We start from the raw sequence: 57671 nt of genomic DNA on the forward strand, positions 1-57671 counted from the left end.
GGTCGCCTCGTGCGACCCCGACGGGATCCTCGCCACGCCGGTGGAGACGGTGCCGGGGCGTGATGTCCCGGCGGCCCAGCGCCGTCTGAAGCAGCTCGTCGACGAGTACGAGCCGATCGAGATCGTCGTCGGCCTCCCTCGCTCCCTCAATGGGCGCGAGGGCCCGGCGGCCGCGAAGATCCGCGTGTTCACGCAGCAGCTCGCCCGCATGGTCGCCCCCATCCCGGTGAGGCTCGTGGACGAGAGGATGACCACAGTGACGGCCAGTCAGGGCCTGCGCGCCTCGGGCGTGAAGTCCAAAAAGGGCCGGTCCGTCATCGATCAGGCAGCGGCCGTGATCATCCTTCAGCAGGCACTGGAGTCCGAACGGGCGTCAGGGAAGGCACCCGGCGAGGGCGTCGAAGTGGTCATCTGATCGCGATACGGTAACGTTCCGCGCGATGCGGCGGCGTTCGAACAGCTGCCGCACAGCATCAAGAGGCGGAACGGTTGCCCGGCCATCCCAACGGCGGCCCCGCCTCGCGGCATGTAGGGGATCGATGACTGAGTATGGCCGGGGCCCAGGCTCCGAACCGTGGCATCCGGAGGACCCGTTGTACGGGGACAGCGGATGGGGAGGACAGCAGCCCGCGGGCGGCCAGTCCCCCTACGGCGGCCAGGGGCAGTACCACCAGCCGCACCAGCATCAGCAGCCGCATCAGTCCCAGTCGCAGTACGGCGGTGACTGGAGCACCGGGCAGCAGCAGGCCGCGCACGACCAGTCGGGGTACGGCGGACAGCAGCAGTACGAGGGCGGCCCCGCTCAGGCCTACAACGGCTCCGACCAGGGCTACAACGGTGGCTCCGACCATCACGGCTACAACGGCGGGCCCGGCCAGGGGCACAACGGCGGGTCGGATCAGTACAACGGCGGGTCGGACCAGTACAACGGCGGCGGATCCGACCAGGGCCAGGGTCACCAGGGTTATGACGGTGGCTACGGCGGGGGAGCGGACCCGCATCACAACGGCGGGCAGGACGCGCCCAACGGCGGCTGGGACACCGGGCAGCAGGGCCAGGCCCCCTACACCGATCCGATGGACCCCTACGCCGGCCAGCAGGCCGGTTACGGCCAAGAGGGCCCCGACTACTACGCAACGCCCGACGCCTACGCGCCGCCGGAGCCGCCCACCCGCCGCCGGCCCGACCCGGAGCCCGAGGCGGCGCCCGACGCCGAGACGGACTGGGACCCGGGGCCGGACCGAGGCGAGCACGCCTTCTTCGCGGGCGGCGACGAGGACGACGACGATGAGCCCGGCCGCCGAGGTGGCCGGGGGGACCGGCGCGGGGGCCGGGGCGGCAAGAAATCGCAGAAGCGGCGCAGCGGCTGTGCCTGCCTGGTCGTGACGCTCGTCTTCGCGGGCGGCCTCGGCGGGGTCGGCTACTTCGGCTACCAGTTCTACCAGGACCGTTTCGGCACGGCGCCGGACTACGCGGGCGAGGGCTCGGGCACGGTCACCGTCGACGTCCCCAAGCACTCCCTCGGTTACGCCATCGGTCAGAAACTGAAGGACGCCGGTGTCGTGAAGAGCGTCGACGCCTTCGTCTCCGCCCAGGGCAAGCATCCGCAGGGCCAGTCCATTCAGGCGGGCGTCTATGTCCTCAAGAAGCACATGTCGGCGGCGAGCGCCGTCGAATTGATGCTGGACCCCAAGAGCCGCGCCAACCTCATCATTCCCGAGGGCAAGCGGAACGCATGGGTCTACAAAATGATCGACGCCCGTCTCAAAGTGTCCGCTGGTACGACGGAAAAGGTCGCCAAGAAGGAATGGAAGACCCTCGGTCTTCCGAAGTGGGCCAATACCAACGAGGACATCAAGGACCCGCTGGAAGGATTCCTCTTCCCCGCCAGCTATCCGGTCGCCCCGGGGCAGAAGCCCGAGGACGTCCTGCGCAAGATGGTCGCCCAGGCCAATGAGAAGTACGAGGAACTCGGCCTCGCGTCGAAGGCCGCCGAGCTGGATCTGAAGAACCCGCTGGAAGTCCTCACGGTGGCGAGCCTCGTCCAGGCGGAGGGCAAGCACAAGCACGACTTCGACAAGGTCGCGACGGTCGTCTACAACCGCCTGAAGCCCGACAACACCGAGACGTACGGCCTGTTGGACTTCGACTCCACGGTGAACTACCTCAGGGGCGAGTCCAAGCTCGCCATCGGTTCGGTCGACGAGCTGCGCAAGATCAAGGACCCGTACAACACCTACAAGGTCAAGGGCCTGCCGCCCGGGCCGATCAGCAACCCCGGCGAGGTCGCGCTGAATTCGGCGCTGCACCCGGCCGAGGGGAACTGGTACTACTTCGTCTCGATCAGCGAGGACAAGACCCTCTTCGCCGAGACCAACGAAGAGCAGAACCGCAACCGCGAGAAATACCTGAAGGGGCAATGAGCGCGCCACAGCGTCGAGCCGCCGTCCTCGGCTCCCCGATCGCCCACTCCCTCTCTCCGGTGCTGCACCGCGCCGCTTATGAGGAACTCGGGCTGACCGACTGGACGTATGACCGTTTCGAGATCGACGAGGCGGCGCTGCCCGGATTCATCGGGGAACTCGGCCCGGAATGGGCGGGGCTTTCCCTGACGATGCCGTTGAAGCGGGCGATCATTCCGTTGCTCGACGAGGTCAGCGGGACCGCCGCCTCCGTGGAGGCCGTGAACACCGTCGTGTTCGGCGAGGACGGCCGGAAGGTCGGTGACAACACCGATATCCCCGGCATGGTCGCCGCGCTGCGCGAACGCGGCATCGAGCAGGTCGACTCCGCCGCGATCCTCGGTGCCGGCGCCACCGCGTCCTCCGCGCTCGCCGCCCTCGCGCGGATCTGCACCGGCGAGGTCGTCGCGTACGTACGCAGCGACGCCCGCGCGGCCGAGATGCGGCAGTGGGGCGAGCGACTCGACGTGGAGGTCAGGACCGAGGACTGGGAGGACGCCCGCGAGGCGCTGAGCGCGCCGCTGGTGATCGCCACGACCCCGGCGGGCGCCACGGACGCGCTGTCCGGCCTGGTGCCCGAGCGTCCGGCGACCCTCTTCGACGTGCTGTACGACCCGTGGCCCACCGAGCTGGCGGCCCGCTGGTCGGCGTACGGCGGGGCGGTCGTCAGCGGACTCGACCTGCTCGTGCACCAGGCGGTGCTCCAGGTCGAGCAGATGACCGGCCGTGGCCCCGCGCCGCTGGACGCGATGCGCAAGGCGGGGGAGCACGCGCTCGCCGAGCGATAGCCCCGGGACCCCCCCGGGACGCGTTCGACGCCGTGTCCGGAGGATGGGCGCGGCGTCCGCCTGGTGGACCGGAGGCCGGGGACGCCCCGGGGACGTGGGAGGATCGGGGGCGGCGGGCCAGGGCCGCGCACCCGGCCGCGCCGTCGAAGACCGCAGTTCCAGGCGCGAGCATGAGGAGCACCGTTGAGCAGGTTGCGCTGGCTGACCGCTGGGGAGTCCCACGGACCCGCACTTGTCGCCACGCTGGAGGGACTTCCCGCCGGCGTGCCGATCACCACGGAGATGGTGGCGGACCACCTGGCCCGGCGGCGGCTCGGCTATGGACGCGGCGCGCGCATGAAGTTCGAGCGCGACGAGGTCACCTTCCTCGGTGGCGTACGGCACGGCCTGACCATGGGCTCGCCGGTGGCGATCATGGTGGGCAACACCGAGTGGCCCAAGTGGGAGCAGGTCATGTCGGCCGACCCGGTCGACCCCGCCGAACTCGCCGAGCTGGCCCGCAACGCCCCGCTGACCCGCCCCCGCCCCGGCCACGCCGACCTCGCGGGCATGCAGAAGTACGGCTTCGACGAGGCCCGGCCGATCCTGGAGCGCGCCTCCGCCCGCGAGACCGCGGCCCGCGTCGCGCTCGGCGCGGTCGCCCGCTCGTACCTCAAGGAGACGGCCGGGATCGAGATCGTCAGCCATGTGACGGAGCTGGCGGCCGCCAAGGCCCCCTACGGCGTCTACCCGACCCCCGCCGACGTCGAGAAGCTCGACGCCGACCCCGTGCGCTGCCTGGACGCCGACGCGTCGAAGGCGATGGTCGCCGAGATCGACCAGGCCCACAAGGACGGCGACACACTGGGCGGCGTGGTCGAGGTCCTCGCCTACGGGGTGCCCGTCGGGCTCGGCTCGCACGTGCACTGGGACCGGCGGCTCGACGCCCGCCTCGCCGCCGCGCTCATGGGCATCCAGGCCATCAAGGGCGTCGAGGTCGGCGACGGCTTCGACCTCGCGCGCGTGCCGGGCTCCAAGGCGCACGACGAGATCGTCACCACCGAGGAGGGCATCAAGCGCACCTCCGGCCGCTCCGGCGGCACCGAGGGCGGCCTGACCACCGGTGAACTGCTGCGTGTACGCGCCGCGATGAAGCCCATCGCGACCGTGCCGCGCGCGCTCGCCACCATCGACGTGGCCACCGGTGAGGCCGCCAAGGCGCACCACCAGCGCTCCGACGTGTGCGCCGTCCCGGCCGCCGGTATCGTCGCCGAGGCCATGGTCGCGCTCGTCCTCGCCGACGCCGTCGCCGAGAAGTTCGGCGGCGACAGCGTGCCCGAGACGCGGCGCAACGTCCGCTCCTACCTCGACAACCTCCAGATCCGGTGAGCGGCCCGCAGATCGTTCTCGTCGGCCCCATGGGCGTGGGCAAGACGACGGTCGGCGAGCTGCTCGCCGACCGGCTCGGCACCGCCTTCCGGGACACCGACGCCGACATCGTCGCCGCCCAGGGCCGCGAGATCTCGGACATCTTCGTCGACGAGGGCGAACCGTACTTCCGCGAGCTGGAGCGGGAGGCGGTACGCGCCGCCGTCCAGGAGCACACCGGGGTCCTCGCGCTCGGCGGGGGCGCGATCCTCGACGAGTCGACGCGCGCGCTGCTCGGCGCGCACCCGGTCGTCTACCTCTCGATGGACGTCGAGGAGGCCGTCAAGCGCACCGGCCTCAACCAGGCGCGCCCGCTGCTCGCCGTCAACCCGCGCAAGCAGTGGCGCGAGCTGATGGACGCCCGCCGCCATCTGTACGCCGAAGTCGCCCGCGCGGTCGTCGCCACCGACGACCGCACCCCCGAAGAGGTCGCCCAAGCGGTCCTCGACGCCTTGGAGTTGAAGGAAGCATGACGACGGAGCAGAGCCCCACCCGTATCCACGTCGGCGGCACCGCCGGTACGGATCCGTACGAGGTCCTGGTCGGTCGGCAGCTCCTCGGCGAGCTGCCCGGCCTCATCGGCGACCAGGTCAAGCGCGTCGCGATCATCCACCCCGAGGCGCTCGCCGAGACCGGTGACGCCCTCCGCGAGGACCTCGCGGGCCAGGGGTACGAGGTCGTCGCCATCCAGGTGCCGAACGCCGAGGAGGCCAAGACGGCGGAGGTCGCCGCGTACTGCTGGAAGGCGCTCGGCCAGTCCGGCTTCACGCGCAGCGACATCATCGTCGGCGTCGGCGGCGGGGCCACCACCGACCTCGCCGGGTTCGTCGCCGCGACCTGGCTGCGCGGCGTGCGCTGGATCGCCGTCCCGACCACGGTGCTCGGCATGGTGGACGCGGCGGTCGGCGGCAAGACCGGCATCAACACCGCCGAGGGCAAGAACCTCGTGGGCTCCTTCCACCCGCCGGCCGGGGTCCTGTGCGACCTCGCGGCGCTCGACTCGCTGCCGGTGAACGACTACGTCTCCGGGCTCGCGGAGATCATCAAAGCCGGGTTCATCGCCGACCCGGTCATCCTGGAGCTCATCGAGGCGGACCCGCAGGCCGCCCGCACGCCCGCGGGGCCGCACACCGCCGAGCTGATCGAACGCTCCATCAAGGTCAAGGCCGAGGTCGTCTCCGGCGACCTCAAGGAGTCGGGCCTGCGCGAGATCCTCAACTACGGGCACACCCTCGCGCACGCCATCGAGAAGAACGAGCGCTACAAGTGGCGGCACGGCGCCGCCGTCTCCGTCGGCATGCTCTTCGCCGCCGAACTCGGCCGTCTGGCCGGGCGCCTGGACGACGCGACGGCCGACCGGCACCGCACGGTCCTCGAGTCCGTCGGGTTGCCGCTGACCTACCGCTACGACCAGTGGCCCAAGCTCCTGGAGACCATGAAGGTCGACAAGAAGTCCCGCGGTGACCTGCTGCGCTTCATCGTCCTGGACGGCCTAGGCAAGCCGACCGTCCTGGAGGGCCCCGACCCGGCGGTGCTGCTCGCCGCGTACGGCGAAGTGGGTCAGTAACTCCCCTCGCGAGGCCGGTGTTCCGGCCACGGGCACTTCAGTGCCTCCCCGGCCGTTCACACAACGGCGGCCGGGGACGGTACCGTTCGGTAACGGGCGGCCCGGCCGCCGCCCGACCAGCGTCAGTCGCACGAGACGGAGTGGCACCGGATGCAGCACGCAGTGGGGTCTCCGCTGCCGCCGCCCCATCAGCCGGGGCACGGACCGGCCACCGGCTGGTCCCCGGCCGCACATCACCCGCCCGGGGCCCCGCAGCCCCCCGCGCCGGGCTTCGCGGGCACTCCCGCCGCCCCGCACACCCAGGGACAGGCCCCGCACGCCCCGGGCCACGTTCCCCCCGCCCCGGCGCCGCCGCCCCGCCCGCAGGGCCAGGCGCCCGCCACCCTTCAGCTGGGGCCGGGACCCGTGCCGCCGACCCCGGACACCACGGGGCACATCCAGCTGCCGCCCGGCGGCCCCGTCGCGATGCCGAGTCCCCCGCAGGGCACGGCGCAGGCCGACTCCGGCGCCACGACGCTCGCCGTGCTGCTCATCGGCCCCGCGGGCGCGGGCAAGACGAGCGTGGCCAAGTTCTGGGCCGAGCACCGGCGCGTGCCGACGGCCCACATCAGCCTCGACGACGTACGCGAATGGGTCCGCTCCGGTTTCGCCGACCCCCAGTCGGGCTGGAACGACCACTCGGAGGCGCAGTACCGCCTGGCCCGCCGCACCTGCGGCTTCGCCGCGCGGAACTTTCTGGCGAACGGCATATCGTGCATCCTCGACGACGCCGTCTTCCCCGACCGCCCGGTCGTGGGCCTCGGCGGCTGGAAGCGCCACGTGGGGCCGGGGCTGCTGCCCGTCGTGCTCCTGCCGGGCCTGGAAGTAGTCCTGGAGCGCAACGCCGAGCGCAGCGGCAACCGCCGCCTCACCGACGAGGAAGTGGCCCGCATCCACGGCCGCATGGCCGGCTGGTACGGCTCGGGCCTGCCCATCATCGACAACTCCCAGATGGACGTCCCCGCCACGGCCCGCGTTCTGGACGACGTCCTGGCCCGCGCCATCGCGAGCCCGCCGCAGTGGTAGCGCAGGGCCCACCACAGTCGTAGGGAAGGGCCCACCGCCCGGTCGGACGCGCTGACCGGGCCGGGTCGCCGTGGCGCTCATAGGCTCGCCCCATGTCAGAGGTGTACGCGGTCCGCAGGGAGCGGGTGAGGGAGCGGTGTGCCGCGGGTGGTGGTGCGGCGGCGCTGATCTCCCGGCCCGCCAACGTCCGCTATCTCGCCGGAGCGGCGCCCCGCGGCGCCGTGCTCCTGGTCGGCACGGACGAGGACGTCCTGTTGTGCGGGCGCCCACCCGGTGATCTGCCGGGCGAGGGGCGGCCCGACGAAGCGCTGCGGACGCGGCTGCTGCCCGCGCCGGGCGCCGACCCGGCCGTCGCCGGGGCCGGGCTCGCCGCCGCACAGGGAGTCGAGTCGCTGGCCGTCGAGGAGCACCACCTGACGGTGGCCCGGCACCGGGCGCTCGGCTCGGTCGCGCCGGGCTTGCGGCTCGTCGACCTCGACGGGGCGGTGGAGCAGCTGCGGTTCGTCAAGGACGAGGAGGAGATCTCCTGCCTGCGGATCGCCGCGGAGATCGCCGATCAGGCGCTGGGGGAGCTGCTCGAGTCCATCCTCGTCGGGCGCACGGAGCGGCACCTGGCGCTGGAGCTGGAGCGGCGCCTGGTGGACCACGGCGCGGACGGGCCCGCCTTCCCGACCTCCGTCGGCACCGGGCCGAATTCCGGCAAGGGCGGCCACCGGCCGTCCGACCGCCGGGTGGAGGAGGGCGACTTCCTCTCCGTCTGCCTGGGGGCGAGCTACCGCGGATACTGCTGCGAGATCGGGCGTACGTTCGTCATCGGGACGTCTCCCGCGGACTGGCAGATCGAGCTGTACGACCTCGTCTTCGCCGCTCAGCGGGCGGGCAGGGAGGCCCTCGTACCCGGTGCGGCCTGCCGTGACGTGGACCGGGCGGCACGTCATCCACTGGACTCCGCGGGCTATGCGGACGGGCTTGCTCCGCTGACTGGACACGGTGTGGGGCTCGAAATCGACGAGGACCCGCAGCTGGCGCCCTCGGCCATGGGTAAACTGGACGCTTGCGTGCCGGTCACCGTCGAACCGGGGGTTCACCTCCCGGGCCGGGGTGGTGTCCGGATCGATGACACGCTCGTCGTGCGCCCCGAGGCGGACGGCGGACCCGAGCTACTCACCATCACGACCAAGGAACTGCTCGCGCTGTGACGCGCGTGCGCCCCCGGGGTCGTCCACCAGTCAGTCAGTGCAGGAGATTCCGCAACCGTGGCTTCCACGAACGACCTCAAGAACGGCCTGGTGCTCAAGCTCGAAGGCGGCCAGCTCTGGTCCGTCGTCGAGTTCCAGCACGTCAAGCCCGGCAAGGGCCCGGCCTTCGTGCGCACCAAGCTCAAGAACGTGCTCTCCGGCAAGGTCGTCGACAAGACGTTCAACGCCGGCGTCAAGGTCGAAACGGCCACGATCGACAAGCGCGACATGCAGTTCTCCTACATGGACGGCGACTACTTCGTCTTCATGGACATGGAGACGTACGACCAGCTGCACGTCGACCGCAAGGCCGTCGGCGACGCCGCCAACTTCCTGATCGAGGGCTTCACCGCCTCCGTCGCGCAGCACGAGGGCGAGGTGCTCTACGTCGAGCTGCCCGCCGCCGTCGAGCTCGTCATCCAGGAGACCGAGCCGGGCGTCCAGGGCGACCGCTCCACCGGTGGCACCAAGCCCGCCACCCTGGAGACCGGCCACCAGATCCAGGTGCCGCTCTTCATCACCACCGGTGAGAAGATCAAGGTCGACACCCGCACCAGCGACTACCTCGGCCGGGTGAACAGCTAACCGTGGCTGCTCGTAACACGGCCCGCAAGCGCGCCTTCCAGATCCTCTTCGAGGCGGACCAGCGCGGAACGGACGTCCTGACGGTCCTCGCCGACTGGGTGCGCCACTCGCGGTCCGACACCCGGCAGCCGCCGGTGAGCGAGTACACGATGGAACTCGTCGAGGGGTACGCGCAGCATGAGCGCCGCATCGACGAGCTCATCTCGCAGTACGCCGTCGGATGGACTTTGGACCGCATGCCGGTCGTCGACCGGAACATCATCCGGCTCGGCGCCTACGAACTGGTCTGGGTCGACGGCACTCCCGACGCGGTGGTCCTCGACGAGGCGGTCCAGCTCGCCAAGGAGTTCTCCACGGACGAGTCGCCGTCCTTCGTCAACGGCCTGCTCGGACGCTTCAAGGACCTGAAGCCGTCCCTGCGCCGGGACGAGGCGTAAAGCCTCTTCCGTACCTCACCGCCGGGGCCCGCAGCGGATTGCTGCGGGCCCCGGCGGTTTTCTCGTGCCTGGTTTTCATCGGGGCGGCCCGGGGAATTGCTCCGGAATAGCGAAAACCGCCGGGGTGGCCGCGGCCTTTCGGCTGCGGCCACCCCGGCGGCACGTTTCTGCTGAAGTGTCGGGGCGGGGGTCAGACCTCTTCGTGGGCCACCGCGCGACGCGCGTCCGCGTCCAGCACACCCCAGCTGATGAGCTGCTCGGTCAGGACCGAGGGGGACTGGTCGTAGATGACGGCGAGGGTGCGCAGGTCGTCCTGGCGGATCGAGAGCACCTTGCCGTTGTAGTCACCGCGCTGCGACTGGATCGTGGCGGCATATCGCTGGAGCGGGCCCGCCTTCTCCGCCGGCACGTGGGCCAGGCGCTCCAGGTCGAGGACGAGCTTCGGCGGCGGCTCGGCGGCGCCACCGGGAGCCGTGCCGGGCAGGAGCTCCTGCACGGGGACGCCGTAGAAGTCCGCCAGCTCGGCGAGGCGCTGCACGGTCACGGCACGGTCGCCGCGCTCGTACGACCCCACGACGACCGCTTTCCAGCGTCCCTGGGACTTCTCCTCGACGCCGTGGAGGGAAAGGCCCTGCTGGGTACGGATCGCGCGGAGCTTGGCCCCGAGCTGCTTGGCGTATTCGCTGGACATATAGCTCCCCGGACGCTGCGACAATCATGCGGCTCCGCCGCGTGGCTGGTAACTCACTGTGAGGTTACGCAGCGTTACTTGCCTGCGTCAAGCCGAATGGTCCGTACCGCCCCTTCGGTGGAGGCCGATGACGTGTTCGGTCATCAGTACTGGTAGTGTGACTGGCGCAATTTCGACGTCCTTTAATGTCCGTCCCGTGAGGCGGAGAAGGAGGTCCGTTTCATATGGACACGCAGGACCCCAAAGACCCCGCTGTCGCGCGCCCCGTACTCGAAGGCCCGGACATCGCACGGGTGTTGACCCGCATCGCCCACGAGATCGTCGAGCGCGCCAAGGGCGCCGACGACGTGGTGCTCCTCGGCATTCCCACCCGCGGCGTCTTCCTCGCCCGCCGGCTCGCCACGAAGCTCGAAGAGATCACCGGCGGCAAGGTCCCGGTCGGCTCCCTCGACATCACCATGTACCGCGACGACCTGCGCATGCACCCGCCGCGTGCGCTGGCCCGCACCGAGATCCCCGGTGACGGCATCGACGGCCGCCTGGTCGTCCTCGTCGACGACGTGCTCTTCTCCGGCCGCACCATCCGGGCCGCCCTCGACGCGCTGAACGACATCGGGCGTCCGCGCGCGGTGCAGCTCGCCGTGCTCGTCGACCGGGGCCACCGCGAACTGCCCATCCGCGCCGACTACGTCGGCAAGAACCTCCCCACGTCGCTGCGGGAGACGGTCAAGGTGCAGCTCACCGAGGAGGACGGCCGCGACGCCGTGCTGCTCGGCGCCAAGCCCGCTTCCGCTTAAGGCCGGCTTCCCACCGCACGGGCCCAGGGCACGACCCTGCGCGCCCGCGTGCCCGCAGACCTCCACACACCGGAGTACCCCCCGATGATGCGACACCTCATCTCGGCCGCCGACCTCTCCCGCGACGACGCCGTCCTGATCCTCGACACGGCCGAGGAGATGGCGCGGGTGGCCGACCGGCCGATCAAGAAACTGCCCGCCCTGCGTGGCCGCACCGTGGTCAACCTCTTCTTCGAGGACTCGACCCGGACCCGGATCTCCTTCGAGGCCGCCGAGAAGCGCCTCTCCGCCGACGTCATCAACTTCGCCGCCAAGGGGTCGTCCGTCTCCAAGGGCGAATCCCTCAAGGACACCGCGCAGACCCTGGAGGCGATGGGCGTCGACGCCGTCGTCATCCGGCACGGCGCCTCCGGCGCGCCCTACCGCCTGGCCACCTCCGGGTGGATCGACGCCGTCGTCATCAACGCCGGCGACGGCACCCACCAGCACCCCACCCAGGCCCTGCTCGACGCCTTCACCATGCGGCGCCGCCTCGTCGGGCCCGACGAGGGCCTCGGCCAGGACCTCGCGGGCAAGCACATCACCCTCGTCGGCGACGTCCTGCACAGCCGCGTCGCCCGCTCCAACGTCGACCTGCTGCACACCCTCGGCGCCGAGGTCACCCTGGTCGCCCCGCCCACCCTGGTGCCGGTCGGCGTCGAGCAGTGGCCCTGCGAGGTCTCGTACGACCTGGACCGCGTCCTCGCGAAGTCCGACGCAGTGATGATGCTGCGGGTGCAGCGCGAGCGCATGAACGCCGCGTTCTTCCCCACCGAGCGCGAGTACTCGCGGCGCTACGGCCTGGACGGCGAGCGCATGGCGAAGATGCCCGAGCACGCCATCGTGATGCACCCCGGCCCGATGGTCCGCGGCATGGAGATCACCGCCGAGGTCGCCGACTCCGACCGCTGCACGGTGGTCGAACAGGTCGCCAACGGCGTCTCCATCCGCATGGCCGTCCTCTACCTGCTTCTCGGCGGCAACGAGCCTGCCGTCACCCACACCCGGTCCAATGATTCGGAGACCAAGTAAGCATGAGCAAGATCCTGATCCGTGGTGCGAAGGTGCTGGGCGGCGAGGCGCAGGACGTCCTCATCGACGGGGAGACCATCGCCGACGTCGGCACCGGGCTCGCCGCCGAGGGCGCGACCGTCGTCGAGGCCGAGGGCAAGATCCTCCTGCCGGGCCTCGTCGACCTCCACACCCACCTGCGCGAGCCGGGCCGCGAGGACTCCGAGACCGTCCTGACCGGTACGCGCGCCGCCGCCTCCGGTGGCTACACCGCCGTCTTCGCCATGGCCAACACCTTCCCCGTCGCCGACACCGCCGGCGTCGTCGAGCAGGTCTACCGGCTCGGCAAGGAGTCCGGCTACTGCGACGTGCAGCCCATCGGCGCCGTCACCGTCGGCCTCGAGGGCAAGAAGCTCGCCGAGCTGGGCGCCATGCACGAGTCCGCCGCCGGGGTGACCGTCTTCTCCGACGACGGCAAGTGCGTCGACGACGCCGTGATCATGCGGCGCGCCCTGGAGTACGTGAAGGCCTTCGGCGGAGTCGTCGCCCAGCACGCCCAGGAGCCCCGCCTCACCGAGGGCGCCCAGATGAACGAGGGCGTCGTCTCCGCCGAGCTGGGCCTCGGCGGCTGGCCCGCGGTGGCCGAGGAGTCGATCATCGCTCGGGACGTCCTGCTCGCCGAGCACGTCGGATCCCGCGTCCACATCTGCCACCTCTCGACCGCCGGTTCCGTGGAGATCGTGCGCTGGGCCAAGTCCCGCGGCATCGACGTGACGGCCGAGGTCACCCCGCACCACCTGCTGCTGACCGACGAGCTGGTCCGCTCGTACAACCCGGTCTACAAGGTCAACCCGCCGCTGCGCACCAAGCGCGACGTCATGGCGCTGCGCGAGGCCCTCGCCGACGGCACCATCGACATCGTCGCCACCGACCACGCCCCGCACCCGCACGAGGACAAGGACTGCGAGTGGGCCGCGGCCGCCATGGGCATGGTGGGCCTTGAGACCGCCCTCTCCGTCGTCCAGCAGACGATGGTCGAGACCGGCCTGCTGACCTGGGAGGCGGTCGCCGACCGCATGTCCTTCAAGCCGGCGAGGATCGGCCGAGCCACCGGCCACGGCCGCCCCGTCTCGGCAGGTGAGCCCGCGAACCTCGTCCTGGTCGACGCCGATTACCGTGGGGAAGTGGACCCCGCGGGCTTCGCCTCGCGCAGCCGCAACACTCCCTATGAGGGCCGTGAGCTGCCGGGCCGCGTCACGCACACCTGGCTCCGGGGCCGGGCCACGCTCGTCGACGGGAATCTCGCGTGACAACTCTTGTGGAACTGGCCGCCGAGAAGGAATCGGCGGACGTGACCGACTGGGCCGCGCGGCTCGGCTGGGTCGTCGGACTGCTGCTCTTCATCGCGCTCGTCTACTGGCTGATGCGCGAGGGCTGGAAGTGGCGCGGCACCCTCCAGAGCGATCTGCCGGAACTCCCCAGCGCGCCGAGCGACCCGGGTCCGGCCAGACTTGAGCTGAGCGGCCGCTACCACGGCTCCACCACGGCGGGGCAGTGGCTCGACCGCATCGTGGCGCACGGCCTGGGCACCCGCAGCCGCGTCGAGCTGACGCTCACCGACGCGGGACTCGACGTCGTACGCCCCGGAGCGGCCGATTTCTTCATCCCTGCCGACCGGCTGCGCGAAGCCCGTCTGGACAAGGGCATCGCCGGGAAGGTTCTCGCGGAGGGCGGTCTGCTGATCGTCACGTGGGAGCACGGCGAGAAGCTCATCGACTCCGGCTTCCGCTCGGACCACGCGGCCGAACAGGCCGAGTGGGTCGAGACCATCAACACCATGATCAATACCGCTACTACGGAAGGCACCGCACGATGACGACCTCCACCCGGGGAGCCGGCAAGGCTCCCGCCGTACTCGTCCTGGAGGACGGCCGCATCTTCCGCGGCCGCGCCTACGGGGCCGTGGGGGAGACCTTCGGCGAAGCGGTGTTCTCCACCGGCATGACCGGCTACCAGGAGACGCTCACCGACCCCTCGTACGACCGCCAGATCGTGGTCGCCACCGCCCCCCAGATCGGCAACACCGGCTGGAACGACGAGGACGACGAGTCGGGCCGCATCTGGGTCTCCGGTTACGTGGTCCGCGACCCCGCCCGCATCCCCTCCAACTGGCGTGCCCGGCGCTCGCTCGACGACGAGCTGGCGAAGCAGGGCGTCGTCGGCATCTCCGGGATCGACACCCGCGCCCTCACCCGCCACCTGCGCGAGAGCGGCTCCATGCGCTCCGGCATCTTCTCCGGCACCGCGCTGGACAGCACCTCCGGCGTGGGCCCCGCCGCCGAGGAGGAACTGGTCGCCCGCGTCCAGGCGCAGCCCCACATGAAGGGCGCCAGCCTGTACGAGGAGGTCGCCACCAAGGAGGCCTACGTCGTCCCGGCCGTCGGCGAGAAGAAGTTCACCGTCGCCGCCATCGACCTCGGCATCAAGGGCATGACCCCGCACCGGATGGCGGAGCGCGGCATCGAGGTGCACGTGCTGCCCGCGACCGCCACCGAGGAGGAGGTCTACGCCGTCGCCCCCGACGGAGTCTTCTTCTCCAACGGCCCGGGCGACCCGGCCACCGCCGAAGGACCGGTCGCGCTGATGGCCGCCGTCCTGAAGCGCAAGACGCCGTTGTTCGGCATCTGCTTCGGCAACCAGATCCTCGGCCGCGCCCTCGGCTTCGGCACGTACAAGCTGAAGTACGGCCACCGCGGCATCAACCAGCCGGTGCAGGACCGCACCACCGGCAAGGTCGAGGTCACCGCGCACAACCACGGCTTCGCCGTGGACGCGCCGCTCGACAAGGTGAGCGAGACCCCCTTCGGCCGCGTCGAGGTCTCCCACGTCTGCCTCAACGACAACGTCGTGGAGGGGCTCCAGCTGCTCGACCAGCCGGGCTTCTCCGTCCAGTACCACCCCGAGGCGGCCGCCGGCCCGCACGACGCCGCGTACCTCTTCGACCGCTTCACGTCTTTGATGAACACCGTCCTGATGGAGGGCCAGCGTGCCTAAGCGCACCGATATCCAGTCCGTCCTGGTCATCGGCTCCGGCCCGATCGTCATCGGCCAGGCCGCCGAGTTCGACTACTCCGGCACCCAGGCGTGCCGGGTCCTCAAGGCCGAGGGACTGCGCGTCATCCTCGTGAACTCCAACCCGGCGACGATCATGACCGACCCGGAGATCGCCGACGCCACGTACGTCGAGCCGATCACCCCGGAGTTCGTCGAGAAGATCATCGCCAAGGAGCGCCCCGACGCGCTGCTGCCGACGCTGGGCGGCCAGACGGCCCTCAACACGGCGATCTCCATGCATGAGCAGGGCGTCCTGGAGAAGTACGGCGTCGAACTCATCGGGGCCAACGTCGAGGCGATCAACAAGGGCGAGGACCGCGACCTCTTCAAGGGCGTCGTCGAAGAGGTCCGCAAGAAGATCGGGCACGGCGAGTCCGCCCGCTCGTACATCTGCCACTCCATGGACGACGTCCTCAAGGGCGTCGAGGAGCTTGGCGGCTACCCCGTCGTCGTCCGCCCCTCCTTCACCATGGGCGGCGCCGGCTCCGGCTTCGCCCACGACGAGGAGGAGCTGCGCCGCATCGCCGGGCAGGGCCTGACCCTCTCGCCGACCACCGAGGTGCTCCTGGAGGAGTCCATCCTCGGCTGGAAGGAGTACGAGCTGGAGCTGATGCGCGACAAGAACGACAACGTCGTGGTCGTCTGCTCCATCGAGAACTTCGACCCGATGGGCGTGCACACCGGTGACTCGATCACCGTCGCGCCCGCGATGACGCTGACCGACCGCGAGTACCAGGTCCTGCGGGACGTCGGCATCGCGATCATCCGTGAGGTCGGCGTCGACACCGGCGGCTGCAACATCCAGTTCGCGGTCGACCCCAAGGACGGCCGCGTCATCGTCATCGAGATGAACCCGCGCGTCTCGCGGTCCTCCGCGCTCGCCTCCAAGGCCACCGGCTTCCCGATCGCGAAGATCGCCGCCAAGCTGGCCGTCGGCTACACGCTGGACGAGATCCCGAACGACATCACCGAGAAGACGCCGGCCTCCTTCGAGCCGACCCTCGACTACGTCGTCGTCAAGGCCCCGCGCTTCGCCTTCGAGAAGTTCCCGTCGGCGGACTCGACCCTGACGACCACCATGAAGTCGGTCGGCGAGGCCATGGCCATCGGCCGCAACTTCCCCGAGGCCCTCCAGAAGGCGCTGCGGTCGCTGGAGAAGAAGGGCTCGCAGTTCACCTTCGTGGGCGAGCCCGGCGACAAGAAGCAGCTTCTCGAAGAGGCCGTGCGCCCCACCGACGGCCGCATCAACTCCGTCATGCAGGCCATCCGCGCGGGCGCGACCCCCGAGGAGGTCTTCGACGCCACGAAGATCGACCCGTGGTTCGTCGACCAGCTCTTCCTGATCAAGGAGATCGCGGATGAGCTGGCCGCCGCCGAGCGCATGGACGCCGACCTGCTCGCCGAGGCCAAGCGGCACGGCTTCTCCGACGCCCAGATCGCCGATATCCGCGGCCTGGGCGAGGACGTCGTCCGCGAGGTGCGCCAGACGCTCGGCGTACGCCCGGTCTACAAGACGGTCGACACCTGCGCCGCCGAGTTCGCCGCGAAGACGCCGTACTTCTACTCCTCGTACGACGAGGAGAGCGAGGTCGCCACGCGCGAGAAGCCCGCGGTGATCATCCTGGGCTCGGGCCCGAACCGCATCGGCCAGGGCATCGAGTTCGACTACTCCTGCGTCCACGCCTCCTTCGCGCTGAGCGACGCGGGCTACGAGACCGTGATGGTCAACTGCAACCCCGAGACCGTCTCCACGGACTACGACACCTCCGACCGGCTCTACTTCGAGCCGCTCACCCTGGAGGACGTCCTGGAGATCGTCCACGCCGAGGCGCAGGCCGGGCCGATCGCGGGCGTCATCGTCCAGCTCGGCGGCCAGACCCCGCTCGGCCTCGCGCAGGCCCTCAAGGACAACGGCGTTCCGATCGTCGGCACCTCACCCGAGGCCATCCACGCCGCCGAGGACCGCGGCGCCTTCGGCCGGGTGCTCGCGGAGGCCGGGCTCCCCGCGCCCAAGCACGGCACCGCCACCACGTTCGACGAGGCCAAGGCCATCGCGGACGAGATCGGCTACCCCGTCCTCGTCCGCCCGTCGTACGTGCTCGGCGGCCGCGGCATGGAGATCGTGTACGACGAGGTCCGCCTCGCCGCGTACATCGAGGAGTCGACCGAGATCAGCCCCTCGCGGCCGGTCCTCGTCGACCGCTTCCTGGACGACGCGATCGAGATCGACGTGGACGCCCTCTACGACGGCACCGAGCTCTACCTCGGCGGCGTCATGGAGCACATCGAGGAGGCCGGCATCCACTCCGGCGACTCGGCGTGCGCCCTGCCCCCGATCACGCTCGGCGGCTTCGACATCAAGCGCCTGCGCGCCTCCACGGAGGGCATCGCCAAGGGCGTCGGCGTCCGCGGACTGATCAACATCCAGTTCGCGATGGCGGGCGACATCCTGTACGTCCTCGAAGCCAACCCGCGCGCCTCCCGCACCGTCCCCTTCACCTCGAAGGCGACCGCGGTGCCGCTGGCCAAGGCCGCCGCCCGGATCTCGCTCGGCGCGACCGTCGCCGAGCTGCGCGCGGAGGGCATGCTGCCCCAGCACGGCGACGGCGGCACGCTGCCGATGGACGCGCCGATCTCCGTCAAGGAGGCCGTCATGCCGTGGTCGCGCTTCCGCGACATCCACGGACGCGGCGTCGACACCGTCCTCGGCCCGGAGATGCGCTCCACGGGTGAGGTCATGGGCATCGACTCGGTGTTCGGCACCGCCTACGCCAAGTCGCAGGCCGGTGCGTATGGCCCGCTGCCGACCAAGGGCCGCGCCTTCATCTCCGTCGCCAACCGCGACAAGCGCTCGATGATCTTCCCGGCGCGTGAACTGGTCGCGCACGGCTTCGAGCTGTTCGCCACGTCCGGCACGGCCGAGGTGCTCAAGCGCAACGGCCTGCCCGCCACGGTGGTGCGCAAGCAGTCCGAGGGCGAGGGCCCGAACGGTGAGAAGACCATCGTCCAGCTCATCCACGACGGCGGCGTCGACCTCATCGTCAACACCCCGTACGGCACCGGCGGCCGCCTCGACGGCTACGAGATCCGTACGGCCGCCGTGGCGCGCTCCGTGCCGTGCCTGACGACGGTCCAGGCGCTCGCCGCCGCCGTGCAGGGCATCGACGCGCTCAACCGCGGCGAGGTGAGCGTCCGTTCGCTCCAGGAACACGCGGAACGCCTGACCGCGGCCCGCGACTAGCAGCCCTGAGGGGGACACCGGAAACGGTGTCCCCCTCTTCATGAGGCTCTGCTCACGAGGCTCTCCCCGTGAGGTCATGGGGCTCTTTCTGAGGACATCGAACATGTACAAGCTCTTCTTCAACCTCGTCTTCAAGCGCATGGACCCGGAGCAGGCCCACCACCTCGCCTTCCGCTGGATCCGCCTCGCGGCCCGCATTCCCGTGCTGCGCACCTACCTCGCGGCCGCCCTCGCGCCCCGCCACGAGGAACTGCGCACCGAGGCCTTCGGGCTGCGGATGCACGGCCCCTTCGGTCTCGCCGCGGGCTTCGACAAGAACGCCGTCGCGATCGACGGCATGTCGATGCTCGGCTTCGACCACATCGAGATCGGCACCGTCACCGGGGAGCCGCAGCCCGGCAACCCCAAGAAGCGGCTCTTCCGCCTCGTGCAGGACCGCGCGCTGATCAACCGCATGGGATTCAACAACGAAGGCTCGGCGGCCGTGGCGGGGCGCCTGGCGGCCCGCACGGCGGTGTTCAAGACCGTCGTGGGCGTGAACATCGGCAAGACCAAGGTCGTGCCGGAGGAGGAGGCCGTCGGCGACTACGTGAAGTCGACCGAGCGCCTGGCCCGCCACGCCGACTACCTCGTCGTCAACGTCTCGTCCCCCAACACCCCGGGGCTGCGGAACCTCCAGGCCACCGAATCGCTGCGGCCGCTGCTGACCGCCGTGCGCGAGGCCGCCGACCGCAGCGTCGAGGGCCGGCGCGTACCGCTCCTCGTGAAGATCGCCCCCGACCTGGCCGACGAGGACATCGACGCCGTCGCTGACCTCGCCGTCGAGCTCGGCCTGGACGGCATCATCGCCACCAACACGACCATCGCGCGCGAGGGCCTCGGTCTGAAATCCGAACCCACTCTCTACGGAGAGACCGGCGGGCTCTCCGGCGCCCCGCTCAAGGCGCGCTCCCTGGAGGTCCTGCGCCGCCTCTACGCGCGCGTGGGCGACCGCATCACGCTCGTGGGCGTCGGCGGCATCGAGAACGCCGAGGACGCCTGGCAGCGCATCCTCGCCGGCGCCACCCTCGTCCAGGGCTACAGCGCCTTCATCTACGAGGGACCCTTCTGGGCCCGCGCCATCCACAAGGGCCTCGCCGCGCGCCTGCGCACGAGCCCGTACGCCACCCTCGCCGACGCGGTCGGCGCCGACGTGAGGAAGTCCGCATGACCGCCCCGCAGACCCCCGTGAGCGCCCTGGAGCCCTTCGGCACCCGGCTGCGCCACGCCATGGACGAGCGCGGCCCGCTCTGCGTCGGCATCGACCCGCACGCCTCGCTGCTGTCCGCCTGGGGCCTGGACGACGACATCGCGGGCCTGGAGCGGTTCACGCGCACCGTCGTCGAGACGCTCGCCGGGACCGTGGCGGTCTTCAAGCCGCAGAGCGCGTTCTTCGAGCGCTTCGGCTCGCGCGGCATCGCCGTCCTGGAGAAGGCGGTCGTCGAGCTGCGGGCGGCCGGCGCCCTGGTCGTCATGGACGCCAAGCGCGGCGACATCGGCTCGACCATGGCCGCGTACGCCGAGACCTTCCTGCACCAGGACTCGCCGCTGTTCAGCGACGCCCTCACGGTCTCGCCCTACCTCGGATACGGCTCCCTGAAGCCGGCCGTCGAGCTGGCCCGCGAGAACGGCGCAGGGCTCTTCGTGCTCGCCCTGACCTCCAACCCCGAGGGCGCCGAGGTCCAGCACGCGCTCCGCGAGGACGGCCGAACGGTCGCGGCCACCGTCCTCGGACACCTCGCCGACGAGAACGCCGGACAGGCGCCCCTCGGCTCCTTCGGGGCCGTCGTCGGCGCGACGCTGGGCGACCTCTCCTCGTACGACCTCGGCATCAACGGCCCGCTGCTCGCCCCCGGGATCGGTGCCCAGGGCGCGACCCCGGCGGACCTGCCGGCCGTCTTCGGTCCGGCCGTGCGCAATGTCGTCCCGAGCGTCAGCCGGGGCGTGCTGCGGTACGGGCCGGATGCCGCGGGTCTGCGGGGGGCGGCGGAGCGCTTCGCGGACGAGATCCGGGCCGCGGTCGAGGCGGCGTGAACGGGGCGGCGGGGCGTGCGCGTGGCTCCCGCCGCCGGTTCGCCGGCGGTTCGCCGACGACCAGGTGATGGCTCACTGACACTTCCCTGACAACTCGCTGGCTCAAATCGGTGTCGATATGCCCGATATGTACGGCTCGACAGAGGCTGACCAGGACTTTTCGTCAGTTCTCGCTGACTCCAGCGGCCATGGCCGCTAGTCTCCGAGGGAGCCAACGGGCAAGTGCGTTGCACGTTGCTCCCCTGGTGTGGGGCGACTAGGTTCCTCACCGGTCCGTATCCGACAGTTCGACATCCGAGGTGACGTAGGCGTGGCTCTTCCGCCCCTTACCCCTGAACAGCGCGCAGCCGCGCTCGAAAAGGCCGCCGCGGCTCGCCGGGAGCGGGCCGAGGTCAAGAATCGACTCAAGCACTCCGGTGCCTCGCTTCACGAGGTCATCAAGCAGGGCCAGGAGAACGATGTCATCGGCAAGATGAAGGTCTCCGCCCTCCTGGAGTCCCTGCCGGGCGTGGGCAAGGTCCGCGCCAAGCAGATCATGGAGCGTCTTGGCATCTCCGAGAGCCGCCGCGTGCGCGGTCTCGGCTCCAATCAGATCGCGTCTCTTGAGCGCGAGTTCGGCGGTGGCGCTGCCTGACGTTCTCAGGCACTCCTGAGAACCTGGATAATCGCTGCATGGCTGCAACATCCCGGGGGACGACCCCCGTACCCCCGGACGTACGTCCGCGGCTGACCGTGCTCTCCGGCCCCTCCGGGGTCGGCAAGAGCACGGTCGTCGCCCATATGCGCAAGGAACACCCCGAGGTCTGGCTCTCCGTCTCCGCCACCACGCGTAAGCCGCGCCCCGGTGAGAAGCACGGAGTCCAGTACTTCTTCGTCTCCGACGAGGAGATGGACAAGCTGATCGCCAACGGCGAGCTCCTGGAGTGGGCCGAGTTCGCGGGCAACCGCTACGGCACGCCGCGGCGTGCCGTCCTCGAACGCCTGGAGGCGGGTGAACCCGTCCTCCTGGAGATCGACCTCCAGGGCGCGCGCCTGGTGCGCGAGTCGATGCCCGAGGCGCAGCTGGTCTTCCTCGCCCCGCCGAGCTGGGACGAGCTGGTCCGCCGGCTCACCGGCCGGGGGACCGAGGCGCCCGAGGTGATCGAGCGCAGACTGGCCGCGGCCAAGATCGAGCTCGCCGCCGAGGCCGAGTTCGACACGACCCTGGTCAACACCTCCGTCGAGGACGTGGCCCGTGAGCTGCTAGCCTTGATGAAAGTTCTTTGATCTGTACCCATGTCTTGACTTCTGGTCTTGACTCACTTGATCCCACCGGAAGGCAGAGCGTGTCCTCTTCCATCACCGCGCCCGAGGGCATCATCAACCCGCCGATTGATGAGCTGCTCGAAGCCACCGACTCGAAGTACAGCCTCGTGATCTACGCCGCCAAGCGCGCGCGCCAGATCAACGCGTACTACTCGCAGCTCGGTGAGGGCCTCCTGGAGTACGTCGGCCCCCTGGTCGACACCCACGTCCACGAGAAGCCCCTCTCGATCGCGCTCCGCGAGATCAACGCGGGCCTGCTGACGTCCGAGGCCATCGAGGGCCCCGCCCAGTAGGCGTTGTTCGTTCTTTCACCACAGGCCCGGCAGCGCTACTGCCGGGCCTGTGGTGTGTCATGGAGCAGTACGCATCCGAGCGCGGGGAGACAGAGGCAGTGGCCGAGAAGCCGAAGGTAGTCCTGGGGGTCAGCGGTGGCATCGCCGCCTACAAGGCGTGTGAGCTGCTGCGGCGGCTGACCGAGTCGGGCCATGACGTGCGCGTGGTGCCCACCGCGTCCGCGCTGCACTTCGTCGGCGCCGCGACCTGGTCCGCGCTCTCCGGCCACCCCGTCTCGACCGAGGTCTGGTCGGACGTCCACGAGGTGCCGCACGTCCGCATCGGCCAGCACGCCGACCTCGTGATCGTCGCGCCCGCCACCGCCGACATGCTCGCCAAGGCGGCCCACGGCCTCGCCGACGACCTCCTCACCAACACGCTCCTGACCGCCCGCTGTCCGGTGGTCTTCGCCCCGGCCATGCACACGGAGATGTGGGAGCACCCGGCCACCCAGGAGAACGTCGCCACGCTGCGGCGGCGCGGCGCCCTGGTCATCGAGCCCGCCGTCGGCCGCCTCACCGGCGTCGACACCGGCAAGGGCCGCTTCCCCGACCCCGCCGAACTCTTCGAGGTCGTACGCCGTGTCCTCGCGCGCGGTGACCTGGCGCAGGATCTCGCGGGACGTCATGTCGTGGTCAGCGCGGGCGGGACCCGCGAGCCCCTCGACCCGGTCCGCTTCCTCGGCAACCGCTCCTCGGGCAAGCAGGGGTACGCGCTCGCCCGCAGCGCGGCGGCACGGGGCGCCCGCGTCACGCTCGTGGCGGCGAACGCGGCCCTGTCGGACCCGGCGGGCGTCGACGTCGTGCCGGTCGGCACCGCCGTGCAGCTGCGCGAGGCCGTCCTGAAGGCCGCGGCCGACGCCGACGCCGTGGTGATGGCGGCCGCCGTGGCCGATTTCCGGCCCGAGACGTACGCGGCGGGCAAGATCAAGAAGAAGGACGGCCAGGAGCCGGCGCCCATCACCCTGGTCCGCAACCCCGACATCCTCGCCGAGATCGCGGGGGAGCGGGCGCGCCCCGGCCAGGTGATCGTCGGCTTCGCCGCCGAGACGGACGACGTCCTCGCCAACGGCCGCGCCAAGCTCGAACGCAAGGGATGCGATCTGCTGGTCGTCAATGAGGTCGGTGAGCGCAAGACGTTCGGTTCCGAGGAGAACGAGGCCGTCGTGCTCGGCGCGGACGGCAGCGAGACGCCGGTGCCGTACGGGCCGAAGGAAGCGCTCGCGGACACGGTGTGGGATCTGGTCGCGGAGCGGCTGTCCTGAGGCGATGAGAGGGGTGAGGGGAGGCTAGGCGGAGGGAGCGGAGGGAGACGGCGGTGGCGGCCTGTCACCTGTCTCACCATGTGGATGGTGTGTGCACGTCCGTGATCACCTCTGACGGTGTGTGGCTGATCTCTTTCGCCTCTCCTCATCCGTTCGCCGTATCTCTTTCGTCTCTTGGCGGAACTCGGCCACAATGCGACGCGTTACTTGACGGGGTCTCCATCTGCGGGGCTCAATGTCATCTTCGTCCCACCAGGGGCTCAAACCCGGGGAAAACGGGCGCGAGGCCCTCTGGTGGGGACTGATCGACGTACCGCACAATGCAGTGCCGCAGGTCACAGGGCTCCCAAGTGGCGAGACATGTGGTCCGGCGGACGAGTGTGACCGATAAACTGGTCTCGGACGACGTCGGGCGCAGCCCCCGGCCGTCCACCAATGATCAGACAGCAGCCGCTGCAACCACAGGGAGCGATGTGTCCCGGCGCCTCTTCACCTCGGAGTCTGTGACCGAGGGTCACCCCGACAAGATCGCTGACCAGATCAGCGACACCATTCTCGACGCGCTTCTGCGGGAGGACCCGACCTCCCGGGTCGCCGTGGAGACGCTGATCACCACCGGCCTCGTCCACGTGGCCGGCGAGGTCACGACGAAGGCGTACGCGCCGATCGCGCAGCTCGTGCGCGACAAGATCCTCGAGATCGGTTACGACTCCTCGAAGAAGGGCTTCGACGGCGCCTCCTGCGGCGTGTCGGTGTCCATCGGTTCGCAGTCCCCCGACATCGCGCAGGGCGTCGACACGGCGTACGAAAAGCGCGTCGAAGGCGATGAGGACGAGCTGGACAAGCAGGGCGCGGGCGACCAGGGCCTGATGTTCGGCTACGCCTGCGACGAGACGCCGGAGCTCATGCCGCTCCCGATCCACCTCGCGCACCGCCTCTCGCGGCGCCTGTCCGAGGTGCGCAAGAACGGGACGATCCCGTACCTGCGCCCCGACGGCAAGACCCAGGTCACCATCGAGTACGACGGCGACAAGGCCGTCCGCCTCGACACGGTCGTCGTCTCCTCGCAGCACGCGAGCGACATCGACCTGGACTCGCTCCTCGCTCCCGACATTCGTGAGTTCGTGGTCGAGCCCGAGCTGAAGGCCCTCCTCGAGGACGGCATCAAGCTGGAGACCGAGGGCTACCGCCTCCTGGTCAACCCCACCGGCCGCTTCGAGATCGGCGGCCCGATGGGCGACGCCGGCCTGACCGGTCGCAAGATCATCATCGACACGTACGGCGGCATGGCCCGCCACGGCGGCGGCGCCTTCTCCGGCAAGGACCCGTCCAAGGTCGACCGCTCGGCCGCCTACGCGATGCGCTGGGTCGCCAAGAACGTCGTCGCGGCCGGCCTCGCGGCCCGCTGCGAGGTCCAGGTCGCCTACGCCATCGGCAAGGCCGAGCCGGTCGGTCTCTTCGTCGAGACCTTCGGCACGGCCACGGTCGACACCGACAAGATCGAGACGGCCATCGGCGAGGTCTTCGACCTGCGCCCGGCCGCGATCATCCGCGACCTCGACCTGCTCCGCCCGATCTACTCGCAGACCGCCGCGTACGGCCACTTCGGCCGGGCGATCCCCGACTTCACGTGGGAGCGCACGGACCGCGTGGACGCGCTGCGGAAGGCGGCGGGGCTGTAGGTCCTGGCCTGTTCGGTGTGGTGAGGCCCGGTGTCCCTGGTGGGGTGCCGGGCCTCGGTCTTTTTCCGGCGCTGTCAGTACGGTCTGGTAGGAATGCTGCTGTGAGCAGCGAGAACGGGGCGGGTGTGGGTGCGGGCGCCGAGGGTGGGGTGCCCGAGGCCGAGCAGCTCGCGTTGATTCGGGACAGTGTGCGGGGGGCCAAGGTGCCGCGGGCCAAGCCGCGGACGTGGCGGGGGGCCGCGCTCGCCAAGGAGCTGCCGGTGGCGCGGGTTCTGGTCGACAAGGGCGTGCTCCACCTCGACCGGTACTTCGACTATGCCGTTCCCGAGGAGCTGGACGAGGTCGCTCAGCCCGGGGTGCGGGTCCGCGTGCGCTTCGGGGCCGGGTCGCGGAACGTGCGCGAGGGACGGCGCGAGGGCGGCGGACTGATCGACGGGTTCATCGTCGAGCGGTGCGCCGAGACCGAGTACAGCGGGCCGCTGGCCGCCCTGGCGCAGGTCGTCTCACCGGAGCCCGTGCTGGACGCCGGGCTGCTCGAACTCGCGCGGGCCGTCGCCGACCGGTACGCGGGCAGCCTCGCCGACGTGTTGCAGCTGGCGATCCCGCCCCGGCACGCGCGCGCCGAGTCCCGGGTGGCCGGTGCTTCCGCGGCGCCCCCGGCCGCCCCGGACCCCGGGACCTGGCGGCGGTACGGGCACGGGGCCGAGTTCCTCGGAGCGCTGGCCTCGGGAGGGTCGCCCCGTGCGGTGTGGACCGCGCTGCCCGGGCCGCAGTGGGCCGAGGAGATCGCCCGCGCCGTGCAGGCCACGCTCGCCTCGGGGCGGGGAGCGCTCGTCGTCGTGCCCACGGGGCGGCCCGCCGCGCGCGTGGACGCCGCGCTCACCGCGCTCCTCGGCGAGGGGCAGCACGCCCTGCTGACCGCCGACGCCGGGCAGGAGCGGCGCTACCGGGAGTGGCTGTCCGTGCGCCGGGGTGAGGTGCGGGCCGTCGTCGGGACGCGGGCCGCCATGTTCGCGCCCGTACGGGATCTTGGGCTGGTGGTCGTCTGGGACGACGGCGACTCCAACCACAGCGAGGACCGCGCCCCCTTTCCGCATGTGCGGGAGGTGCTGGAGCTGCGGGCCACCCGCGACAAGTGCGGTTTCCTGCTGGGGAGTTGGAGCTGCACGGTCGAGGCCGCCCAGCTCGTCGAGAGCGGCTGGGCCGCGCCTCTGGTGGCCGACCGCGAGCAGGTCCGGGGCGCGGCGCCGCTCGTGCGCACCGTGGGCGACGGGGACCTCGCGCGTGACGAGGCGGCGCGGGCCGCGCGGCTGCCGACGCTGGCCTGGCGGGCCGTGCGGGAAGGGCTGAAGCACGGGCCCGTCCTGGTACAGGTGCCCCGGCGCGGCTATGTGCCGCGGCTCGCGTGCGAGCGGTGCCGGGAGCCCGCGCGGTGCCGCCGGTGCGCCGGTCCGCTGGAGGCGCAGGAGAGCGGCGCCGCTCTGCGCTGCGGCTGGTGCGGGGTGGCGGAGGCCGCCTGGCACTGCGATTCCTGCGGTGGGTTCCGGCTGCGGGCGCAGGTCGTGGGGGCGCGGCGGACGGCCGAGGAGCTGGGGCGGGCGTTTCCGGCGGTGCCGGTACGGACGTCGGGGCGCGAGCAGGTGCTCGACACGGTGCCGGGGGCGCCCGCGCTGGTGGTCAGCACGCCCGGGGCGGAGCCCGTCGCCGAGGGGGGTTACGCCGCCGCGCTGCTGCTGGACGGCTGGGCCATGCTCGGCCGGCCCGATCTGCGGGCGGGCGAGGACGCGCTGCGGCGGTGGATCGGGGCCGCCTCGCTCGTACGTCCGCAGGGTGCGGGCGGCACCGTGGTGGTCGTCGCCGAGCCGACGCTGCGGCCCGTGCAGGCGCTGGTGCGGTGGGACCCCGTGGGGCACGCGGTGCGGGAGCTCGCGGACCGGGCCGAGCTGGGCTTCCCGCCGGTGTCGCGGATGGCGGCGGTCTCCGGGCCGCCGGAGGCGCTCGCGGGGTTTCTCGCCGGGGCCGAACTGCCCCCGGAGGCCGTGGTGTTGGGCCCCGTCCCGGTACGGGACCCTGGCCCCGGCCCCACGCGGCGACCCGGCGCTGTGCCCGCCGGTGAGCAGTGGGAGCGCGTGCTGATCCGCGTGCCGCCGGGCAGCGGGGCCGCGCTCGCCGCCTCACTGAAGACGGCGCAGGCCGCGCGGATGGCCCGGGGGGCGAAGGGTGCTCGGGAGGGCGGCGCCGAGGCGGTGCGGATCCGGGTGGATCCGCTGGACATCGGCTGAGGGTCCGGTTTCCGGTGGGGCGGGGGTGGCGCATGGCTGCCCCTCGTCGTGGGAGGGAGGCCGGCTGTCCTCTCGCCGTGGGCAAGGCGGCAAAGTGGCAGGCGCCATGGGGCGCGGGTCGCCCGTGTGGGTGTCCCGCGACCGGATCGGCTGGGCGTCGGCTGAGGGATCGGGCGCGGGCGGGGCCGCGTACGGCTGTCTGCTCGACATGGGCAAGGAGGCAGGGAGGCTGTCGTCGTGAGGCGCGGGTCGGCCGTGCGCGCCCGTGAGGATGGTGCGTGGCTGTGCGGATTCGGGTGGGCCCGCTGGGCATCGGTTGAGGTTGCGGACGGGGCGGTAATACGACTGCCCCCTCGCCGCAGGCAACGCGGCAAGGAGGCAGTCGTCGTAGGGCGCCGGTCAGCCGTTGCGAGGGCCCGGGAACGCGCTCGGCCTGGCTTCGTCGCGGAGGGCGGGGCTGCCCGCGGTCGGCTGGGTCGGCATCGTGCGGGCCGCGGGGACGGACGGCAGGGGGCCGCCGACCGGGAACGGGCGGGGGGCCGTGGTCGTGGTGGTCGCGGTCGGCGCCGGGGCGTCCGTCGCCCGCTCCGCCTCGGCCGCCGCCTGCGTGGTGGCCCGCCGCGCGCCGTAACGGCGGTGGACCGCCTGCTTGGTCACGCCGAGCGCCGAGCCCACCGCGTCCCACGAGAACCCGAGCGAGCGGTCGAAGTCCACGGCCGCGGTGACCAGCGTCTCGACGCTGTCCCGCAGTTCCTGGGCGAGGCGGACGGTCGGGGCGGGCGCCCGCCCGTACACGACGAAGCCCGCGGAGGGGCTGGAGCGGCGCGGGCGGTAGACGTTGCCGAGCTGGGCGGTGAGGGTGCGCAGTGCGTCCACCTGCCGGCGGACCCGCTCGATGTCCCGCACCAAGAGGTGCAGGCTGGCCCGTGCCTGGGCGTCGTGGGTTGCGTGGTCGGCCATGAACAAGCCTCTCGAACCGGCGTTGAAAAGGATCGAGCCGCGACCGCGGCCCATTTTGGTCAACTCTTACTTGACCAACGCGCTAGCGCGTGTGGGGTCACGGTGCAGGGGCGTATGCGCATATGCACAGGGCGCGCGTCAGTTCGTACGCCCCCACGTGCGTCAACGGCCGCCGCCCATAGACTGGTGCGCTGCCGTCGCTCCCACACAGATCCGAGGTACCACCCAGTGAAGCTCGTCTTCGCAGGCACTCCTGAGGTCGCCGTCCCCGCGCTGGACGCCCTGATCGCCTCCGACCGGCACGAGGTGGCCGCCGTCGTGACCCGTCCGGACGCGCCCGCCGGCCGGGGCCGCAGGCTCGTGGCGAGCCCGGTGGCGGAGCGCGCGCAGGAGGCGGGCATCGAGGTGCTGAAGCCCGAGAAGCCGCGTGACGAGGAGTTCCTGGCGCGGCTGCGGGAGATCGGGCCGGAGTGCTGCCCCGTCGTCGCCTACGGCGCGCTGCTGCCCAAGGCCGCCCTCGACGTGCCGGCCCGCGGCTGGGTCAATCTGCACTTCTCGCTGCTGCCCGCCTGGCGCGGCGCCGCGCCCGTGCAGCACGCGGTGATGGCGGGCGATGAGATCACGGGCGCCTCGACGTTCCTGATCGAGCAGGGCCTCGACTCCGGGCCGGTGTACGGCACGGTCACCGAGGAGGTGCGGCCCACCGACACCAGCGGCGACCTGCTCACCCGGCTCGCCTTCGCGGGCTCCGGGCTGCTTGTCGCCACCATGGACGGCATCGAGGACGGCAGCCTCAAGGCCGTGCCGCAGCCGGCCGACGGCGTCACCCTCGCCCCGAAGATCACCGTCGAGGACGCCCAGGTGGACTGGGCCGCGCCCGCGCTGCGCGTGGACCGCGTGGTGCGCGGCTGCACGCCCGCGCCCGGCGCCTGGACCGTCTTCCGCAGCGAGCGGCTGAAGATCATTCAGGCGGCGCTCGTCCCCGACCGCACCGATCTCGCGCCCGGCGAGCTCTCCGCCGCCAAGAACAACGTGTACGTCGGTTCCGGCTCGCACGCCGTCGAGCTGCTCTGGGTCCAGCCGCAGGGCAAGAAGCCGATGCGCGGTGCCGACTGGGCGCGCGGGGTGCGGATCGCCCCCGATGAGCGCCTCGGCGGTGGGGACGTAGGCTGAGTGGGTTCGTCCCATTCCAGCAGCGGAGCACCTTTGAACGACCAGCCGAACCGGCGCCCCCGCAAGCCCTCCGGCAAGCCGGGGAAGTCCGGCAAGCCCTACCGCCGGCCCCAGAAGGACCCCGTCCGCATCCTCGCCTTCGAGGCGCTGCGGGCCGTGGACGAGCGGGACGCGTACGCGAACCTCGTCCTGCCGCCCCTGCTGCGCAAGGCCAGGGAGAAGGAGGGGCCCGAGAAGTTCGACGCGCGGGACGCGGCGCTCGCCACCGAACTCGTCTACGGGACGCTGCGCCGCCAGGGCACGTACGACGCGATCGTGGCGGCCTGCATCGACCGGCCGCTGAGCGAGGTCGACCCGCCGGTGCTCGACGTGCTCAACCTCGGTGTGCACCAGCTGCTCGGCACACGCATCCCGACGCACGCCGCCGTCTCCGCCTCGGTGGAGCTGGCGCGCGTGGTGCTCGGCGACGGACGGGCCAAGTTCGTCAACGCCGTACTGCGCAAGGTCGCGCAGGACGATCTCGACGGCTGGGTGGAGAAGGTCGCGCCGCCCTACGACGAGGACCCCGAGGACCACCTCGCCGTCGTGCACTCGCACCCCCGGTGGGTCGTCTCGGCGCTGTGGGACTCGCTCGGCGGGGGCCGCGCCGGGATCGAGGACCTGCTCGAGGCCGACAACGAACGCCCCGAGGTCACGCTCGTCGCCCGGCCCGGCCGCTCCACCGCCGATGAGCTGCTCGACTCCGTGGGCGAGGACTCGGCGCTGCCGGGCCGCTGGTCGCCGTACGCCGTGCGGCTCAGCGAGGGCGGGGAGCCCGGACTGATCGAGGCGGTGCGGGAAGGCCGCGCGGGGGTGCAGGACGAGGGCAGCCAGCTCGTCGCGCTCGCCCTGGCGAACGCCCCGCTGGAGGGTCCCGACCGGAAGTGGCTCGACGGCTGCGCGGGACCCGGCGGCAAGGCGGCCATGCTCGCCGGGCTCGCCGCCGGGCGCGGTGCCACGCTGCTCGCCTCCGAGAAGCAGCCGCACCGGGCCGGCCTCGTCGCGCAGTCGCTCGACGGCAACCCCGGCCCCTACCAGGTCATCGCCGCCGACGGCACCCGACCGCCGTGGCGCCCCGGTACCTTCGACCGCGTCCTGATGGACGTGCCCTGCACCGGACTGGGCGCGCTGCGCCGCCGTCCGGAGGCCCGCTGGCGCCGCCGCCCGCAGGACCTGGACGGCTTCGCCCCGCTCCAACGCGCCCTGCTGCGCACGGCGTTGGAGTCGGTGCGCGTCGGCGGCGTCGTCGGCTACGCCACCTGCTCGCCGCACGTGGCCGAGACCCGCGCGGTCGTCGACGACGTCCTCAAGCACACGGGCGGCGCCGAACTGCTCGACGCGCGCCCGCTGCTGCCGGGCGTGCCGGCACTGGGGGACGGGCCCGACGTACAGCTGTGGCCGCATCTGCACGGGACGGACGCGATGTATCTGGCGCTGATTCGGCGGACGGCCTGATTCGACGGACGGCCGGATGCGGTGGGCGGCCTGATTCGGTGGAGGGCCGGATGCGGTGGACGGCCTGGTGCGGTGGTGGACGGCCGGATGCGGTGGACGGCCTGATCCGGTGTGCGGGCTGGTCCGGCCGAGGACCGGATCCGTGGGCGGACTGATCCTTGGACGGTCCGGCCCGCGGTCGGCGTCTTCACGTGCGAACTGGCGCGGCGCGGTTCTTCGCGATGGCGAGCGACCGGGCGTACGGCGTGGGGGTCGCCCGCAGGTAGGAGACGAAGAGCGTCCTGGCAGCTCCCGGCCTCGCGCGCGTCCTCGGCGGCGCGGGCGGGGCCCGTCGCGGAGCGCTGCTCCTTCGCTTCCGTACACGGCACTGCGCGCGTCCGCACAAGGCGTCGTGCCCAGGGCGCGGACCGCGGTCCGCGCCGGGCGCCGGGCATGGCAGTCTTGAGGCATGGCCGTGCAGATCAACCCCAGCATCCTGTCCGCGGACTTCGCCCGCCTTGCCGAGGAGGCAAAGGCCGTCGAGGGCGCCGACTGGCTCCACGTCGACGTGATGGACAACCACTTCGTCCCGAACCTGACCCTCGGTGTGCCGATCGTGGAGTCGCTGGCCCGGGCGACGGACACGCCTCTGGACTGCCACCTGATGATCGAGGACCCCGATCGCTGGGCCCCGCAGTACGTCGAGGCGGGCGCCGGATCCGTCACCTTCCACGCGGAGGCCGCCGCCGCCCCCGTCCGCCTCGCCCGCGAGATCCGCGCCAAGGGTGCCCGCGCCTCCATGGCGCTGAAGCCGGCGACGCCCATCGAGCCGTACGAGGACCTGCTGCGCGAGCTCGACATGCTGCTGATCATGACGGTCGAGCCGGGCTTCGGCGGGCAGGCGTTCCTCGACATCATGCTGCCCAAGATCCGCCGCACCCGTGAGCTGATCGGCAAGCACGGTCTGGAGCTGTGGCTCCAGGTCGACGGCGGTGTCTCCGCCGAGACCATCGAGCGCTGCGCGGAGGCCGGCGCCGATGTCTTCGTCGCGGGCTCGGCCGTCTACGGCGCCACGGACCCGGCAGAAGCGGTACGTTCATTGCGTGCCCAAGCGACGGCAAAGACCGCGTCAAGTGCCTGGGCATGCGACCACTGAGCCACGGGAACGTGAACGCAGTCCCTCAGGGCTGATCAACTAGGCCGGATCTGCAAGGATGAACGGCGAACCCAGTTTGTGAACAGCAGTGAGGAGAGCGCCGTGTCGGCCATGTCGGCGGGTCGGTCAGCCATGCGGATGGGCCCCGCGGAGCTGGTACAGGCGGCGGCCATGGCCCGCCGCTTCTACCTCGAGGGCAAATCCAAGATCCAGATCGCCGAGGAATTCGGCGTCAGCCGCTTCAAGGTGGCCCGGGTCCTGGAGACGGCACTTGAGCGGGATCTCGTGCGCATCGAGATCCGGGTCCCGGCGGAGCTGGACGCCGAGCGCTCCGACGCGCTCCGCGCCCGCTACGGCCTGCGGCACGCCGTGGTCGTGGAGTCGCCGGCGCCCACCGACGAGATCGAGGACTCACCCGACCCCGAGAACCTCGGCGAGGTCGCGGCGGACCTTCTCGGCGAGCTCGTCACCGAGGGCGATGTGCTCGGCCTCGCCTGGGGCCGCTCCACGATCCACATGGCGGCCGCGCTCGATCAGCTGCCGCCGTGCACGGTCGTTCAGCTGACCGGTGTCTACGACGCGGGGACCGCCGAGCGCGGCTCCGTGGAGGCCGTGCGCCGCGCCGCCCAGGTCTCCGGCGGCGAGGCCCACCCCATCTACGCGCCGATGCTGCTGCCGGACCCCGCCACCGCGGCGGCGCTGCGCAACCAGACCGGCATCGCCCGTGCCTTCGAGTACTTCGACAAGGTCACGGTCGCCGCGGTCTCCATCGGCTCCTGGGAGCCGGGCATCTCCACCGTCCACGACATGCTCAGCGACGAGGAGCGAGCGCACTATGCCTCGCTGGGTGTGGCCGCGGAGATGTCCGCGCATCTGTTTGACGCCGAGGGGCGTCGGGTCGGGCGGGATCTCGGAGAGCGGTGTATCACCGTCGAAGCGGATCGGCTTCGGCGTATTCCTGAAGTCGTCGCCATCGCGGGTGGGCAGCGGAAGGCCGCGGCCATCGACGCGGTGCTGAGGTCGGGGCTTGTCACGAGTCTTGTCACGGATACCGCTGCCGCTGATCAGCTTCTTGTGGCGGGGGCGGCGCCGCGGCCCGCGTTGGATCGGGCGGATCCCGACGGCAGCTGAGTCGCCGCGGGTGGTGGGGGCTGGTGGCGCAGTTCCCCGCGCCCCTGCCGCGGTGTGTGGCCTGCGGGGGGCTTTACACCGGTGACTACTACGCGTCCTTCAAGGCGGTGCTGAGGTAATGCCAGGCGGAACCGACACCACGCCCGAGCCGCTCGCGTCCGTGCTCGACGCCGCGCGCGGCGCGGGCTGGACCACCACGACGCTTCACCTGACCGGGGTGGCCGACAAGGCCGGCTTCATGGAGCTCTGCGCCCGGAGCCTTGGTCTGCCCGACTGGTTCGGGCGCAACTGGGACGCCCTCGCCGACTGCCTCGGCGACCTGTCGTGGGCGCCGCCCGCGCGCGGGCGGCTGATCGTCGTCTCCGGCTGGCAGGAGTACGCGCGGGCCGAGCCGGAGGAGTGGGCCGTCGCGCAGGAGGTCTTCTCGTCCTCGGTGGAGCACTGGAGGGACGCGGAGGCGCCGCTGGAGATCGTCCTCGCCCTCGGTTGAGCCCCGCCGCGGAAACGGCGGGGCCCGGTCGGGTGGCCTGATGGTCAGGCCGTCAGGTGCGTACGGATCCTCTCCAGTACGGAAGCGGCGTGCGTGTCCAGGTAGAAGTGCCCGCCACGGTACGCGTGCAGCTCGAAGTGCCCGGTGGTGAAATCGCGCCAGCCCTGGGCCTCGTCGACGGTGACCATCGGATCCGCGTCGCCGGTCAGCACCACCAGCGGGCAGTTCAGGGGCTCGCCCGGGGTGAGGCGGTAGGTCTCCACCGCGAAGTAGTCGTTGCGGATCGCGGGGAGCAGCATCGCCACCACGTCCGGGTCCTCCAGGAGACCGCCCGAGGTGCCGCCCAGCTCCTTCACCCTGTCGATCAGACCCGCGTCGTCGCGCCGGTGCACCCCCTCGTCACGCGAGAGGGAAGGAGCGGCGCGCCCCGAAGCGAAGAGCGCGACCAGCTCGACGTCCTTCTGCCGGAGCCTGCGGGCGACTTCGAACGCCACCAGCGAGCCCATGCTGTGGCCGAAGAACGCCAGCGGCCTGTCGGCCCACTCCAGCAGCTCCTCCGCCAGGATGTCGGCCAGCGAGGTCACGCTGTCGACGCACGGCTCCTTGCGCCGCTCCTGCCGCCCCGGGTACTGGACGGCCAGCACGTCGGCCACCGGCGACAGCTGCCGCGACACGGGGAAGAAATAGCTGGCGGCTCCGCCCGCATGCGGGAAGCACACCAGGCGGACGCCCGCGTCGGAGGGGTGGAAGCGGCGTATGGAAGGGGTGCTGAGGTCCGTCATATCTGTCATGTCTGTGGTCACTCCTCGGTACCGGGTCTGGGGGGCGCTCCGACTCCCCTCTCACACACGGGAGTTCGCCGCCTTGGGGCCGGGCCAGCGCTTCACCCAGTCCTCCAGGATGTCGACGGCCGTCTCGGTGCCGTTCTCGGCGCGCACGGCCTCGCCGATGCTCGCCGCCCGCCGGGCCATGCCCTCGTCGTTCAGGGCCTTGCCGAGTGCCTCGTCGAGGAGTTCGGCGGTGAACTTCGAGAACGGGATGGGCCGCGGGGAGACGCCGAGCCGGTGCACCTGCGCCGCCCAGAAGGGGCTGTCGGCGAACGTCGGCACGACCACCTGGGGCGTGCCCGAACGCAGCGCCTCGCCCGTGGTGTTGCAGCCGCCGTGGTGGATGATCGCCGACGACCGCGGGAACAGCCAGGGGTAGTGCACGTCCTCGACGCGGAACACGTCGTCCGGCACCTCTTCGGGGCCGCCGCCCACGAGCACGAGGCGGCGTCCGTACGACCGGACGACGCCGAGCACCTTCCGCAGGGTCTTGTCCGGCTGGTGCACCGGCCAGATGCTCCCGAACGACAGCGTCACCGGGGCGTCCCCGGACTCCACGAAGTCGACCAGCGCGTCGGAGGGGCTCCACTCGCGGTCCCAGAACCAGTAGCCGGTGAACCGCGAGAGGGCGGGCCAGTCGGCGGGCTCGGTGAACATCTCACGGGTGACCGGGCACAACAGCGGTACGTCACGCCCCAGTTCGCGGTAAGGCGCGCCGAATGGCAGCCCCGGCATGTTCGCGTCCTTGCGGTATCCGCGAATGGAGACCCAGTCCAGGAGGCCCGCCGCGCGGTGCGTCAGGCGGTTGTAGAGCGGACCCAACTTGCTCGGGGGCGCCATCATGGCCGGCCACTGGCTGGTGGGGTTCAGCGGCCACCAGGTCAGCGAGGCCCAGGGGGCCTTGCCGTTGTCCTCGAACAGGATGCGGCTCAGTACGCTGTTGACCACCAGGTCGGCCCCCTCGCACACCTCCGCTATGCGGGAGGCGAGCAGGCGGATGTGCTCCTGCGTCTGCCGGGGGACCTTGCGCGCCGCGCGGAAGAGCGAGGCGCCCTGCTGGAGCGCCTCGGCGAGCGCCGGGTGCGCCAGGAAGTCCCTTGGGCTGCCCGGGAGTTCGGCGAAGTCGAGGCCGGACTCACGCACCAGCTTCTCGAAGTCACCGTGGGTGGCGAGGATCACCGAGTGTCCGCGGGCCGTCAGGGTCCTGCCCAGCGCGATGAACGGCTGGACGTCACCCCTTGATCCGGTGACAACGAGCGAGACGTGCATGAATCCTCCGTTGTTCAGTAATAGGGGACGTAGCGGTCGAGCATGCGGTCCAGGTAGTCGGAGTCGGCCACCGGTCGCAGCTCGGGCAGCAAGGCGCAGAGCTTGTCGACCGACACCCGGGTCAGGCTGAAGGGCACGTCGAGGATCTCGTGCCGCGCGAAGAGTCCCAGACGCTTCTCGACGCCGTGGACGACGGCCTCCACGGGCAGCGGCGTCCCCGAGGCCACGTTGACCACCTCGTTCTCGACGCCCTGTTCGAGGAGGCCGTCGACGGCCCGGACCAAGTCGGCCACGTCCACCAGATCGCGGTGCGCGCCCTTGTACACCCGCACGTTGCCGTCGCGTACCTGCTGGACGAAGGAGGGCAGCAGTTGGTGCGGGCGCTGCCAGCGGCCCGTCGCATGGCTCACCCGCAGCACGAGATACGGCGCTCCGGACCCGGCGACGATGTCCTCCAGGCGCAGTCGCTGGATGCCGTAGGGGGAGGTCGGTCGCAGCTCGGCGTCCTCGGCCATCGGTACGTCCCCGGTGCCGTACAGCGCGTGGGACGCGCTGGAGAGGAACACCATGAGCCGGCCTTCGGCGCGGCATTTGCGGCTGACCTCGTTCACCAGGGCCGTCTCGCGCTCGAACTCCGCGTCCGAGCTCGTCCAGGTGCTGGAGACCCCGGCGGCCAGGACCGTGGCGTTGGGGTGGCGGTCCTCGACGGCCGCCAGGTTGCGGGCGATGAACCCCTTGCCGATGATCTCCATCAGGGGCCCTCCGCGGAGGTGACGCGGACCGCCGACTTGTGGATGGCGTCGAGCAGTTCGGCCGTCCGTACGGTGGTGGCGGCCCAGGCCGGGTGGCCGGAGTCGACGCCCGTGGACGTGGTCTCGCGCACCGCCGCGGCGAACGCGGCCACCGAGCCCGCGAATTGGTGCTCGGCGGGGAGTACGAGCTCCTCGGTGCGGTTCTGCTCCTCGATGCGTACGACGGGCGCCATGGTCGCCGGCGGGGTGAAGGCGCGGTCCACGGTCAGCCGGGCCTCGCTGCCCCAGAGGGTGTAGCGCGAGCCGTAGGTGTGCACGAAGCCGAAGCCGACCGTCGCGATCTGACCCGCCGGGGCCGCGAGCACCGCGCTGCCCGCGACGTCGACGCCCGAGACCGGGTCGTCGTGCAGTACGGCACCGGCGACGGTGAGGTCGTCGCCGAGGAAGTACTGCGCGAGCCGTACGGGGTAGATGCCGGCGTCCAGCAGGGCACCGCCGCCGAGTTCGGGACGGTAGCGGACGTCGTGTGCGGGCAGCGGCGGGAAGCAGAACGCCGCGTCGACGTGCCGGAGTCGGCCGATGCGGCCCTGCGCGACCAGCTCGGCGACGCGCCGGTGGAGCCCGTGGTGGACGAAGGCGAGGTTCTCGCGGAGCACGAGGCCGCGTTCCGCCGCGACCCGGGCCAGCGCGCCGGTGTCCGCCGCGCCGGTGGTCAGTGGCTTCTCGGACAGGACGTGCTTGCCCGCTTCGAGGGCGGCGTTCACCCACGTGTGGTGCAGGGAGTTGGGGACCGACACGTAGACCGCGTCGATGTCGTCCCGCTGGAGGAGCGGCTCGTAGCCGTGCACGGCCTCGCAGTCGAAGTCGGCTGCGAATCGCTCCGCCTTCTCGTGCTCCCGGCTGGCGATGGCGGCGACGACGGTGTCCGGCACGTCGCGCAGCGCGGGCAGCGTGCGCCGCGCGGCGACCGAGGACGCGCCGAGCACGCCGACCCTCAGCGGTAAACCCGACGGAGTGGTGGTGCCCACGTTCATTCCCCTCTGGTCTGGCACAGCAGGCTGTGCAGGCAGGCAAGGAGACTCCTGGCCTGGATGTTCAGGTAGTTGCCGTGTTGGACGAGCTCCGAGAGCTGATGGACTGCCATCCACCGGAAGTCGTCGGGCTCCCGGAGCTCGCGCTCCGGGGGGATCTCCACGATCAGATAGCGGCTGCGGGTGTGGAAGAAGCGGCCGCCCTCCTCGGAGAGCACGGTGTCGAACCGGATGGCCTCGGCAGGGGCGCTCAGGACCTCGTCCAGGAACGGGGGAGCGGCCTCGGCCGGCAGTACGGCGTAATTCTCCGGGGTGCACTGCACGGTGGGCGCGAGCTCGACGGCGTCCATGAAGCCGGGCTCGTGCTTGGCCCGGACCAGGACGTGCAGCACGCCCTCGATCCGCTGGACCAGGAACGCTGTGACACCCTGGCCACGCGCCCGGATCATCGGCTGGGTCCAACCGTCGATCTCGCGGCTGCCGGTCTTCACGTCCACGGCCATCACGTCGAAGAACAGGCCGGATTCGTGTGAGATCCGCTCCTCGGAGCGGTGCCAGCCCCGCAGGGAGCCGAGGCCGACGAGAGTGGCCTCGCCCTCGAAGTCCGCCCGTGCGCCGGTGAACCAGTTGCGCAGCGAGCCGGGGGAGTGCAGCGAGCCGTGGCCGGGAACCAACGATCTTGTCAGTGCGGAACGGACGGTGTCGGTCCCGTCCGGATACAGTGATCGTGGATCACCTTCCGGGGGCCGGAAGTCGGGTAACGCGGGATCCGTCAACGGGAGGCAGGACATGACCGTGCGCGCGTCCATGTTCACCAGATCGTCCACCGCGAGCAGGGCGTGCAGCTGCCCTGCCGACAGCCAGTAGAAGCCGTCGAGCAGCTCCACGTCCTCCGTGGTTTTGACCACCATGTTTCGATTACGTTTCCGGTAGAACCAGGAGCCCTGCTCCGACTGGAGCACATCGGCGAGCACGCTATGCCGTGCGGCATTCCGAAAATAGTCGAGATAGGGCACCGGATGGCCGCCGTGCACCCTGGTGTAGTTACTCCGTGTTGCCTGCACGGTGGGTGAGAGCTGTACGCCGTTATGGTTTCCCGGCTCCATCTTCGCCTGCATCAGGCAGTGCGGTATGCCGTCGAATTCCTTGACCAGTATGCCCAGTACGCCGACTTCCGGCTGACTGATGACCGGTTGTTCCCAAGAAGGTACTGACCCCGGTGCGTCACGAACGCGCAGACCCCGTACCGAAAAGAACCGGCCACTGTCGTGAACGAGGTTTCCGTTCGACTCCTCGAATCGCCACCCCTTCAGCTCCGTGAACGGGATGTGACGAACCATCGACTGTTCTGTGTCGCGGTACGCGGTGAACCACGCGTGAAAATCCCGCAGACTCGTGATGGCTTGATCCACGTCTCGCAGGGAGTCGGAGATCCTGGTGGTCAGGCCGGCCCCTGGCCTGGTCAACACGTTGGCGCTGCCCGTCGGGGCGTGCGTCATCAGTCGCTCCTTGTTCCCTGGCGAGGGTTTGTGGACGGGGTGGTGGGGGGAGGGTCCGTATTTGGGGCGGCCGACTCCGGCGTGCGGCGATAACCGTCGACTCCCGACATTCCCCAGGGAGCGTGCGCCTAGTCCTGTGGTTTCCGGCCCTGGCTAGTCCTACGTCTCTCACGAGCGGCTGTCAACACACTCCATGTGACTTCGGGCCGTCCACGCGGTGTACTGCGCAAGGGGGTTCGCGGCCGGTGTCATCAGGGATGCCGTCAGGGGTTATTTGACGAAATCATGATGGTGCGGTCCGGTGCCGGATCCCTGTGACTCCCATCACATTGTCACCCTCGTTAGTGGTGTGGCAGGGTTGATGTACGCATTTGAACTGCTCTTTTTTCCGCGCTGAATCAAGAAACTCGCGACAAGTAATCCGACACTTCTGCCGATTGAAATCCGGTTGTGGGCGGCCGTCGGAACAAAACTATTGCGTCGACGAGTTCGGCGAATCTGAAGATCTAAGCGGGGGTTCAATTTTGTCCAGGGCTGCTCGGTCGGCGCAGCACGGTGGCGGCGGCGATCAGATAGCGGTGGTGGGGATCTCCTGCCGCCTGCCGCAGGCCGGTTCGGTGGCGCGGTTACGGCGACTCCTGCACGACGGAGTCGACGCCGTGACCGCCTTACCGCAGGGGCGCTGGCCCCAACGACCGCAAGATCAAGCCGACTTGGCCGCCGAGCGCGGCGGCTTCCTGGACCACGTCGACCAGTTCGACGCCGACTTCTTCGGGATCTCGCCGCGCGAGGCCGCGGCCATGGACCCCCAGCAGCGCCTCGCGCTCGAACTGGGCTGGGAACTCCTCGAGAACGGCGGCGTCACCCCCGACCGCCTGACGGAACAGCGCGCCGGTGTCTTCGTCGGCGCCATGAGCGACGACTACGCCACCCTCACCAGACAGCGCAGCTCCGAAGCCGTCTCCCACCACACACTCGCCGGTCTCCAGCGCAGCATGATCGCCAACCGGCTCTCCTACCTCCTCGGCGTGAACGGCCCCAGCCTGACGGTTGATTCGGGCCAGTCCTCCTCCCTCGTCGCCGTCCACATGGCATGCCAGAGCCTGCGTGCCGGGGAGTGCGAGATCGCCCTCGCCGGCGGCGTGAACCTGAACCTCACCTTCGACGGCACCCTGACCGTCTCCCGCTTCGGCGGGCTCTCGCCCGACGGCCGCTGCTACACCTTCGACGCCCGCGCCAACGGCTACGTACGCGGTGAGGGCGGCGGCTTCGTCCTCCTCAAGCCGCTGGCCCAGGCGCTCCGGGACGGCGACCACATCCACGGCGTCCTGCGCGGCAGCGCCGTCAACAACGACGGCGGCGGCGACAGCCTCACCACCCCCAGCCGGCAGGCGCAGGAAGAGGTGCTCCGCCGCGCCTACGCCGCGGCGGGCGTCCGCCCCGAGGACATCCAGTACGTCGAACTCCACGGCACGGGCACCGCTGTCGGCGACCCCATCGAGGCGGCGGCGCTCGCCTCCGTCCTCGGCTCCACCCGCCCGGCGGACGCACCGCTGCGGGTCGGCTCGGTCAAGACGAACGTGGGCCACCTGGAGGGCGCCGCGGGCATCGTGGGCCTGATCAAGGTCCTGCTGTCCGTCGAAGCGGGCGAGCTGCCCGCGAGCCTCAACTTCGAGACGCCCAACCCGGCCATTCCGCTAAAGGACTGGCGGCTGCAGGTCCAGACCGAACTCACCCCCTGGCCACGGCCGGACGCGCCGCTGCTGGCCGGTGTGTCGTCGTTCGGTGTGGGCGGCACGAACGCGCACGTGGTCGTGGAGCAGGCCCCCGAAGTCGCAGCCGGGGTCGGGGTGGGGTCCGGTCCGGTTGGGTTGGTGGCTGGTGGTGGTGTGGTGCCGTGGGTGCTTTCGGGGCGGTCGGCTGCGGGGTTGCGGGGGCAGGCGGAGCGGTTGCGGGAGTTTGTTGCGTCGTCCGAGGCTTCGGTTGCTGATGTGGGGTGGTCGTTGGCGTCGTCGCGGGCGGGGCTTGAGCATCGGGCGGTGGTGCTTGGTTCGGGTCGTGAGGAGTTGTCGGCGGCGTTGGAGGCCGTGGCGGCGGGTGAGCCTGCCGAGGGTGTGGTGTCCGGGGTGCGGGCTGGTGAGGGTGACGGGGTGGTGTTCGTCTTCCCTGGTCAGGGTTCGCAGTGGGCCGGGATGGCGACCGAACTCCTCGACGGCTCCAGGGTGTTCGCGGAGCGGTTCGGTGAGTGCGCGGCCGCGTTGGCGCCGCATATCGACTGGGCGCCGGTCGACGTCCTACGGGGGGAGCCGACGGCGCCGTCACTGGACCGTGTGGATGTCGTCCAGCCGATGCTGTGGGCGGTCATGGTTTCCCTGGCGGAAGTGTGGCGTGCGCATGGTGTGCGGCCTGCCGCTGTGGTCGGGCATTCGCAGGGTGAGTTGGCGGCTGCGGTGGTGGCGGGTGTGCTGTCGGTGGAGGACGGTGCGCGGATCGTCGCGTTGCGCAGTCAGCTGATCGGGCGGGAGTTGGCCGGTCAGGGCGGGATGGTGTCGGTGCCGTTGGCGGAGGCCGCGGCGGTCGAGCTCATCGAGCCGTGGAGCGGTCGCATCAGTGTGGCCACGGTCAATGGCCCGCAGTCCACGGTGGTTGCCGGTGAGGCTGCGGCGTTGGATGAGTTGCTGGCCGTGTGTGAGCGTGACGGTGTCAATGCGCGGCGAATACCCGTGGATTACGGGTCGCACACGCCGCAGGTGGAGCAGTTGAAGGACGCGTTGCTGGAGCTGGCCGCTCCCGTGACGGCGCGTTCCGGTGACGTACCCATGTACTCGACGGTGACGGGTGAGTTGTTGGCGGAGGGTGCGGCGGATGCGGAGTACTGGTTCCGTAATCTGCGGCAGCCGGTGCGGTTCCACGACACGGTGCGGGGGCTGATCGCTTCGGGGCATACCACCTTTGTCGAGGTGAGTCCGCATCCGGTGCTGACGTCGCCGGTCGAGGAGACTGGTGAGGCGGTGGGTGTGGAGGTGTTCGCGGGTGGCACGTTGCGGCGTGAGCAGGGCGGCATCCGGCGCTTCCTGACTTCTCTTGCGCAGGTGTGGGCGCATGGTGTGGAGCCCGACTGGCGGGCCGTGTTCGCCGGTACGGACGCGCGGCGCGTCGAGTTGCCCACGTACGCCTTCCAGCGCCGCCACTACTGGCTGGACGGCGCCGCCGTTGCCCCCCAGGCCGGGGCCGAAGCCCCTGCGGCCGTCCAAGCGGCCGCGGCGGCGCAGGACGTCGCGCTCGCCGTGCGGGTCCAGGCGGCCGCCGTGCTGGGGTACGGGACGCCGGAAGAGATCGACGTACGGCGTACCTTCAAGGATCTCGGCTTCGACTCGATCATGCTGGGCGATCTGCGCGGCAGGCTGAACACCGTGCTCGGCGGGCGGCTCACCATGGCCACCCTCTTCTCGCACCCGACCCCGGCCAGGCTCGCGGCGCACCTGGAATCCCTGCGGGGCAGCGCCGGAGAGGCCTCCACCGCGGCCGTCGCGGCACGCGGGCCCGGCCGTGACAGCGCGGCGGACCCCGACGACGATCTCATCGCCATCGTGGGCATGAGCTGCCGCTTCCCCGGCGGCGTCGCCTCGCCCGAGGACCTGTGGCGCCTCGTCACCTCGGAGCAGGACGCCATCTCGGAGTTCCCCGACGACCGCGGCTGGGACCTGGAGCGGCTGCTGAGCCCCGACGGGCCGGGCCGTGTCTCCGTCGGCGTCGGCGGATTCGTCGACCGCGTCACGGACTTCGACCCCCGCTTCTTCGGGATATCCCCGCGCGAGGCGCTCGCCATGGACCCGCAGCAGCGGCTGCTCCTCGAGACCTCCTGGGAACTCCTGGAGCGCGCCGGCATCGACCCGGACGTGCTGCGCGGCACCAGGACGGGCGTGTTCGTCGGCACGATGGACCAGGAGTACGGCCCCCGCCTGCACGAGGCACCGGAGACGCTCGACGGCCTGATGCTCACCGGCAAGGGCACCAGCGTCGCCTCCGGCCGCATCGCCTACGTACTCGGTCTGACGGGCCCCGCGCTGACGGTGGACACCGCCTGCTCCTCCTCGCTGGTGGCCCTGCACCTGGCCGTGCAGTCCCTGCGGCGCGGCGAGTGCACGCTGGCCCTCGCCGGCGGTGCCACGGTCCTGTCCACGCCCGGCATCTTCACCGAACTCACCAGCCAGCAGGGCCTGGCGCTCGACGGCCGCTGCAAGGCGTTCGCCGCGGCCGCCGACGGCACCGGCTTCTCGGAGGGCGCGGGCATGCTCCTGGTCGAGCGGCTCTCGGACGCGCGCCGCAACGGCCACCGGGTGCTCGCGGTCGTCCGCGGCTCCGCGATGAACCAGGACGGCGCCTCCAACGGCCTGACGGCCCCCAACGGCCTCTCCCAGCAGCAGGTCATCCGGGACGCCTGGTCGAGCGCCGGTCTCGCCTCCGCCGACGTCGACATGCTGGAGGCACACGGCACGGGAACCGCGCTCGGCGACCCCATCGAAGCCGAGGCGCTGCTCGCCACCTACGGCCAGGACCGGCCCGAGGAGCGGCCGCTGCTGCTCGGCTCGCTCAAGTCCAACATCGGCCACACCCAGGCGGCCGCGGGCGTCGCGGGCGTCATCAAGTCGGTCCTCGCCATCAGGCACGGCCTCGTGCCCCGCACCCTGCACGTCGACGGTCCGACGCCCGAGGTGGACTGGTCCACCGGCGCGGTCCGCCTCGCCACGCAGAGCACCCCGTGGCCCGAGGCCAGCCCGGTCCGCAGGGCCGGCGTCTCCTCATTCGGCATCAGCGGCACCAACGCCCACGTCATCATCGAGCAGGCACCAGAGGGCGCCGGAGCCCCCGTCGAGGAGCCCGCACGGGTCGCGCCCACGGCACGGATGCGCGACGGCGGTGCGCTGCCCTGGGTGATCTCCGGCCGTACTGCGGCGGGACTGCGCGCACAGGCCGCACGGCTGCGCGAGTTCGCGGCCGGAGCCGGCGCGACGGACGAGGAACTGGGGCGCGCCCTGGCCACGACCAGGTCGGCCCTGGAGCACCGCGCCGTCGTGGTGGCCGACGACCGGGAGACGTTCCTGGCCGGGCTCGACGCCCTGGAGGCGGGGGAGTCCGCCGCCCACGTACTGACGGGACGCGCGGCCGACGAGCCCGGCGACCTGGTGTTCGTCTTCCCCGGACAGGGGCACCAGTGGGCGGGCATGACCGCCGAGCTGATGGAGACCTCGCCGGTGTTCGCCGACTCCATGCGGCGCTGCGCCGAGGCGCTCTCCGCCGAGCTCGACTGGGACCTGCTCGACGTCCTGCGCGACGACCGGGGCCTGGAGAAGGTCGATGTCCTCCAGCCCGTGCTGTGGGCCGTCATGATCTCGCTCGCCGAGGTCTGGCGCTCCGTCGGCGTCGTGCCCACGGCTGTCGTCGGCCACTCCCAGGGCGAACTCGCGGCCGCCTGCTTCTCCGGTGCGCTCTCGCTCGCCGACGGCGCCCGTCTCGTGGTGCTGCGCAGCAGGCTCGCGGCGGCCGAACTGGACTGCAACGGCGCCCTGTTGACCCTCAGCGCGCCCGTCGGCCAAGTCGAGGAGATGCTCGCGGGACGCGAGGGCGTGTGGATCGCGGCCGCCAACAGCCCCGGCTCCACGGTGGTCGGCGGCCTCCCCGAGGCCCTCGCCGCCGTGCGCGAGGAGGCCGAGCGGGCCGAGCTGCGCCCGCGGGTCGTCCCCGCCGCCTTCGCCTCGCACACGCCCGTGGTCGAGGCCATCAAGGAACCGCTGCTCGCCGGAGCCGCCGGCGTCACCCCGCGCACCGGCACGATCCCGATGTACTCGACCGTCACCTCGGAACTGATCGACGGCGCGACGCTCGATGCCCGGTACTGGTACGACAACCTGCGCCGGCGGGTCCGCTTCCAGGACACCGTCGAAACCATGCTGGACGCGGGCAAGCGGATCTTCCTGGAGGTCAGCGCGCACCCCGTGCTCACCGCTCCGCTACAGGCCGTCGGGCACGCCGCCGAGCGCGACATCCTCTGCGCCGGTACGCTCCGCCGCGACCAGGGCGGCATCCGCCAGGTGCTCACCAACCTCGGGCAGCTGTGGATACGAGGGGTCCGGCCCGACTGGACCGCGCTCTTCGCCCCGGCCGCCGACGGCACCGAGCCCGTCGAACTGCCCACCTACGCCTTCCAGCGCGACCGCTACTGGCTCGCGCCCTCGGCCGCCGGCGGCCCGGTGCGGGTCGAACTGCCCTCCGCGGCGGTCTCCGAACCGGTCGACGGCTTCCGGCAGAAGGTGCTCGACGCGCCCACCGACGCCCAGCGGCTGCGCGTCGTCCTGGACGAGGTGTGCGGCCAGGCCGCGGCCGTCCTCGGCTGGTCCTCGGCACAGGACGTCGAGGTCACCCGGGCGTTCCGTGAGGCCGGCTTCGACTCGCTGACCGCCGTGGACCTGCGCAACCGCCTCGGCATCGCGACCGGACAGCCCCTCGCGCCCACGGCCGTCTTCGACTACCCGACGCCGCTGCGGCTCGCCGAGCACCTGCGCGACCGGATCCTCGGTACGGAGGGCACGGAGGGTACGGAGGGCACCGAAGGCGCGGGCGGCACGGGCGCCACGGCCGGCACTGTGGCGGGCGTCGCCGCCGGGGGCGCCCGCGCCGCGGCCGGTGACGACCCCATCGCCATCGTCGCCACCAGCTGCCGCTTCCCCGGCGACGTCCGCTCCCCGGAAGACCTGTGGCGGATGCTGCTCGACGGGCGGGACGCCATATCCGGGCTCCCCGACAACCGCGGCTGGGACCTCGACGCGCTGTACGACCCGGACTCCTCGCGGCCCGGCACCAGCTATGTCGACCAGGGCGGATTCCTGCACGACGCCGGGCAGTTCGACGCCGGGTTCTTCGGGATCTCGCCGCGTGAGGCCGTCGCCATGGATCCGCAGCAGCGGCTCCTCCTGGAGACCTCCTGGGAGGCCATGGAGCGCGCGGGCCTCGACCCGGTGACGCTGCGCGGCAGCAGGACCGGCGTGTTCGTCGGCGCCGTCCCGCACGGCTACGGCACCGATGCCACCAACACCGAGGAGTCCGGCGGCTATCTGTTCACCGGAGCCGCGGGCAGCGTGGCCTCCGGACGCATCGCGTACAGCTTCGGTCTGACGGGTCCGGCGGTGACGGTGGACACGGCGTGCTCGTCGTCGCTGGTGGCGCTGCACCTCGCGGTGCAGGCGCTGCGGCAGGGCGAGTGCACGATGGCGCTGGCCGCCGGAGTCACCGTGATGTCGACGCCGGGTGTCTTCACCGAGTTCAGCCAGAACCGAGGGCTCGCCCCCGACGGCCGTTGCAAGCCCTTCGCCGCCGCGGCGGACGGCACCTCCTGGGGCGAGGGCGTCGGTGTCCTCCTCCTGGAGCCGCTTTCCCGGGCCCGGCGCAACGGCCACCAGGTCCTCGGCGTGATCCGCGGCACCGCGGTCAACCAGGACGGCGCGTCCAACGGCCTGACCGCGCCCAACGGCCCGTCCCAGCAGCGGGTCATCCGCACGGCGCTCGCGAACGCGGGGCTCACCGCGGCGGACGTCGACGTGGTCGACGCGCACGGCACCGGCACCACGCTGGGCGACCCGATCGAGGCGCAGGCGCTCCTCGCGACGTACGGTCAGGACCGTCCCGAGGGCCGTCCGCTGCTGCTCGGCTCGCTGAAGTCCAACATCGGCCACACCTCCGCCGTCGCGGGCGTGGCGAGTGTCATCAAGATGGTCGAGGCGATGCGCCACGGCGCGGTGCCCAAGACGCTGCACATCGACGAGCCGACGCCGCATGTGGACTGGACCTCGGGCGCGGTGGAGCTGGTGACCGAGGAACGTCCGTGGCCCGAGACGGGCCGGGTGCGCCGCGCGGGTGTGTCGTCGTTCGGTGTGAGCGGCACGAACGCGCACGTCATCGTCGAGCAGGCCCCTGCGGAGGAGGCGCCCGAAGCCGAATCCGAGGTCGGGTCCGGTCCGGCTGGGCTGGTCTTCGGTGGCGGTGTTGTCCCGTGGGTGCTTTCGGGGCGGTCGGCCGCCGGACTGCGTGGTCAGGCGGAGCGGCTGGCGGAGTTCGTCGCGTCGTCCGAGGCCTCTGTCGCCGATCTGGGGTGGTCGTTGGCGTCGTCGCGTGCGGGGCTGGAGCACCGGGCTGTGGCGCTGGGCTCGGACCGTGAGGAGTTGCTGGCGGCGCTGAAGTCCTTGGAGGAAGACGAGCCGGCGTCCGGTGTGGTCACGGGCGTGGCGTCGGAAGGCAACGCTTCGGACGTGGTGTTCGTCTTCCCTGGTCAGGGTTCGCAGTGGGCCGGGATGGCGACCGAACTCCTCGACTCGTCGCCGGTGTTCGCGCACCGCTTCACCCAGTGTGCGGCTGCCTTGGCGCCGCATATCGACTGGGTGCCGGTCGATGTTCTGCGGGGGGAGCCGACGGCGCCGTCACTGGATCGTGTGGATGTCGTCCAGCCGATGCTGTGGGCGGTCATGGTGTCGCTCGCCGAGGTGTGGCGTGCTTCCGGGGTCAAACCCGCCGCTGTGGTCGGGCATTCGCAGGGTGAGTTGGCGGCTGCGGTGGTGGCGGGTGTGCTGTCGGTGGAGGACGGTGCGCGGATCGTCGCGTTGCGCAGTCAGCTGATCGGGCGGGAGTTGGCCGGTCAGGGCGGGATGGTGTCGGTGCCGCTCGCGGAGGCCGCGGCGGTCGAGCTCATCGAGCCGTGGAGCGGTCGCATCAGTGTGGCCACGGTCAATGGCCCGCAGTCCACGGTGGTTGCCGGTGAGGCGGCCGCGCTGGACGAGTTGATGGCCGCGTGTGAGCGCGATGAGGTACGGGCCCGCCGCATCCCCGTGGACTACGGGTCCCACACGCCGCAGGTGGAGCAGTTGAAGGACGCGTTGCTGGAGCTGGCCGCTCCCGTGACGCCGCGTTCCGGTGACGTACCCATGTACTCGACCGTGACCGGCGAACTGCTCGCTGACGGCATGGCCGACGCCGAGTACTGGTACCGCAACCTCCGCGAGCCCGTCCGCTTCCTCGACACCGTGCACGCGCTGATCGCCGCGGGCCACACCACCTTCGTCGAGGCCAGCCCGCACCCCGTCCTCACGTACGCGATCTCGGACGCGGGCGAGGCCTTGGCGCGCGATGTCACCGCGGTCGGCACCCTGCGCCGCGACGAGGGCGGCCCGCAGCGGCTGCTGACCTCGCTGGCCGAGCTGTGGGTACGAGGTGTCGTACCGGACTGGCAGGCCGTGTTCGGCGGCAGCGGTGCCCGGCGCGTCGAGCTGCCCACGTACGCCTTCCAGACCAAGCACTACTGGTTCGACACGGCACCGGCCCGCCCCGCCGCGGGCGCGGACCCGCACGCCGACTTCTGGGAGGTCGTCGAGCGCGAGGACCTGGAGGAGCTCGCCAAGACCCTGCGGCTCGACGCGGCGCGGTCCGAGCTCACCGCCGTGCTGCCCGCGCTCAACGCCTGGCACCAGCGGCACGCCGAGGCGGCCGCTCTGGAGTCGTGGCGGTACCGGGCGCACTGGAAGTCACTGCCCGGCGGCGCCAAGGCCGCCCTGTCCGGCACCTGGTTGGTGGCCGTCACGCCCGGTCAGCTCGACGGCACGCTGTACGAGACGGTCGCCGGAGCCCTGCGCGACCAGGGCGCCGACGTCGAACCGCTGGTCGCCGCAGCGTCCGGCGAAGGCACGGGCCCATGGGCCGAAGGGCTCGCCGCGCACCCTGGCGCGTCCGGTGTCCTCTCGCTGCTCGCCCAGGACGAGACGCCCTTCACGGATGCCACGGTCCTGCCGACCGGGTACGCCCTGAACCTGGCACTGCTGAAGGAGCTGGAGGCCGCGGACGCGGACATCCCGCTGTGGTGCGCCACCCAGGGCGCCGTGTCCACCGGCGAGCGCGACCCGCTCAGCAGCCCCGCCCAGGCGCTGACCTGGGGCCTCGGCAGGGTCGCCGCGCAGGAGCTGCCCGCCCGCTGGGGCGGCCTGGTGGACCTGCCGGGGGACCTTGACGAGCGTGCCCTCGCACGGCTCGGCGCGGTGCTCGCGGGCGACGCCGACGAGGACCAGGTCGCCGTCCGCGCGACCGGCGTCTACGGACGCCGCCTCGTCCGCGCCCCCCTCGGGGACACCTCCCCCGAGGACTGGACCCCGGGCAAGGGCACGGTGCTGATCACCGGCGGCACGGGCGCGCTCGGCGGGCAGGTCGCCCGGCGCCTCGCCGCACGCGGCGCCGAACACCTGCTGCTCGTCAGCAGGCGGGGCCCGGCGGCCCCCGGCGCCGCCGAGCTGGAAGCCGAACTGGTCGCCGCGGGAGCCCGCGTGACCACGGCCGCCTGTGACGTTGCGGACCCGGACGCACTGCGCCGCCTCCTCGACGAGGTGCCCGGCGACAGCCCGCTGACGACGGTCGTGCACACGGCGGCCGTCCTGGACGACGGCGCGCTGACCACCCTGACGCCCGAGCAGCTCGACCGGGTCCTTCGGGTCAAGGCAGGAGCCGCGTGGCACCTGCACGAACTGACGCGGGACCTGGACCTCACGGCGTTCGTGCTGTTCTCGTCCCTCGCGGGCACCGTCGGCATGGCCGGCCAGGGCAACTACGCGCCGGGCAACGCCTACTTGGACGCGCTCGCCCAGTACCGCCGCGCCCAAGGACTCGCGGCCACCTCCGTGGCGTGGGGCTCCTGGGCCAAGGGCGGCATGGCGGGCCTCGACGCGGTGGGGGAGACCAGCGCACGGCACGGCGTCCCGCTGCTGCCGCCGGAGCGAGCCACCGTCGCGCTGGAAGCGGCCCTCGCGCACGGCGACACCAGCCTCGTCATCGCCGACATCGACTGGGAGAGGTTCGCGCACGCCTACACCGCGACGCGGCCCAGCCGGCTGCTCGACGAACTCCCGGAGGCCCGCGCCGTCCTGACGGCGGACGAGCCCACGGCGGGCGCCGTCACGGCCGGGCTGCGCGAACGCCTCGCCGGGCTCGCACCGGCCGAGCGCGACCGGCAGCTGCGCGAGGCCGTACGGGCCCAGGTCGCGGCCGTCCTCGGCCACGACTCGGCGGAGACGGTGGAGTCGCGGCGCCGGTTCCTCGAACTCGGCCTGGACTCGGTCACCGCCGTGGAGCTGCGCAACCGGCTCAGCACCGCGACCGGTCTGCGGCTGCCCACCACCGTGATCTTCGACTTCCCGACCGTGACGGAGCTCGTGCGCCACCTCGGCACCGAACTCTTCGGCGACGAAGGCGAGGCCGCGGACGCGAGAGCGCCGGGAGCGGTCGAACTCGAACGGCTGGAGGCGCTGTTGACGGGCCTCCCCGAAACCGACCCCTCAAGAACCGAGCTGGCGGAACGGCTGCGGCAGCTGCTGCGCGCCGCCACCGGCGCGGCTCCCGACGGCGAGGAAGCCGTCGACGTGGAGGACCTCGAATCCGCAAGCAACGACGAGATCTTCGACTACATCGGCAAGGAGTTCGGGATCTCCTGAACCCCGGACTCCTGTCGACGTCGCGGCTCCGACCAGCGCCTTCCCGCGGGCGCACGCACACTTCCGTCTCACCCTCGGGGGACACGCAAGCATGGATGACGCCAAGAAGCTCCGCCACTTCCTGACCCGGGTCACAGCCGAGCTGAAGGAGACCCAGTCGCGGCTGAAGGCCGTGGAGTCGGCCGGCAGCGAGCCGGTGGCGATCGTCGGGATGAGCTGCCGCTTCCCCGGCGGCGTCACCTCGCCCGAGGACCTGTGGCGGCTGCTGTCCGAGGGCGGCGACGCCATCACGGGCCTGCCCGCCGACCGCGGCTGGGACCCGGCATCGCTGATCGACGTGAGCGGCGAGCGCCCCGGTTCCTCATACGTCGCCGAGGGCGGTTTCCTGCACGACGCCGGGGAGTTCGACGCCGACTTCTTCGGGATATCCCCGCGCGAGGCGCTCGCCATGGACCCGCAGCAGCGGCTGCTCCTGGAGGCCTCCTGGGAGCTCTTCGAGCACTCCGGCATCGCGCCCGACACCCTGGAGGGCAGCAGGACCGGCGTCTTCGTCGGCTCCAGCTTCCGGGACTACGGCAGCAGGCTGCCCGCGATCCCCGAAGAGGTCGAGGGCCACGCCATGACGGGCACCGCGGGCAGCGTGGCCTCCGGGCGCATCGCGTACACCTTCGGCCTGACGGGTCCCGCGGTGACGGTGGACACGGCGTGCTCGTCGTCGCTGGTGGCACTGCACCTCGCGGTGCAGGCGCTGCGGCAGGGCGAGTGCACGATGGCGCTCGCGGGCGGCGTCGCGGTGATGTCGACGCCGGACCTCTTCACGGAGTTCAGCCGCCAGCAGGGCCTGGCTCGGGACGGCCGCTGCAAGGCGTTCGCCGCAACCGCCGACGGCATGAGCGCGGCGGAGGGCGTGGGCCTGCTGCTCGTCGAGCGGCTCTCGGACGCACGCCGCAACGGCCACCAGGTGCTCGCCGTGGTCCGCGGCTCGGCCGTCAACCAGGACGGCGCCTCCAGCGGTCTGACCGCGCCCAACGGCCCCGCACAGCAGCGCGTGATCCGGCAGGCCCTCGCGAGCGCCGGGATGAGGACTTCCGACGTCGACGTGGTCGAGGCGCACGGCACCGGCACGGCCCTGGGCGACCCCATCGAGGCCCAGGCGCTTCTCGCCACGTACGGCCAGGACCGTGAAGTACCGCTCCAGCTGGGTTCGTTGAAGTCCAACATCGGCCACACGCAGGCCGCCGCCGGCGTGGCGAGCGTCATCAAGATGGTCGAGGCGATGCGGCACGGCGTGGTGCCGAAGACGCTGCACGTGGATGAGCCGACGCCGCATGTGGACTGGGCCTCGGGCGCGGTGGAGCTGGCGACCGAGGAGCGTCCGTGGCCGGAGACGGGCCGGGTGCGTCGCGCGGGTGTGTCGTCGTTCGGTGTGAGCGGCACGAACGCGCACGTCATCCTGGAGCAGGCCCCCGAAGCCGGGGTCGGGGTCGGGGTGGGGTCCGGTCCGGTTGGGCTGGTGGCTGGTGGTGGTGTGGTGCCGTGGGTGCTTTCGGGGCGGTCGGCTGCGGGGTTGCGGGGGCAGGCGGAGCGGTTGCGGGAGTTTGTTGCGTCGTCCGAGGCTTCGGTTGCTGATGTGGGGTGGTCGTTGGCATCGTCGCGGGCGGGGCTTGAGCATCGGGCGGTGGTGCTTGGTTCGGGTCGTGAGGAGTTGTCGGCGGCGTTGGAGGCCGTGGCGGCGGGTGAGCCTGCCGAGGGTGTGGTGTCCGGGGTGCGGGCTGGTGAGGGTGACGGGGTGGTGTTCGTCTTCCCTGGTCAGGGTTCGCAGTGGGCCGGGATGGCGACCGAACTTCTGGACTCGTCGCCGGTGTTCGCGCACCGCTTCACCCAGTGTGCGGCTGCCTTGGCGCCGCATATCGACTGGGTGCCCGTGGATGTTCTGCGGGGGGAGCCGACGGCGCCGTCACTGGACCGTGTGGACGTCGTCCAGCCGATGCTGTGGGCGGTCATGGTGTCGCTCGCCGAGGTGTGGCGTGCTTCCGGGGTCAAACCCGCCGCTGTCATCGGGCATTCGCAGGGTGAGTTGGCGGCTGCGGTGGTGGCGGGTGTGCTGTCGGTGGAGGACGGTGCGCGGATCGTCGCGTTGCGCAGTCAGTTGATCGGGCGGGAGTTGGCCGGTCAGGGCGGGATGGTGTCGGTGCCGTTGGCGGAGGCCGCGGCGGTTGAGTTGATTGGGCCGTGGAGTGGTCGCATCAGTGTGGCCACGGTCAATGGCCCGCAGTCGACGGTGGTTGCCGGTGAGGCTGCGGCGTTGGATGAGTTGCTGGCCGTGTGTGAGCGTGATGGTGTCAATGCGCGGCGAATACCCGTGGATTACGGGTCGCATACGCCGCAGGTGGAGCAGTTGAGGGACGCGTTGCTGGAGCTGGCCGCTCCGGTGACGGCGCGTTCTGGTGACGTGCCCATGTATTCGACGGTGACGGGTGAGTTGTTGGCGGAGGGTGTGGCGGATGCGGAGTACTGGTTCCGTAATCTGCGGCAGCCGGTGCGGTTCCACGACACGGTGCGGGGGCTGATTGCTTCGGGGCATACCGCCTTTGTCGAGGTGAGTCCGCATCCGGTGCTGACGTCGCCGGTCGAGGAGACTGGTGAGGCGGTGGGTGTGGATGTGTTCGCGGGTGGCACGCTGCGGCGTGAGCAGGGCGGCATCCGGCGCTTCCTGACTTCTCTTGCGCAGGTGTGGGCGCATGGTGTGGAGCCCGACTGGCGGGCCGTGTTCGCCGGTACGGACGCGCGGCGCGTCGAGTTGCCCACGTACGCCTTCCAGCGCCGCCACTACTGGCTGGACGGCGCCGCCGGAACCGCCGAGGTGTCCGGGGCGGGTCTCTCCGCGCTCGGCCACCCGCTCCTCGCCGCGGGCATCGCGCTCGCGGACGGCGAGGGGCACCTCTCCACCGGCCGCATATCCCTGCACACCCACCCCTGGCTCGCCGACCACACGGTGCTGGGCCGGGCCCTCGTGCCCGGCGCCGCCGTGCTCGAACTGATGCTGCGGGCGGGCGAGAGCGTCGGCTGCGAACTCCTCGACGAACTCGTCCTGCACGCCCCGCTGGTCGTGCCGAGCGGCGACGCGGCGGTCGACATCCAGGTCGCCGTCGACGCCCCCGACGAGCAGGGCCGGCGCGCGGTGCGGCTGCACTCCCGCGCCGTGCGTCCGGGAGAGGAGGACGACGGCGCCGAGTGGATCTGCCACGCCGACGGACTGCTGACCGCCGCACCCGCCGCGACCGCCGCACTCGCCGACGAGCAGACCGCGGCCGACACCGCCTGGCCCCCGGCCGGCGCCGAGGCCGTCGACATCGACGGGCTCTACGAACGCCTGGCGGCCACCGGTTACGGCTACGGTCCGGCCTTCCAGGGCATACGCGCGGTCTGGCGGCGCGGCGACGAGCTGTTCGCCGAGGTCGCGCTGCCGGAGGGCGCCGAGCGGGACGCCGGGCGCTTCGGGGTGCACCCCGCGCTGGTCGACGCCGCGTTGCAGACGCGCCTGGTGACGCTGCTGGATGGCGACGGTGAGCGGATGATGCCGTTCTCCTTCGCCGGGGCCCGCCTCCACGCGACCGGCGCCACCACGGCACGGGTCCGGCTGACGCCGACGGGCGCCGACTCGCTCGCGGTGCGGCTGACCGACGGCACCGGCCTTCCCGTGCTCACCATCGACACGCTCACCTCGCGGCCGCTCACCACCGACGCCCTTGCAGGCCAGAGCGTCGATTCGCTGTACGAGGTCAACTGGGCGCCTCTGCCGGGAGGTTCAGGCGATGTGACCGACGCTCCCGGGGCGATCGTGGTCCTTGGTGACGCTCTGTCGGAACTCGGGCTGCCGCGCCATGCCGACCTCGCCGCGCTCGCCGAGAGCGTCCGGGGCGGCGGCGCCGTTCCCGCGGCCGTGCTCCTGCCCTGCCCGCAGCCGTCGGCCGCGGACACCCCCGCCGCCGTACGCGAACTGCTGGCCTCCGTGCTCGCCACCGCGCAGGAGTGGCTCGGCCTGGCCGAGCTGGAGGAGGCGCGCCTCGCCGTGGTGACCCGCGCCGGCGCCGCCACGGCGCCGGGCGAGCGGCCCGACCCCGGGCAGGCCGCGGTGCAGGGCCTGATCCGCACCGCGTATTCCGAACACCCCGACCGCTTCCTGCTGGTCGACCTGGACGACACCCCGGCCGACGCCCCCGCCCTGACCGCCGCGGTCACCGGGGCGGTGGCCGCGGGCGAGTCCGTGGTTGCCCTGCGCGGCCACACCGCGTCCGTGCCACGGCTCGGCCGGGTCTCCTCCGCCGGCGCCGGCACCCTGGCCCTGCCCGACGCGGACGTCTGGGGCGTGGACCTGGACACGGGGGGCACCCTTGACGGGCTGCGCCTGGCCCCCGCCCCGCGCGCCGCCGAGCCCCTCGAAGCGGGCCGGGTGCGCGTCGCCGTACGCGCCACCGGCGTCAACTTCCGGGACGTCCTCGTGGCGTTGGGCGTCGTGCCCCACACCGAGGCACTGTTCGACAGCGAGGGCGCGGGCGTCGTCACCGAAGTGGGCCCCGGCGTCAGCGGGTTCGAGGTCGGCGACCGCGTCATGGGTCTGCTGTCCGGTTCGTACGCGGGCCCCTCGGCGGTGGCCGACAGCCGCATGCTCGTCCCGATGCCCGACGGCTGGTCCTTCGCACAGGCGGCATCCGTGCCCGCGGCGTTCCTGACCGCCTACTACGCGCTGTACGACCTCGCCGGGCTACGCGAGGGCGAGTCCCTGCTCGTCCACGCGGCCGCGGGCGGCGTCGGCATGGCAGCCGTCCAGCTGGCCGGGCACCTCGGTGCCGAGGTGTACGCGACGGCGAGCGAGGCCAAGTGGCCCACCGTGCGCGCCACCGGTGTCGACGCCGAGCGGCTCGCCTCCTCGCGCGGCCTGGACTTCGCCGACCGGTTCCTCCGGCGGAGCGAGGGGCGCGGCGTCGACGTCGTCCTCAACAGCCTGGCCCGCGAGTACGTGGACGCCTCGCTGCGACTGCTGCCGCGCGGCGGCCGGTTCGTCGAGATGGGCAAGACCGACATCCGTGACGCCGATGAAGTGGCCGCCGCCCACCCGGGTGTGCGCTACCGGGCCTTCGACCTCGGCGAGGCGGGCGCCGACCGGCTCGGCGAGATGCTCACGCACCTGGCCGAACTCTTCGGCCGCGGTGAGCTGACGCCGCTGCCCGTCACCGCCTGGGACACCCGACAGGTCCCCCAGGCCTTCCGGCACATGAGCCAGGCCCGCCACACCGGCAAGGTCGTCCTGACCACCCCGCGCACCGCCCTCGACGGCACCGTCCTCGTCACCGGCGGCACCGGCCTCATCGGCTCCGCCGTGGCCCGCCACCTGGTCACCGCGCACGGCGTACGGGACCTCGTGCTCACCAGCCGCCGCGGGCGGGAAGCGCCCGGCGCCGGGGAGCTCGCCGCCGAACTGACCGGGCTCGGTGCCACCGTGCGCGTCGAGGCCTGCGACGCCGCCGACCGCGCGGCCCTCGGCACGCTCCTGGACGGACTCGACGGGCTCTGCGGCGTCGTGCACGCCGCCGGAGCCCTGGACGACGGCGTCGTGTCCGCCCTCACCCCCGAGCGCCTCGACACCGTGCTCCGTCCCAAGCTGGACGCCGCCCGGAACCTCCACGAGCTCACCCTCGGCCGCGACCTCGCGCTGTTCGTGCTCTTCTCCTCGGCCGCCGGCGCCCTCGGCTCCGCCGGACAGGGCGGCTACGCGGCGGCGAACTCCTTCCTCGACGCCCTCGCGGAACAGCGGCGCGCCCAGGGCCTGCCGGCACACTCCCTCGCCTGGGGACTGTGGGCCGACCGCAGCGCCATGACCGGCGCGCTCGGCACCGCCGACCTCGACCGCATGCGGCGCGCCGGCATCCGGCCGCTGGCCACCGAGGAGGGACTCGCCCTCTTCGACGCCGCCGTGCGCCTCCCGTACCCGTACACCGTTCCGGTCCGCCTCGACATCGCCGCGCTGCGCGAGCAGCGGCCTCCCGCCCCGCTGCTGCGCGCCCTCGTACGCACCACGGCCAAGCGCGCCGCCGCCAACACCCCCGCCGCGGGCGGCGACGGGCTGCGCGGGCGCCTCGCCGCGCTGGCCCCCGCCGAGCGCGACCGCGAGCTGACGGAGCTGGTGCGCGCCCAGGCCGCGCTGGTCCTCGGCCACGGCTCCGCCGAGGCGGTGGAGGTCGACCGGGCCTTCCGCGACATGGGCTTCGACTCGCTGACCGCCGTCGAACTGCGCAACCGCATCGGCTCCGCCACCGGACTGCGCCTGCCCGTGACCGCCGTCTTCGACCACCCGACCCCCGCCGCGCTCGCGGCCGAGGTGGGCGCGCGGCTCGGCGTCGACTCCGGGGCCACGCCGCAGCGCGCGGTCCCGGTCGCCGCGCCGGCCGCGGTGTCCGACGACGACCCGGTCGTCATCGTCGGCATGAGCTGCCGCTTCCCCGGCGGCGTCGACTCTCCCGAGGCGCTGTGGCAGCTGCTCACCGACGGGCGTGACGCCATGGGCGACTACCCCACCGACCGCGGCTGGGACTCCGTCGACCTGCACAACCCCGAGACACCGGAGCTGCGCTTCGCGAAGGTCGGCGGATTCCTGCACGACATGGCGGACTTCGACCCCGGCTTCTTCGGGATGTCGCCCCGCGAGGCGCAGGCCACCGACCCCCAGCAGCGCCTGCTCCTGGAGGCAACCTGGGAGGCGCTGGAGCGGGCCGGCATCGACCCGGGCGCCCTGCGCTCCACGCCGACCGGCGTCTTCACCGGCCTGATCTACAACGACTACGCCGCGCGCTTCCCCGACCTGCTCAGCGGCTACGAGGGCTACCTCGGCAACGGCAGCGCCAACAGCGTCGCCTCCGGCCGCATCGCCTACACGCTCGGCCTCGAAGGCCCCGCGATCACCGTCGACACGGCGTGCTCGTCCTCCCTGGTCGCCCTGCACCAGGCCGCGC

General features: G+C 71.7%; 38 protein-coding genes and 1 pseudogene (2 of these 39 running past the window's edge). 32 read left to right on the forward strand and 7 right to left on the reverse strand.

Annotated elements, in window-relative coordinates; all coding sequences use genetic code 11:
* The 10 genes from ruvX to nusB all read left to right on the forward strand — a co-directional run.
* Positions 1 to 415, forward strand: the 3' portion of a protein-coding gene (gene ruvX / locus ACF062_RS28820) for a Holliday junction resolvase RuvX (protein WP_356574902.1). Its footprint begins 80 nt before the window's first position; only the last 415 of its 495 coding nucleotides appear in the window; its start codon lies beyond the left edge, outside the window; the stop codon is at positions 413 to 415.
* Between the two features lie 124 nt (positions 416 to 539).
* Entirely contained in the window at positions 540 to 2423 is a 1884-nt protein-coding gene (gene mltG / locus ACF062_RS28825) for an endolytic transglycosylase MltG (RefSeq protein WP_392142576.1), read from the forward strand.
* Positions 2420 to 3250, forward strand: coding sequence for a shikimate dehydrogenase (locus ACF062_RS28830; protein ID WP_392142577.1), 831 nt, complete (start codon positions 2420 to 2422; stop codon positions 3248 to 3250). The genes mltG and ACF062_RS28830 overlap by 4 nt, the downstream gene beginning before the upstream one ends.
* Before the next feature lie 183 nt (positions 3251 to 3433).
* The gene (aroC, locus tag ACF062_RS28835) at positions 3434 to 4618 is read left to right on the forward strand and encodes a chorismate synthase (protein ID WP_392142578.1); all 1185 of its coding nucleotides are present in this window, start codon (positions 3434 to 3436) and stop codon (positions 4616 to 4618) included.
* Positions 4615 to 5130: a shikimate kinase gene (locus ACF062_RS28840; RefSeq protein ID WP_392142579.1), complete on the forward strand. Its 516-nt coding sequence runs from the start codon at positions 4615 to 4617 to the stop codon at positions 5128 to 5130. Before aroC ends, ACF062_RS28840 begins: the two co-directional genes overlap by 4 nt.
* Positions 5127 to 6224, forward strand: coding sequence for a 3-dehydroquinate synthase (aroB, locus tag ACF062_RS28845; RefSeq protein ID WP_356574907.1), 1098 nt, complete (start codon positions 5127 to 5129; stop codon positions 6222 to 6224). Before ACF062_RS28840 ends, aroB begins: the two co-directional genes overlap by 4 nt.
* 150 nt (positions 6225 to 6374) lie before the next feature.
* The gene (locus ACF062_RS28850; protein ID WP_392142580.1) at positions 6375 to 7289 is read left to right on the forward strand and encodes a Pro-rich N-terminal domain-containing protein; all 915 of its coding nucleotides are present in this window, start codon (positions 6375 to 6377) and stop codon (positions 7287 to 7289) included.
* Between the two features lie 92 nt (positions 7290 to 7381).
* A complete protein-coding gene (locus tag ACF062_RS28855; protein ID WP_392142581.1) occupies positions 7382 to 8488 on the forward strand; it encodes an aminopeptidase P family protein in 1107 nt (368 codons plus the stop codon).
* A gap of 57 nt (positions 8489 to 8545) precedes the next feature.
* On the forward strand, positions 8546 to 9112 hold the full coding sequence (gene efp, locus ACF062_RS28860) for an elongation factor P (protein WP_392142582.1): 567 nt from the start codon (positions 8546 to 8548) through the stop codon (positions 9110 to 9112).
* Positions 9113 to 9114: 2 nt separating this feature from the next.
* Positions 9115 to 9549 (forward strand): transcription antitermination factor NusB, encoded by a 435-nt coding sequence (gene nusB, locus ACF062_RS28865; protein WP_392142583.1) that lies wholly within the window; start codon positions 9115 to 9117, stop codon positions 9547 to 9549.
* A 190-nt stretch (positions 9550 to 9739) separates the two neighbouring features.
* Here nusB and bldD read toward each other — a convergent pair whose 3' ends face one another.
* Complete coding sequence (gene bldD, locus ACF062_RS28870; RefSeq protein WP_055698930.1) at positions 9740 to 10240, reverse strand: transcriptional regulator BldD; 501 nt, start codon at positions 10238 to 10240, stop codon at positions 9740 to 9742.
* Between the two features lie 224 nt (positions 10241 to 10464).
* Here bldD and pyrR point away from each other — a divergent pair, with 224 nt between their 5' ends.
* The 15 genes from pyrR (at position 10465) to ACF062_RS28945 (ending at position 27622) form a co-directional block, all read left to right on the forward strand.
* Positions 10465 to 11037 carry a bifunctional pyr operon transcriptional regulator/uracil phosphoribosyltransferase PyrR gene (pyrR, locus tag ACF062_RS28875; protein ID WP_392142584.1) on the forward strand — a complete coding sequence of 191 codons (573 nt, stop codon included), beginning with the start codon at positions 10465 to 10467 and terminating at the stop codon, positions 11035 to 11037.
* An 84-nt stretch (positions 11038 to 11121) separates the two neighbouring features.
* Positions 11122 to 12108 carry an aspartate carbamoyltransferase catalytic subunit gene (locus ACF062_RS28880; RefSeq protein ID WP_392142585.1) on the forward strand — a complete coding sequence of 329 codons (987 nt, stop codon included), beginning with the start codon at positions 11122 to 11124 and terminating at the stop codon, positions 12106 to 12108.
* 2 nt (positions 12109 to 12110) lie between these two features.
* Positions 12111 to 13397: a dihydroorotase gene (locus tag ACF062_RS28885; protein ID WP_392142586.1), complete on the forward strand. Its 1287-nt coding sequence runs from the start codon at positions 12111 to 12113 to the stop codon at positions 13395 to 13397.
* Complete coding sequence (locus ACF062_RS28890) at positions 13394 to 13963, forward strand: hypothetical protein (RefSeq protein WP_392142587.1); 570 nt, start codon at positions 13394 to 13396, stop codon at positions 13961 to 13963. Before ACF062_RS28885 ends, ACF062_RS28890 begins: the two co-directional genes overlap by 4 nt.
* Positions 13960 to 15141 (forward strand): glutamine-hydrolyzing carbamoyl-phosphate synthase small subunit, encoded by a 1182-nt coding sequence (gene carA / locus ACF062_RS28895; RefSeq protein WP_392142588.1) that lies wholly within the window; start codon positions 13960 to 13962, stop codon positions 15139 to 15141. The genes ACF062_RS28890 and carA overlap by 4 nt, the downstream gene beginning before the upstream one ends.
* A complete protein-coding gene (gene carB / locus ACF062_RS28900) occupies positions 15134 to 18442 on the forward strand; it encodes a carbamoyl-phosphate synthase large subunit (protein ID WP_392142589.1) in 3309 nt (1102 codons plus the stop codon). The genes carA and carB overlap by 8 nt, the downstream gene beginning before the upstream one ends.
* Positions 18443 to 18545: 103 nt before the next feature.
* The gene (locus ACF062_RS28905; RefSeq protein ID WP_392142590.1) at positions 18546 to 19652 is read left to right on the forward strand and encodes a quinone-dependent dihydroorotate dehydrogenase; all 1107 of its coding nucleotides are present in this window, start codon (positions 18546 to 18548) and stop codon (positions 19650 to 19652) included.
* Positions 19653 to 19669: 17 nt separating this feature from the next.
* Positions 19670 to 20515, forward strand: a complete 846-nt coding sequence (gene pyrF, locus ACF062_RS28910) for an orotidine-5'-phosphate decarboxylase (protein WP_392142693.1) — start codon at positions 19670 to 19672, stop codon at positions 20513 to 20515.
* Positions 20516 to 20825: 310 nt separating this feature from the next.
* Positions 20826 to 21149 (forward strand): integration host factor, encoded by a 324-nt coding sequence (locus ACF062_RS28915; RefSeq protein ID WP_005319887.1) that lies wholly within the window; start codon positions 20826 to 20828, stop codon positions 21147 to 21149.
* 38 nt (positions 21150 to 21187) lie between these two features.
* The gene (gmk, locus tag ACF062_RS28920; RefSeq protein WP_223773524.1) at positions 21188 to 21781 is read left to right on the forward strand and encodes a guanylate kinase; all 594 of its coding nucleotides are present in this window, start codon (positions 21188 to 21190) and stop codon (positions 21779 to 21781) included.
* Between the two features lie 59 nt (positions 21782 to 21840).
* A complete protein-coding gene (gene rpoZ / locus ACF062_RS28925; protein WP_005319902.1) occupies positions 21841 to 22113 on the forward strand; it encodes a DNA-directed RNA polymerase subunit omega in 273 nt (90 codons plus the stop codon).
* A 59-nt stretch (positions 22114 to 22172) separates the two neighbouring features.
* Positions 22173 to 23417: a bifunctional phosphopantothenoylcysteine decarboxylase/phosphopantothenate--cysteine ligase CoaBC gene (gene coaBC / locus ACF062_RS28930; RefSeq protein WP_392142591.1), complete on the forward strand. Its 1245-nt coding sequence runs from the start codon at positions 22173 to 22175 to the stop codon at positions 23415 to 23417.
* Positions 23418 to 23890: 473 nt separating this feature from the next.
* Positions 23891 to 25099: a methionine adenosyltransferase gene (metK, locus tag ACF062_RS28935; RefSeq protein WP_223773522.1), complete on the forward strand. Its 1209-nt coding sequence runs from the start codon at positions 23891 to 23893 to the stop codon at positions 25097 to 25099.
* Between the two features lie 101 nt (positions 25100 to 25200).
* The gene (locus ACF062_RS28940; protein WP_392142592.1) at positions 25201 to 27381 is read left to right on the forward strand and encodes a primosomal protein N'; all 2181 of its coding nucleotides are present in this window, start codon (positions 25201 to 25203) and stop codon (positions 27379 to 27381) included.
* Positions 27382 to 27475: 94 nt separating this feature from the next.
* Positions 27476 to 27622 carry a hypothetical protein gene (locus ACF062_RS28945; RefSeq protein WP_392142593.1) on the forward strand — a complete coding sequence of 49 codons (147 nt, stop codon included), beginning with the start codon at positions 27476 to 27478 and terminating at the stop codon, positions 27620 to 27622.
* 158 nt (positions 27623 to 27780) lie between these two features.
* On the opposite strand, the gene ACF062_RS28950 is transcribed toward ACF062_RS28945, so the two are convergent.
* Complete coding sequence (locus tag ACF062_RS28950; RefSeq protein ID WP_392142594.1) at positions 27781 to 28341, reverse strand: hypothetical protein; 561 nt, start codon at positions 28339 to 28341, stop codon at positions 27781 to 27783.
* Positions 28342 to 28569: 228 nt separating this feature from the next.
* Here ACF062_RS28950 and fmt point away from each other — a divergent pair, with 228 nt between their 5' ends.
* The 5 genes from fmt (at position 28570) to ACF062_RS28975 (ending at position 33764) form a co-directional block, all read left to right on the forward strand.
* Complete coding sequence (gene fmt / locus ACF062_RS28955; RefSeq protein WP_392142595.1) at positions 28570 to 29514, forward strand: methionyl-tRNA formyltransferase; 945 nt, start codon at positions 28570 to 28572, stop codon at positions 29512 to 29514.
* A 33-nt stretch (positions 29515 to 29547) separates the two neighbouring features.
* On the forward strand, positions 29548 to 31008 hold the full coding sequence (locus tag ACF062_RS28960; RefSeq protein ID WP_392142596.1) for an RsmB/NOP family class I SAM-dependent RNA methyltransferase: 1461 nt from the start codon (positions 29548 to 29550) through the stop codon (positions 31006 to 31008).
* A gap of 448 nt (positions 31009 to 31456) precedes the next feature.
* On the forward strand, positions 31457 to 32143 hold the full coding sequence (rpe, locus tag ACF062_RS28965; RefSeq protein WP_223773517.1) for a ribulose-phosphate 3-epimerase: 687 nt from the start codon (positions 31457 to 31459) through the stop codon (positions 32141 to 32143).
* Between the two features lie 78 nt (positions 32144 to 32221).
* Positions 32222 to 33274, forward strand: coding sequence for a sugar-binding transcriptional regulator (locus tag ACF062_RS28970; RefSeq protein ID WP_223773516.1), 1053 nt, complete (start codon positions 32222 to 32224; stop codon positions 33272 to 33274).
* Between the two features lie 118 nt (positions 33275 to 33392).
* Positions 33393 to 33764 carry a barstar family protein gene (locus ACF062_RS28975; protein WP_392142597.1) on the forward strand — a complete coding sequence of 124 codons (372 nt, stop codon included), beginning with the start codon at positions 33393 to 33395 and terminating at the stop codon, positions 33762 to 33764.
* Positions 33765 to 33808: 44 nt separating this feature from the next.
* Here ACF062_RS28975 and ACF062_RS28980 read toward each other — a convergent pair whose 3' ends face one another.
* The 5 genes from ACF062_RS28980 to ACF062_RS29000 are packed head-to-tail and all read right to left on the reverse strand — an operon-like array spanning position 33809 to position 39142.
* A complete protein-coding gene (locus ACF062_RS28980; RefSeq protein WP_392142598.1) occupies positions 33809 to 34555 on the reverse strand; it encodes a thioesterase II family protein in 747 nt (248 codons plus the stop codon).
* A 51-nt stretch (positions 34556 to 34606) separates the two neighbouring features.
* The gene (locus ACF062_RS28985; protein WP_392142599.1) at positions 34607 to 35860 is read right to left on the reverse strand and encodes a glycosyltransferase; all 1254 of its coding nucleotides are present in this window, start codon (positions 35858 to 35860) and stop codon (positions 34607 to 34609) included.
* A gap of 14 nt (positions 35861 to 35874) precedes the next feature.
* Complete coding sequence (locus tag ACF062_RS28990; RefSeq protein ID WP_392142600.1) at positions 35875 to 36612, reverse strand: NAD-dependent epimerase/dehydratase family protein; 738 nt, start codon at positions 36610 to 36612, stop codon at positions 35875 to 35877.
* A complete protein-coding gene (locus ACF062_RS28995) occupies positions 36612 to 37646 on the reverse strand; it encodes a Gfo/Idh/MocA family protein (RefSeq protein WP_392142601.1) in 1035 nt (344 codons plus the stop codon). The genes ACF062_RS28990 and ACF062_RS28995 overlap by 1 nt, the downstream gene beginning before the upstream one ends.
* Positions 37643 to 39142: an NDP-hexose 2,3-dehydratase family protein gene (locus tag ACF062_RS29000; protein ID WP_392142602.1), complete on the reverse strand. Its 1500-nt coding sequence runs from the start codon at positions 39140 to 39142 to the stop codon at positions 37643 to 37645. The genes ACF062_RS28995 and ACF062_RS29000 overlap by 4 nt, the downstream gene beginning before the upstream one ends.
* A 578-nt stretch (positions 39143 to 39720) precedes the next feature.
* Here ACF062_RS29000 and ACF062_RS29005 point away from each other — a divergent pair.
* Together ACF062_RS29005 and ACF062_RS29010 are read left to right on the forward strand one after the other, a co-directional pair.
* On the forward strand, positions 39721 to 50661 hold the full coding sequence (locus ACF062_RS29005; RefSeq protein WP_392142694.1) for a type I polyketide synthase: 10941 nt from the start codon (positions 39721 to 39723) through the stop codon (positions 50659 to 50661).
* Between the two features lie 187 nt (positions 50662 to 50848).
* Positions 50849 to 57671, forward strand: a pseudogene (locus ACF062_RS29010) (type I polyketide synthase) (its annotated part continues 4325 nt past the right edge of the window); the annotation flags it as partial.

Source organism: Streptomyces sp. NPDC015345, from assembly GCF_043078805.1.
Lineage (GTDB): Bacteria > Actinomycetota > Actinomycetes > Streptomycetales > Streptomycetaceae > Streptomyces.

Bases quoted from the DNA above. Each gene is read 5' to 3' on its own strand.
- rpe (WP_223773517.1), top strand. From the start codon at position 31,457: ATGGCCGTGCAGATCAACCCCAGCATCCTGTCCGCGGACTTCGCCCGC.
- ACF062_RS28905 (WP_392142590.1), top strand. From the start codon at position 18,546: ATGTACAAGCTCTTCTTCAACCTCGTCTTCAAGCGCATGGACCCGGAG.
- aroB (WP_356574907.1), top strand. From the start codon at position 5,127: ATGACGACGGAGCAGAGCCCCACCCGTATCCACGTCGGCGGCACCGCC.
- gmk (WP_223773524.1), top strand. From the start codon at position 21,188: ATGGCTGCAACATCCCGGGGGACGACCCCCGTACCCCCGGACGTACGT.
- ACF062_RS28880 (WP_392142585.1), top strand. From the start codon at position 11,122: ATGATGCGACACCTCATCTCGGCCGCCGACCTCTCCCGCGACGACGCC.
- ACF062_RS28855 (WP_392142581.1), top strand. From the start codon at position 7,382: ATGTCAGAGGTGTACGCGGTCCGCAGGGAGCGGGTGAGGGAGCGGTGT.
- coaBC (WP_392142591.1), top strand. From the start codon at position 22,173: ATGGAGCAGTACGCATCCGAGCGCGGGGAGACAGAGGCAGTGGCCGAG.
- ACF062_RS29000 (WP_392142602.1), bottom strand. From the start codon at position 39,142: ATGACGCACGCCCCGACGGGCAGCGCCAACGTGTTGACCAGGCCAGGG.
- bldD (WP_055698930.1), bottom strand. From the start codon at position 10,240: ATGTCCAGCGAATACGCCAAGCAGCTCGGGGCCAAGCTCCGCGCGATC.
- pyrR (WP_392142584.1), top strand. From the start codon at position 10,465: ATGGACACGCAGGACCCCAAAGACCCCGCTGTCGCGCGCCCCGTACTC.
- ACF062_RS28980 (WP_392142598.1), bottom strand. From the start codon at position 34,555: ATGACAGATATGACGGACCTCAGCACCCCTTCCATACGCCGCTTCCAC.
- ACF062_RS28885 (WP_392142586.1), top strand. From the start codon at position 12,111: ATGAGCAAGATCCTGATCCGTGGTGCGAAGGTGCTGGGCGGCGAGGCG.
- ACF062_RS28975 (WP_392142597.1), top strand. From the start codon at position 33,393: ATGCCAGGCGGAACCGACACCACGCCCGAGCCGCTCGCGTCCGTGCTC.
- ACF062_RS28830 (WP_392142577.1), top strand. From the start codon at position 2,420: ATGAGCGCGCCACAGCGTCGAGCCGCCGTCCTCGGCTCCCCGATCGCC.
- ACF062_RS28950 (WP_392142594.1), bottom strand. From the start codon at position 28,341: ATGGCCGACCACGCAACCCACGACGCCCAGGCACGGGCCAGCCTGCAC.
- carA (WP_392142588.1), top strand. From the start codon at position 13,960: ATGACGACCTCCACCCGGGGAGCCGGCAAGGCTCCCGCCGTACTCGTC.
- ACF062_RS28995 (WP_392142601.1), bottom strand. From the start codon at position 37,646: ATGAACGTGGGCACCACCACTCCGTCGGGTTTACCGCTGAGGGTCGGC.
- ACF062_RS28850 (WP_392142580.1), top strand. From the start codon at position 6,375: ATGCAGCACGCAGTGGGGTCTCCGCTGCCGCCGCCCCATCAGCCGGGG.
- ACF062_RS28990 (WP_392142600.1), bottom strand. From the start codon at position 36,612: ATGGAGATCATCGGCAAGGGGTTCATCGCCCGCAACCTGGCGGCCGTC.
- ACF062_RS28985 (WP_392142599.1), bottom strand. From the start codon at position 35,860: ATGCACGTCTCGCTCGTTGTCACCGGATCAAGGGGTGACGTCCAGCCG.
- mltG (WP_392142576.1), top strand. From the start codon at position 540: ATGACTGAGTATGGCCGGGGCCCAGGCTCCGAACCGTGGCATCCGGAG.